Source organism: Streptomyces sp. NPDC059785 (assembly GCF_042732375.1).
In the GTDB taxonomy this organism is placed as follows: Bacteria; Actinomycetota; Actinomycetes; order Streptomycetales; family Streptomycetaceae; genus Streptomyces.
Map to the genome: position 1 here is coordinate 57,672 of NZ_JBHWHV010000019.1, position 57,671 is coordinate 115,342.

At 73.2% G+C, this 57,671-nt stretch carries 35 protein-coding genes (2 of these 35 cut by a window edge); 23 read left to right on the forward strand and 12 right to left on the reverse strand.

Features of this window, described 5'->3' with window-relative positions; genetic code table 11:
* The 4 genes from ACFV6E_RS17015 to ACFV6E_RS17030 all read right to left on the reverse strand — a co-directional run.
* Positions 1 to 171, reverse strand: partial view of a chitosanase gene (locus ACFV6E_RS17015; RefSeq protein ID WP_385462351.1) — the start only. The gene continues 666 nt to the left of window position 1, outside the view; 171 of the gene's 837 nt are visible here — the first part of the coding sequence; it begins with the start codon at positions 169 to 171; its stop codon lies beyond the left edge, outside the window.
* Between the two features lie 141 nt (positions 172 to 312).
* Entirely contained in the window at positions 313 to 2,529 is a 2,217-nt protein-coding gene (locus ACFV6E_RS17020; RefSeq protein WP_385462353.1) for an alpha-N-acetylglucosaminidase, read from the reverse strand.
* A 295-nt stretch (positions 2,530 to 2,824) separates the two neighbouring features.
* Complete coding sequence (locus tag ACFV6E_RS17025) at positions 2,825 to 3,460, reverse strand: hypothetical protein (protein ID WP_385462356.1); 636 nt, start codon at positions 3,458 to 3,460, stop codon at positions 2,825 to 2,827.
* A 53-nt stretch (positions 3,461 to 3,513) separates the two neighbouring features.
* Complete coding sequence (locus ACFV6E_RS17030) at positions 3,514 to 4,113, reverse strand: histidine phosphatase family protein (protein ID WP_385462359.1); 600 nt, start codon at positions 4,111 to 4,113, stop codon at positions 3,514 to 3,516.
* Positions 4,114 to 4,520: 407 nt separating this feature from the next.
* Between ACFV6E_RS17030 and ACFV6E_RS17035 the strand changes: the two genes are divergently transcribed.
* Complete coding sequence (locus ACFV6E_RS17035; protein ID WP_385171313.1) at positions 4,521 to 5,291, forward strand: hypothetical protein; 771 nt, start codon at positions 4,521 to 4,523, stop codon at positions 5,289 to 5,291.
* Between the two features lie 70 nt (positions 5,292 to 5,361).
* Here the strand turns inward: ACFV6E_RS17035 and ACFV6E_RS17040 are convergent, their stop codons facing one another.
* Positions 5,362 to 6,570: a pyridoxal phosphate-dependent aminotransferase gene (locus ACFV6E_RS17040; RefSeq protein WP_385171310.1), complete on the reverse strand. Its 1,209-nt coding sequence runs from the start codon at positions 6,568 to 6,570 to the stop codon at positions 5,362 to 5,364.
* A gap of 83 nt (positions 6,571 to 6,653) precedes the next feature.
* Here ACFV6E_RS17040 and ACFV6E_RS17045 point away from each other — a divergent pair, with 83 nt between their 5' ends.
* Positions 6,654 to 7,292, forward strand: coding sequence for a winged helix-turn-helix transcriptional regulator (locus ACFV6E_RS17045; RefSeq protein WP_385462362.1), 639 nt, complete (start codon positions 6,654 to 6,656; stop codon positions 7,290 to 7,292).
* A 708-nt stretch (positions 7,293 to 8,000) separates the two neighbouring features.
* Here ACFV6E_RS17045 and ACFV6E_RS17050 read toward each other — a convergent pair.
* The 3 genes from ACFV6E_RS17050 to ACFV6E_RS17060 are packed head-to-tail and all read right to left on the reverse strand — an operon-like array spanning position 8,001 to position 11,690.
* Positions 8,001 to 8,846 (reverse strand): hypothetical protein, encoded by an 846-nt coding sequence (locus tag ACFV6E_RS17050; protein ID WP_385462365.1) that lies wholly within the window; start codon positions 8,844 to 8,846, stop codon positions 8,001 to 8,003.
* Positions 8,846 to 10,111: a VWA domain-containing protein gene (locus ACFV6E_RS17055; protein ID WP_385462368.1), complete on the reverse strand. Its 1,266-nt coding sequence runs from the start codon at positions 10,109 to 10,111 to the stop codon at positions 8,846 to 8,848. The genes ACFV6E_RS17050 and ACFV6E_RS17055 overlap by 1 nt, the downstream gene beginning before the upstream one ends.
* Positions 10,112 to 10,157: 46 nt before the next feature.
* The gene (locus tag ACFV6E_RS17060; protein ID WP_385462371.1) at positions 10,158 to 11,690 is read right to left on the reverse strand and encodes an IucA/IucC family protein; all 1,533 of its coding nucleotides are present in this window, start codon (positions 11,688 to 11,690) and stop codon (positions 10,158 to 10,160) included.
* A gap of 191 nt (positions 11,691 to 11,881) precedes the next feature.
* On the opposite strand from ACFV6E_RS17060, the gene ACFV6E_RS17065 reads away from it, so the two are divergent.
* From ACFV6E_RS17065 to ACFV6E_RS17155, 19 genes are all read left to right on the forward strand, one after another.
* Positions 11,882 to 13,627 carry an IucA/IucC family protein gene (locus ACFV6E_RS17065; protein WP_385462374.1) on the forward strand — a complete coding sequence of 582 codons (1,746 nt, stop codon included), beginning with the start codon at positions 11,882 to 11,884 and terminating at the stop codon, positions 13,625 to 13,627.
* A 210-nt stretch (positions 13,628 to 13,837) separates the two neighbouring features.
* Positions 13,838 to 14,584, forward strand: coding sequence for a 3-oxoacyl-[acyl-carrier-protein] reductase (gene fabG, locus ACFV6E_RS17070; RefSeq protein WP_385171295.1), 747 nt, complete (start codon positions 13,838 to 13,840; stop codon positions 14,582 to 14,584).
* Positions 14,581 to 15,348 (forward strand): thioesterase II family protein, encoded by a 768-nt coding sequence (locus tag ACFV6E_RS17075; RefSeq protein ID WP_385171292.1) that lies wholly within the window; start codon positions 14,581 to 14,583, stop codon positions 15,346 to 15,348. The genes fabG and ACFV6E_RS17075 overlap by 4 nt, the downstream gene beginning before the upstream one ends.
* A gap of 56 nt (positions 15,349 to 15,404) precedes the next feature.
* Positions 15,405 to 16,340: a TauD/TfdA family dioxygenase gene (locus tag ACFV6E_RS17080; RefSeq protein ID WP_385171289.1), complete on the forward strand. Its 936-nt coding sequence runs from the start codon at positions 15,405 to 15,407 to the stop codon at positions 16,338 to 16,340.
* A gap of 77 nt (positions 16,341 to 16,417) precedes the next feature.
* Positions 16,418 to 17,392 carry a TauD/TfdA family dioxygenase gene (locus ACFV6E_RS17085; RefSeq protein WP_385462376.1) on the forward strand — a complete coding sequence of 325 codons (975 nt, stop codon included), beginning with the start codon at positions 16,418 to 16,420 and terminating at the stop codon, positions 17,390 to 17,392.
* A 14-nt stretch (positions 17,393 to 17,406) separates the two neighbouring features.
* Positions 17,407 to 18,363, forward strand: coding sequence for a beta-ketoacyl-ACP synthase 3 (locus ACFV6E_RS17090; protein WP_385462379.1), 957 nt, complete (start codon positions 17,407 to 17,409; stop codon positions 18,361 to 18,363).
* Between the two features lie 69 nt (positions 18,364 to 18,432).
* Complete coding sequence (locus ACFV6E_RS17095; RefSeq protein ID WP_385462382.1) at positions 18,433 to 18,678, forward strand: acyl carrier protein; 246 nt, start codon at positions 18,433 to 18,435, stop codon at positions 18,676 to 18,678.
* A gap of 3 nt (positions 18,679 to 18,681) precedes the next feature.
* Complete coding sequence (locus tag ACFV6E_RS17100) at positions 18,682 to 20,067, forward strand: condensation domain-containing protein (RefSeq protein ID WP_385171278.1); 1,386 nt, start codon at positions 18,682 to 18,684, stop codon at positions 20,065 to 20,067.
* Positions 20,064 to 21,077, forward strand: a complete 1,014-nt coding sequence (gene sbnA / locus ACFV6E_RS17105) for a 2,3-diaminopropionate biosynthesis protein SbnA (protein WP_385462385.1) — start codon at positions 20,064 to 20,066, stop codon at positions 21,075 to 21,077. The genes ACFV6E_RS17100 and sbnA overlap by 4 nt, the downstream gene beginning before the upstream one ends.
* Positions 21,071 to 22,093, forward strand: coding sequence for a 2,3-diaminopropionate biosynthesis protein SbnB (gene sbnB / locus ACFV6E_RS17110; RefSeq protein WP_385171273.1), 1,023 nt, complete (start codon positions 21,071 to 21,073; stop codon positions 22,091 to 22,093). Before sbnA ends, sbnB begins: the two co-directional genes overlap by 7 nt.
* Positions 22,094 to 22,184: 91 nt before the next feature.
* Positions 22,185 to 27,053, forward strand: coding sequence for an amino acid adenylation domain-containing protein (locus ACFV6E_RS17115; RefSeq protein ID WP_385462388.1), 4,869 nt, complete (start codon positions 22,185 to 22,187; stop codon positions 27,051 to 27,053).
* Between the two features lie 83 nt (positions 27,054 to 27,136).
* The gene (locus ACFV6E_RS17120) at positions 27,137 to 28,054 is read left to right on the forward strand and encodes an ornithine carbamoyltransferase (protein ID WP_385462391.1); all 918 of its coding nucleotides are present in this window, start codon (positions 27,137 to 27,139) and stop codon (positions 28,052 to 28,054) included.
* Complete coding sequence (locus ACFV6E_RS17125; RefSeq protein ID WP_385171266.1) at positions 28,051 to 29,469, forward strand: MFS transporter; 1,419 nt, start codon at positions 28,051 to 28,053, stop codon at positions 29,467 to 29,469. The genes ACFV6E_RS17120 and ACFV6E_RS17125 overlap by 4 nt, the downstream gene beginning before the upstream one ends.
* Entirely contained in the window at positions 29,462 to 30,226 is a 765-nt protein-coding gene (locus ACFV6E_RS17130) for an ABC transporter ATP-binding protein (protein WP_385462394.1), read from the forward strand. Before ACFV6E_RS17125 ends, ACFV6E_RS17130 begins: the two co-directional genes overlap by 8 nt.
* A complete protein-coding gene (locus ACFV6E_RS17135) occupies positions 30,223 to 32,712 on the forward strand; it encodes an FtsX-like permease family protein (protein WP_385462397.1) in 2,490 nt (829 codons plus the stop codon). The genes ACFV6E_RS17130 and ACFV6E_RS17135 overlap by 4 nt, the downstream gene beginning before the upstream one ends.
* 268 nt (positions 32,713 to 32,980) lie before the next feature.
* On the forward strand, positions 32,981 to 33,196 hold the full coding sequence (locus ACFV6E_RS17140; protein ID WP_385176246.1) for an MbtH family protein: 216 nt from the start codon (positions 32,981 to 32,983) through the stop codon (positions 33,194 to 33,196).
* A gap of 124 nt (positions 33,197 to 33,320) precedes the next feature.
* On the forward strand, positions 33,321 to 44,558 hold the full coding sequence (locus ACFV6E_RS17145) for an amino acid adenylation domain-containing protein (protein ID WP_385462399.1): 11,238 nt from the start codon (positions 33,321 to 33,323) through the stop codon (positions 44,556 to 44,558).
* Positions 44,555 to 47,395 carry an amino acid adenylation domain-containing protein gene (locus ACFV6E_RS17150; protein ID WP_385462402.1) on the forward strand — a complete coding sequence of 947 codons (2,841 nt, stop codon included), beginning with the start codon at positions 44,555 to 44,557 and terminating at the stop codon, positions 47,393 to 47,395. Before ACFV6E_RS17145 ends, ACFV6E_RS17150 begins: the two co-directional genes overlap by 4 nt.
* A 228-nt stretch (positions 47,396 to 47,623) precedes the next feature.
* The gene (locus ACFV6E_RS17155) at positions 47,624 to 49,420 is read left to right on the forward strand and encodes a BTAD domain-containing putative transcriptional regulator (protein ID WP_385462405.1); all 1,797 of its coding nucleotides are present in this window, start codon (positions 47,624 to 47,626) and stop codon (positions 49,418 to 49,420) included.
* Positions 49,421 to 49,733: 313 nt separating this feature from the next.
* Here the strand turns inward: ACFV6E_RS17155 and ACFV6E_RS17160 are convergent, their stop codons facing one another.
* Entirely contained in the window at positions 49,734 to 52,739 is a 3,006-nt protein-coding gene (locus ACFV6E_RS17160) for a BTAD domain-containing putative transcriptional regulator (protein WP_385462408.1), read from the reverse strand.
* Between the two features lie 300 nt (positions 52,740 to 53,039).
* Between ACFV6E_RS17160 and ACFV6E_RS17165 the strand changes: the two genes are divergently transcribed.
* Positions 53,040 to 53,954, forward strand: a complete 915-nt coding sequence (locus ACFV6E_RS17165; RefSeq protein WP_385462411.1) for a HipA family kinase — start codon at positions 53,040 to 53,042, stop codon at positions 53,952 to 53,954.
* Positions 53,955 to 54,025: 71 nt separating this feature from the next.
* Here ACFV6E_RS17165 and aceB read toward each other — a convergent pair whose 3' ends face one another.
* Both aceB and ACFV6E_RS17175 read right to left on the reverse strand, forming a co-directional pair.
* Positions 54,026 to 55,651, reverse strand: a complete 1,626-nt coding sequence (gene aceB / locus ACFV6E_RS17170; protein WP_385169764.1) for a malate synthase A — start codon at positions 55,649 to 55,651, stop codon at positions 54,026 to 54,028.
* Positions 55,652 to 55,811: 160 nt separating this feature from the next.
* Complete coding sequence (locus ACFV6E_RS17175; protein ID WP_385462414.1) at positions 55,812 to 56,411, reverse strand: NTP transferase domain-containing protein; 600 nt, start codon at positions 56,409 to 56,411, stop codon at positions 55,812 to 55,814.
* A 219-nt stretch (positions 56,412 to 56,630) separates the two neighbouring features.
* Between ACFV6E_RS17175 and ACFV6E_RS17180 the strand changes: the two genes are divergently transcribed.
* Positions 56,631 to 56,945, forward strand: a complete 315-nt coding sequence (locus tag ACFV6E_RS17180) for a DUF5955 family protein (RefSeq protein WP_385462417.1) — start codon at positions 56,631 to 56,633, stop codon at positions 56,943 to 56,945.
* Between the two features lie 36 nt (positions 56,946 to 56,981).
* Here ACFV6E_RS17180 and ACFV6E_RS17185 read toward each other — a convergent pair whose 3' ends face one another.
* Positions 56,982 to 57,671, reverse strand: the 3' portion of a protein-coding gene (locus ACFV6E_RS17185) for an IclR family transcriptional regulator (RefSeq protein WP_385462420.1). Its footprint extends 123 nt past the window's final position; only the last 690 of its 813 coding nucleotides appear in the window; the start codon falls outside the window, past its right edge — the gene reads right to left on this strand; its stop codon occupies positions 56,982 to 56,984.

Below are 57,671 nucleotides of genomic sequence, written 5' to 3' on the forward strand. Positions count from 1 at the left end.
CCGCATGGCGATCTCCTTCTTCGCCGGGTCGTCCAGACCGGTCGCCGCCGCCCCGGCCGCGGCGGCGGACCGGGCGGTGACGGCGGCGCCCGTCCCCGCCACCAGTACGGCTCCGAACAGGGTGAGCAGCGAGCGGCGCGAGGCGCGTATGTGGGGGGAGGGGGAGTGCACGGTGCCTCCAGGCAGGGAGTACGTCCGAACTGTTAGGAAGGTTTCCTACCAGGAATGGCGGATGACGTATACCCATCAACCAAGAGGCTCCGGGAGTTCACAGGCGGGCCGGTCGCGCGCCGCGCGGCGGCCCACCCGCCGCTACCGCGTCGCCGCCAGCCGCTCCCGCACCCGCACGGCCTCGGTGTACGTGTCACCCGTGGGCCGCGTCGCCAGCTCCCCGGGGTCGCGCGTCCAGCGGTCCTCCAGGGCGAACCAGTCGATCGCCGCCGGTGCGCGGCCCGCCCGCAGCGCCGAGCGCAGCTCCTCGAAGTACGTCGACCAGCGCAGCCGGTACAGGCCGCCGACCAGCCCCGACCACTCACGGTTCGCGTAGTCGCGCAGCCCCGCGTCCGCGCCCTCGCGGGTGCCCCACACCGTCAGCAGCGACAGCGCGTCGTACGCCAGCCGGTCCCGCTCCGTGTCGTCCGCGCCCCACGACCGGGCCCGCTCCACCCAGCGGCCCAGCAGATGGTCCGCGTCGGTGGCCACCAGCCGCTCCAGGTCGTCCATCAGGGCCAGCCAGATGCGCGCCGCCGCGTCGAACCGGGCGGCGTCACCGGAGTCGTACGCCTGCTTGACGCGCGGGAGGAGGACGCGGCTGCGGTTGGCGAGGGCCTGGCGGGCCACGTCGAGCAGGTCCCGGCGGTACGCCGACGAGCCGCGCAGCTCCTCGCGCACGCGCAGCAGCTCGTCGAGTGCGGGCTCGAATTCCTCGGCGTGGTACCGCAGTTGCCTCGGCGACCAGCTCGCCGCCCGGTTCACCGTCAGCGCGGGCCGGGCCCCGAACAGCCCGTCCGCGCCCTCGCTCCACGAGTCGGCGCGCGTGGTCCCGTACGCGGTCCGGCGCAGGATGTCCCAGGCCGCTCCGGCGTGCGGGTCGGGGGCGCCGTACCGGGCCCGCGCCCAGTCGCGGAACCAGACGGCGAGGTCGAGTTCGCCCTCCCGCCAGGCCAGTTCGGAGAAGAGCGCGAAGGCGGCGGGGTTGTTGTCGGCGGCCTCCGGCATCAGCGCGGTACCGCACAGCGTGCTGCCCTTCTTCGTGCGCCACTTCTCGTACGTGGCCGCCCACTCGGGGGTGTTGGCGCCCAGCGCCGTATGACCGCCGAAGTTCCAGATGGAGCCGAACGCGTACGGGGTGGAGCCCCAGTCGGACTCGCGGTCGGTGACCCGCGGGAAACGGTCCGACAGGCCGTCCACGACGACCATCCGCTCCTTCGACACGGCGTCGACGATCGCCCGCGGCGGATTGTGCTGCCAGCCCAGGATCACCCAGAGCGCGTCCGGGTGCGCCCGCAGCAGCGCCTCCTCGACGGCTCTCGCCGCGTCGCCGACGGGCACGTCACCCGGGCTGCCGCCCTCGTGCAGCAGATCCATCTTGAACAGGGTGGAGGGACCGAACATTTCCTCTTGGACGCGGTAGAAGGCGGCGGCCACCCGCGCGAAATGGTCGGTGCGCGGGTCCAGCCAGTCGGGTCGCGCGAGCCCCATCCACGTGCCCTGCGGGATCGTGCGGGCCCCGGGGTCGCGGTCGGCGAAGCCCGGCGGGACGGTGCCGAAGAAGCCCGGTAACACCGGAGTCATGCCCAGCTCGCGCACCCGGTCGGCGATCCGCACGCCGAGCGCGGCCCGCGCGTCGAGCAACTGCCGTGAGACCGGGTACGGGAAGCCGGACAGGTTCTGCAGCAGCCACCACGGCTGGTGGGCGGGGCCCGGGATCCACCGCCGCAGTTCCTCGTCCGCGTACCCGAACTCCTGGAAGAGCCGGTGGTAGAGGGCGTCCGCGCCCGTGTACACGAGCACCTCGTTGTAGCCGTGCAGCGCGAGCACGTCGAGCTCGCGCTCCCAGTACGCCCAGTCGTGGTACGGGCCGGTGTAGCCGTCGTTCGTGTCGTTGAGGACGAAGCGGTGCGGGACGTTCGCGCGGCGGGTGACGGTGGAGTCCGGGGCGGGCAGCTCGCGCGGCAGGTCGAGCTGCTGGCCGGCCCAGTTGACGTCCGCGTACGCGACGTTGCGCAGATACCAGTTCAGGCCGGTGAGCTGGGCCGCCGGGGTGGTGCCCGCGACGGTGACCAGACCCGTTCGCCCGGACACCTCGAAGACGTCGGAGCCGGACACCGGGGCCGCCGTGCGGAACTCGAACTGCTGCCAGTGGTCCGGCAGGAGCCGGCGGGCGGCGGCGCGGGCCGCCCCGGCGGACGCCGCGGGTGCGCCGCCGAACCCGGCGGAAGGGGTGCCGCCGAGACCGGAGGCACGGGAACAGGCCATCATCGTCCCTGCGGCCAGGGCGGCGAAGACGGCACGGCGGGCAAGCGGCATGGGGACTCCGTGTGTCGCGGGTGGGGGGATGCCGTGTGCAGGGATACCCGCTGAGCCGCCGGCCGAGCGCACCGGCACGCCACAAGGCGGTGAATCCACCGTGAACGGGCCGAATTACACCGCACGGCCGGGCAGGCGGGACCCTCCCCGCCCGCCCGGCCGCGCGGCGTGATCCGCGCTCAGCCGCGGGCGGACGCCTCGCCACTGACAGCGGGGGTGGAAGTACCGGTGGCCGTCAGCCCGGCCCGGCTGATGCCGAGAACCGCCGTTCGCGGACGGGGAGGGCGCGTCCGCCTCACGCCCGTCTCGGTGAGGCGAGCAGGTACTTCTCGCCCGTACGGGGTTCGCCGTGGGCGCTCACCTGCCAGCCGGCCCCCTCCAGTGTGGCCGCGCAGCACCGCAGGGCCGCCGGGTCCGGCTCCCGCACGGCGACGGCCTCCGGCTGCGCGGTCGCCCGCACCCGGTAGCCGGGGCCGTCCGGGTCCGGGCCCGCGGGGCGGTGGCCCGCGGCCTCCAGGGCGAGCGCGGCGGCCTGCACCAGATGCGTACGCTCCCAGTCGCACGGACGGTCCACGGCGCCGTCCCGCCCCGTCATCCGCCGCAGCTCCAGCAACCCCTCCCAAGCGCCGCGCACCTCGCGGAGCCGGGCGGATCCCGGTCCTGCGGGCTCCTCCTCGCCACCGGTCCGCGCGGCGAAGACCCCCTCGGCCCGGGCGGCGGGAGCGGCCTGCTGCTCCCGGGCGGGCTCCGCGTCCCGCACGCGGTGCCCGGCGGGCGTCAGAAAGTGGTCGTGCGGCGGCCGGGGGTGCCGGAAGGCGAGGCCGCGCTCGACCAGCGCGGCGAGCTGGGCCTGCGTACCCCGCAGCCGCCCGGTCACGGGCTCCGCGGCATCGATCACCCGCCGTTGCGCGGCGGTCGGCGGTCGCGACACGGCCGCCCCCTTCCCGGTGGCTGTGGCTGTGGCTGTACCTGTCGCTGCCGAGACTAGGCGGAGGGTCCGACATTCCAGCGGGCGACGACCGGGCGCTCGTGCTCGGTGCCGAGCAGCCCGGCGGTGCCCGTCTCGAGCTTGAACAGCGCGCCGTCGGACGGCGGCAGCCCCAGATAGCGTGCGGTGAGCACCCGCAGGAAGTGCCCGTGGCTGACCAGCGCCACATGGCCCTCGGTGGTCTCCTGCGCGGCGCGGACCCGGGCCAGTACGCGGTCGGCGCGCGCGCCGACCTGCTCCGGGCTCTCCCCGGGGTGCTCGGGCGGCCCGGCGGCGACACCGTCCGTGAACAGGAACCAGCCGGGCCGGGTGCGCTGGATCTCCGGTGTGGTGATCCCCTCGTAGGCGCCGTAGTCCCACTCGGCCATCTCGTCGTCGGTCCGCGTCGCGTGCAGGCCGGCCAGCTCGGCGGTCTGCCGGGCCCGCAGGAGCGGGCTGACGAAGACGGCGCCGACCGGTTCCTTCGCGAGCAGCGGGGCGACGGCGCGCGCCTGCTCCCGCCCCTCCTCGGTCAGCGGGAGGTCGGTCCAGCTCGTGTGCTTCCCGGACCGGGACCACTCGGTCTCCCCGTGCCGCACGAGGATCAGATCACCCATGGCCGGCAGCCTTTCTGCTCGTGTCGGGTTCCTCGAACCCGTCGTACGTCTCGCCCGGCGTCGCCCGACGCCGGTCATCATCATGATCGGTAACCGGTTACCGATCGCCCGCATTCCCGTCCGGCGGCTCCGGGCCGACTACCGCCAGCAAGTTCCTGACCAGCGGATTCCGGTCGTCCCCGCGCCATGCTACGGCGACCCGGGTACGGGCGGTGCCAGGGGCGACGCGGCGGAAGGCGACACCGCTGAGCCGGATGCGGCGGATGCTCGCGGGCGCGACCGAGACGCCCGGACCGATCCCCGCCCGGACGCGGGGCCGCCCCTTGCCCCTGCCGTGAGCGGACTGCTCGGGCCTACCATCCGATGAGTCGGCGGTGACACCGTTCGGCCTGCGCGAAGGGGGAACCGTGCTGACCGAGGTTGTGGTGGCGGCCATCGGAGCCGCGGGGACTCTGGGGGTCGCGTACCTGGCCCGCGGCCCGCAGCGCCGGGAGCGCAGGGACAGCAGCGCTCCGCTGCTGGACCTGAGCGAGCACTGCGGCTACATCCGAGGTCTCGCGGAGGCCGCGGTGCTCGACTGCGAGCGCGTGCTCGCGCTGCTGTCGGACCGGCGGTCGAGCCGCATCGACTGGCCGCTGCGCGAGACGTACGAGGTGTTCGTGGAGAAGGCGGCTCCGCTGGACGGATCGCAGGTGGAAGCCGTTCAGCTCCGCCGGTACGCGGACACGGTGAGCGGCTTCGCCTCGGAACTCGCAGCCGTGTGCGAAAAGATGCACCGCTTCGCCGAGCAGCCCGCCCCGGGGCGGAGCGCAAGCAGGACGCGCGCCCTGAGGAGACTGGCGGAGACGGACCTTCCCGGGCTGAGACGCCGACTGCCGTCGCTCGACGAACGGTTCGACACTTTGCTGGAGAGCTGGCTGGAGACGGTCAGGCTCAGGGTGCCGCCCGGTGCCACGCGGTATTTCGCACGACGCTCCCGGCGTCACTACCAGCGCCATGTGTCGATGGGAAGGAGCACGGCGTTCCTTCATCCGCGAACGCGGGAGGTGCCCGCCACCGCGACGCGTGATCCGGAACCCGTCGCCACGCCCGCGTGCAACAACTGCGTGTGGCAGTGCCCGCACGCCCCCTTCGGGAGCGGCGGCCCAGGGGACCGCCCGCTGGCGCCGCCTGCCTGAGTCCGGGGCCGTACCGCCGCTCCCTGGCGTCCCTGGGCACGGGACGAGTGACGCCTGAAGCGCGCCGCCGCTACTGCCGGTACCCGCCCAGGAAGCGGCCGATCCTGCTGATCGCCGCGTCCAGGTCGTCCGCGTAGGGGAGGGTCAGGATGCGGAAGTGGTCGGGGGAGGGCCAGTTGAAGCCGGTGCCCTGGACGACCTGGATCTTCTCCCGCAGCAGCAGGTCGAGGACGAACTTCTCGTCGTCGTGGATCTTGTGGACCTTCGGGTCGAGACGCGGGAAGGCGTACAGGGCGCCCTTGGGCTTCACGCAGCTCACGCCCGGGATCTCGTTCAGCTTCTGCCAGGCGCGGTCGCGCTGTTCGCGGAGCCGGCCGCCGGGGGCGGTGAGTTCGCGGATGGACTGGCGCCCGCCCAGCGCGGCCTGGATCGCGTACTGCGCGGGGGCGTTGGCGCACAGCCGCATCGAGGCCAGCATCGTCAGCCCCTCCAGATAGCTGCGCGCGTGCTGCTTCGGCCCCGTGACGACCAGCCAGCCGGAGCGGAAGCCCGCCACCCGGTAGGTCTTCGACAGGCCGCAGAAGGTGAGGACCACCAGGTCGGGCGCGAGCGCGGCGGCCGAGTGGTGCACGGCGTCGTCGTACAGGATCTGGTCGTAGATCTCGTCGGCGAAGACCATCAGGCCGTGGCGGCGGGCGAGATCGAGGATGGACTCGATGATCTCCTTCGGGTAGACCGCGCCGGTGGGGTTGTTCGGGTTGATGATCACGACGGCACGGGTGCGGTCGGTGATCTTCGCCTCCATGTCGGCGAGGTCCGGGTACCAGTCCGACTGCTCGTCGCAGAGGTAGTGCACCGCCTTGCCGCCGGCGAGCGTGGTCACGGCCGTCCAGAGCGGGAAGTCAGGGGCCGGGATCAGTACCTCGTCACCGTCCTCCAGCAGCCCCTGTACGGCCATCGAGACCAGCTCGGAGACGCCGTTGCCGAGGAAGACGTCGTCCACGTCGACCTCCAGACCGAGCGCCTGGTAGCGCTGGGCCACGGCGCGGCGCGCGGAGAGGACGCCCCGCGAGTCCGTGTAGCCGTGCGCCTGCGGCAGCATCCGGATCATGTCCTGGAGGATCTCCTCCGGCGCCTCGAAGCCGAAGGCCGCGGGATTGCCGGTGTTCAGGCGCAGCACACTGTGGCCCGCCTCCTCGAGCGCGTTGGCGTGCTCGATCACCGGGCCCCGGATCTCGTAACAGACCTCGCTGAGCTTGCTCGACTGCCGGAACTCCATGCCGTGCCCTCCGGTTCGTGGTGTTGCTTGGTTTTACCAAGTGGGTGCTTGGAAAGTCCAACGACATGTCTAGACTGCGTCGCATGTCACCTCGCCGTAGCTACGACCAGTACTGTTCCGTCGCCCGCGCCCTGGACGCCGTCGGTGACCGCTGGACCCTGCTGATCGTCCGTGAACTCCTCGCCGGTCCGCGCCGCTACACCGACCTCCACGCCGACCTGCCGGGCGTGAGCACGGACGTGCTGGCCTCCCGGCTGAAGGACATGGAGCGCGACGGCCTGACGACCCGCCGCAGACTGCCGCCGCCCGGCGCGGCGTACGTGTACGAAGTCACCGGCCGCGGGCGGCAGTTGCTGCCGGTGCTCCAGGCGCTCGGCGAGTGGGGCGCGCCCGCGCTGGGCGAGCGGCGGCCCACCGACGCCGTACGCGCCCACTGGTTCGCACTGCCGCTGCTGCGCGGGCTGGAGGGCGAGGGGTTCGAGGGGGTCGTGGAAGTACGGCTCGACGAGGGGGAGTTCCATCTGCGGCTCGGCGCCGGGGACGACGGCCCGGTCTACGCGGACGGTCCCGCGCCCGGGGAACCGGACGCCCGGCTTTCCCTCGACGGCGGAACCTGCGAGAGGGTCGCCGGCGGAACCCTCCCCCTGCGGGACGCGCTGCGCGCCGGACGCGCCGGGGTGACCGGCGACAGCCCCCTGGCCAAGGCGCTGCGGGAGATGTGACGCCGGGCTGCGGGCGGGCGGGTGCGCCGCGCATGAGGGGGGCCGCCGCGCCCTGGTCGGGCACGACGGGAGCCCCGCCGCGCCCTGGTCGGGCACGACGGGAGCCCCGCCGCGCCCTGGTCGGGCACGACGGGAGCCCCGCCGCGCCCCGGTCGAGCGTGGCGGGAAGCCCGCCGCGCCCGTGTGCCGCGTACGGCGGACCGCCCGGCCGGGCCTCGTGTGCCGCGTGTGGAGGGAGGCCTGCCGGGCCTCGTGTGCCGCGTCCGGCGGGGGGCCTGCCGTGTCCGTGTGTCGCGTATGGCGGGAGCCCCGTTGGGCCTCGGTCGGGCGCGGCGAGAGGCCCGTCGGGCCTCGGTCGGGCGCGGTGAGAAGCCCGTCGCGCCCTCGTGTGCCGCGTGTGGGGGGAGGTCTGCCGGGCCTCGTGTGCCGCGTCCGGCGGGGGGCCTGCCGTGTCCGTGTGTCGCGTATGGCGGGAGCCCCGTCGGGCCTCGGTCGGGCGCGGCGAGAGGCCCGTCGGGCCTCGGTCGGGCGCGGTGAGAAGCCCGTCGCGCCCTCGTGTGCCGCGTGTGGCGCGTGTGGCGGGGAGTCCGCCGGGCCCCGTGCGCCGCGTACGGCGGGGAGCCCGCCGCGCCCCGTACGCCGCGTGCGGTGGGAGGCCCGTCGCGCCCCGTGCGGGCACGGCGGGCCTCCGTGGGCCTCCGGTACCGCTCAGGCGCCCGGCGGTACCCGGGACGGGCGGCCCGAGCCGCGGGTCAGGGCGTAGCCGCCGATGCCGGCCAGGGCGGCCAGGACGCCGCCGATCGCCGTCCACACCCAGCGGTCGGACCACCAGCCGGAGGTCCAGCCGTCGTCCGGTTCGATGGACGACAGCACGGCCGCGGGGGAGTCGTCCGACTCGCCGGTGTCCTCGGCCTGCTCGGCCGTGGCGATGCCCGGGACCAGCGGCTTCGCCAGGGAGCCGTCCACCGCCGCCGCACCGCCGATGTCCTTGGCGTCCGCCTGCACCTCGGCGCTGACCGGCAGCCCCTGGTCGGACGACGGCAGGCCGGTCACGGTCAGCCGGATGTAGTACGTGCCCGGCAGCGGGTCGTCGGCCCACGGCTCGGACCAGGCGCGGACCGTGCGCAGCGTGCAGGACAGGTCCACCGAACCCGTGCCCTGGGCCGCCGTCCGCGTCTGCGCGCCGTACTGGCACGCCTGGCGGCGCCGCAGCCCGTCGTACACGTCGAGCTGCCAGGTCTCGCCCGCGTGCGAGTCCGGCAGTTTGACGGTCGCCTTCACGGTGGGCCGCTGGCCGGCGTCCGCGGGGAACGACCAGTACAGGTAGTCCCCCGTGGAGCCGCCCGCGGTGCCCTGCTGGCCGAGGTCCAGCTCCGTCGCCGTGCGGAAGGAGGTGCCCGCCTCGGTGGGCGCGCCGTCGTCGTCCGACGGGCTCGCCGACGGCGAGGAGTCGGCGGTGGCCGGGGAGGCGGTGGCCGGGAAGAATGCCGCGCCGAGCGCGAACAGCCCGGCGGTCAGCACACGGGCGGCGCGGGTGACTCGTACGGTACGCATCAGTTGGTCCTCCAGACCGCGACCCGCCAGCGGGAGATCCAGCCCCACAGCACACCCGCGAGGAAGCCGGTGAGCACCAGGGCGGCCAGCAGCCACCAGCCGCGGCCGAGGCCGAACGAGGCCACGTCGCCCGCCTGGTCGGGCCCGTCGACGACGTCGACGGTCAGCTCCAGCGGCAGACCCGGGGTGGTCTTGACGCCGCCGGCCGCGGAGAAGGAGTTGGTCACCTGGAGGCAGACCGTCTCGGGGGTCGTGTCCTCGTCGTCGTCGCTCTCCGCCTTGGGGTAGCGCAGACCGGTGGACATGACGTCGGTACGGCCGTTGCCCGCGGCCTCGCCGCGGACGATCTCCCGGCCGTGCACGGTGACCGCGCGCAGCAGGACGCCGTAGTCCGGGTTGACGGCGCGGTCCGCCGACACGCTCACGGAGGCGCGCAGTTCCTTGCCCGGCTCGACGTCGACGCGGTACCAGCGCTCCTGGCCGAACTCCTCGCGGTCGGTGTAGAGACCGGACTTCAGCTCGGGGGCCTTGGCACAGGCGTCGGCGCCGTCCACGGCGACCGGTGTCACCACCGGGTCGGCCGCCCGATCGACCAACTGGCCGACGCGGTCGGAGAGTTCCTCCTTGTGCTGCACCGAGGTGTAGGTGCCGCCGGTGGCCTCCGCGATGCAGGAGAGCTGGTCGCGGGTCTTCGCGTCGGGCACCAGGCCCAGGGTGTCGATGGTCAGGCCGATGCCCTTGGCGGCGATCTCGCGGGCCACCTCGCAGGGGTCGAGCGGCTGGCAGGTGTCCTCGCCGTCGCTGATCAGCACGATCCGCCGGGAGCCCTCGCCGCCGTCGAGGTCGTCGGCGGCCTTGCGCAGCGCGGGCCCGATCGGCGTCCAGCCGGTGGGGACGAGGGTCGCGACCGCGGTCTTGGCGTCGGTGCGGTCCAGCGGGCCGACCGGGTAGAGCTGCGCGGTGTCCTTGCAGCCCGTCTTCCGGTCGTCGCCCGGGTAGTTCGCGCCGAGCGTCCGTATCCCGAGCTGGACCTCCTCGGGCGTCGCGTCGAGCACCTCGTTGAACGCCTGCTTCGCCGCGGCCATCCGGGTGCCGCCGTCGATGTCCTTCGTCCGCATCGAACCGCTGACGTCCAGGACGAGTTCGACCTTGGGGGCGGTCGCGGTCGTCTCGTCGGCGACCGCCGCGGACGGGACGGCGATCCCGGCCGTCAGGGCGGCGAGCAGGGCACAGATCCCCGTCGCCAGCCGTTGTCTTGTGATCATCGCCGGATCCTATTGAGCAAAGGTGCCGCGCTTCAAAACGGCCGGGTCACGCCCGCGGCCCCGCCAGCGGGTTGGGCAGCGCCGTCCACTGGTCGCCCGGTGTCCCCGGGGACAGCCGCATCAGCGTCAGCGCCTTGACCGGCAGCGGGTCCTCGAGCAGCGCGGCGAGATCGGCGGTGTCCGGCAGATCCCGTACGGCGGTGCCGAGGGCGGTGCGCAGCGCGGCCGTGGAACCCGCCGTGGCGCCCAGCGTGCCGGCCACGAGCGAACCGAACAGCTTGCGGCGCAGCGCCGTCACGTCGTCCGTGATGATGCGGGCCGCCGGCTCCGGGGCCGGGATGCCGTGCCGGGCCAGCCGGACCGGGCTGACCCGGATGTCGGACAGGTCGCGGTAGACCAGCCGCAGCGGGGCGCCCGAGGGGGAGAGGACGACCAGAAGGTTCTGTCCGTGCGCCTCCAGGGCCACTCCCAGGTCGAGCAGGCGCAGCCCGGCCCGCAGGGTCAGACGCGCGAAGTCGGCCAGCCAGGCGGCGGACCTGGGCAGCCCGGTGCCGGGGAGGGCGGCCACCGGGACCACCCGCTCGCCCGTCCCGGCGTACGCGTCCGGGGACTCGCGCACCATCGCGGCCAGATCGGGCGAACCGGTGGTGACCGCGCCCAGGGTGCGGGTGATGTCCAGCAGCCCGTCCGTGTACGCGGCGGCCTTCTCCATGAACGCCGACACCGGCGCCGCCATGACGATCGAGGCGACCGAGATGTCCCGCACGGAGGAGGTGAGCCGGGTGCTCAGCGCGGTCTTGACGTGCACGCCCGCCTGTTCGGCGGCCGGGCCCCCGGCGAGGGCTAGGGTGCGCAGGGACATCAGCGGGTGGGCGGCGGGACCCGGCAGGACCGGCACGCCGAGCACGTGCTCCGCCTGCCAGGGGTGGACGGGTATCAGCACCCGGCCGCCTTCGCGCAGCCACCCCGGCCACTCGCCCGTCACGGCGGAGGCGTCCACCGCCACGTACCGCAGCTCCACCAGCGGGCGGTGCTCGGGCCCGTACGCCAGTTGCTCGGCCACGGTGAATCCGGGCCGCGAGCGGCAGTTCGGGTGGTACGGGTGCCCGTCGACCACTCGCTGCTCCCACTCCCACCCCGGCACCGGGAGCCGGCCGCGGACCCGGACGTCACCGCTCGGCTGCGCGGCCCGGGACAGCGCCAGCGAGGCGACGCTGTCCGCGAGTTCGGCGGCGAAGGCGGCACCGTGCGGGACGCCGAGCGCCGTCATCAGCGCCGCCGGACCGGCGTACGGCCGCCCGTCGAGGCGGACTTCGGTGACGTGGTCCGCCGTCGTGTACGGGTCGGCGGGCGGTCCCTGGAGCCGCCGGCCGTCGGCGAGACGGAGCGTGAGCCCCTCGTGCTCCCGTGCGCGGTGCGTGACCCAGGGCAGCGGCTCGTGGGCCAGCGCGCGCCACAGCCGGGACAGGACCGCGGCCCCGGCACCGGGCAGGGCCGCAGCGTACGGCTCCGCCAGTCCGGGGCGCAGCGCGTCGAGCTCGGCGGCGAATCCGAGGCCAGGGGTGGGGGGTCGGTGCACGGTGGGACTCCTCGATGCGGGGGCGGTGTGGCGGGTACCGGCGGGTACGGGCACGCTGGTCACCGGTGCGATCGCACATGGTCACCGGTGCCATCACACCTCACGCACGGTCATACTGATCACCAGCACAGTGCCGTATGGAACGAGTGGATCGCGTGGACTCCATGCACCCCATGCCCCGCGTGGACGACATGACCGACATGAAAGACACGATCGACATGGCCGGTCGGCCCGACATGGCCGATTCCGCCGAACCCGTGGACGGGGCGGCCGCGGTCGACGGAGCGGGCGTGGCCGGGATGGCGACCGCGCTCGGCGAGGCGGACGTGACCGGGACGGCGGACGTGGCCGGGACGGCGGGCGTGGCCGGGACGGCGGGCGTGGCCGGGACGGCGGGCGTGGGGGAGACGGCGGGCGTGGCCGGGACGGCGGGCGTGGCCGGGACGGCGGGCGTGGGGGAGACGGCGGGCGTGGCGGAGGCGGCCGACGACCTCGCCGTCGCGCCGTTGCTCAACTGCCTGTTGCGGGAGGTGGGCGAGGCCGCCGACGGCCAGGGTGTGTACCGGCTGCGGGCCAGCGGACGGCTGCTGCGGGTCAGCGGCGACCGGCGGCCCACCCGGCCCCAGCTGTACTCGACGGGCGCCTGGCACCCTCTCACCCACGCCGAGCTGGTCAAGCTCACGGCGGACGAACTGCGCCGCCACACCGGCCTGGTCAACTCCGAACTGCCCGCCGAGATGCTCGACAGCCGCGAGGCGGTGGCCGCGCTGCTCGCCGCCCGCGCCCGCCTCGCCCCGCCGGACGACCTCTACCGGCGCTCCGAACAGTCCCTGGTCACCGGGCACCCGCACCACCCGGCGCCCAAGGCGCGCGGCGGCGGACCGGTCACCGCCTGGCTGCCGTACGCCCCCGAGGCGTACGCGGAATTCCCGCTGGAACTGCTCGCCGTGCGCGAGGACGCCGTGGTGGAGGAGGGCGACCCCTCGGCGCTCGACGCCCTCGGCACCGCGCCGCCCGGCTACCGGCTGCTCCCGGCCCACCCCTGGCAGCTCGAACTGACCGCGGCGCAGCCGGAGATCCGCGCCGCCCTCGCGGACGGCCGGCTGCTGCGGCTCGGCCGCACCGCCCGCCCGGTCTGGCCGACGGCCGCCGTCCGCACGGTGTACGCGCCCGAGGACGACCTCTTCCTCAAGTTCAGCCTCGATGTCCGCATCACCAACGACATCCGCCGGCTGTGGCGGCACGACCTGCTGAAGCTGTGCCGCACCGACGCGGCGGCCGGCGCGGCGCTCGCCGCCGGGGACACCGCCGCCGCCTGGCTCGGCGACCGCGGCTACCGCACCGCGGACTTCGCCTTTGAGGAACTCGCGGTACTGGTCCGCGACGGACTGCGCGGGCATCTGCTGCCCGGCGCGACGCCCGTCCTCGCGGCGGCGCTCGTGGAGGGCTTCGACGGCAGCCCGCTCGACCGGGCCGCCGACCCCGGCGCCTGGTGGGCCGCGTATCTGCGGCAGGTCGTGCCGCCGGTCCTCGACGCGTTCGCCCGGCACGGCGTCGTACTCGAAGCGCACCTCCAGAACACGCTGGTGGCCGTCGACGCCGACGGCATGCCCGTACAGGCGCTGTTCCGCGACGCGGAGGGCGTGAAGGTGCTGCCCGGCGTGACGCGCGCGGCGGGCTGGGAGCGGCTTGTGTACTGCCTGCTCGTCAACCACCTCACCGAACTCGCGGCGGTGCTCGCCGAGCGGCGCCCGGGGCTCGATCCGTGGCCCGCCGTACGGCGGGAACTGCTGCGCCACGGCGACCTGCCGGAGGTCGGGGAACTGCTCCGTGCGGGGGCCCTGCCGGGGAAGACGAATCTGCTTCTGCGGTGGACCGGAGCGGATGGTGCGGACGCCCGGTATGTTCCGTTGCCCAATCCGCTGGCCTGCGTTTAGCGCACCGCTGGAAGGGTCGTTCGTCGGCTGCTGCGCCGTCGTGGCTGGTCGCGCAGTTCCCCGCGCCCCTAGCGGGCCGCGCCTCCAGCGGGCGCGGCCACGCGGCATCTCATGCCTGATGCAGGCTGCCTATAGGCCGGATATAGCCCCCGAACACACGCTCAACTCACCCGAACGGATGGGGGAGAGATGGCGGAGCTTGGGGGACAGATGCCGGAGCAACCGACTCAGACAGCGCTGGTGACCGGAGGATCCCGGGGGATCGGGCGCGCGGTCGCCACCCGGCTCGCGAACGACGGGTTCGACGTCGCGATCTGCTACCGGTCCGACGAGGGCGCGGCGGAGCAGGTGGCCAAGGAGATCCGGGCCGCGGGCCGCCGGGTCCTGACCCGCCGGGTGGACGTGGCCGACCGGGTCGGCGTGCGCGCGTTCGTCGCCGACGTGGAGAACGACCTCGGCCCCGTGTCGGCGGTGGTGACGTCCGCGGGCATCACCCGGGACCGCCCGCTCGCCCTGATGCAGGACGACGAGTGGGACTCCGTACTGCGCACCAACCTCGACGGGACCTACAACCTGCTGCGGTCCGTGGTGCGGTCGATGATCCGCCGCCGCGAGGGCACCGTGGTCACGCTCTCCTCGGTGGCCGGCGTCGTCGGCAACGCCGGGCAGACCAACTACTCGGCGTCCAAGGCCGGCATCATCGGCCTGACCCAGGCGCTGGCCAAGGAGTTCGGCCGGTACGGCGTACGGGCCAACGCGGTCGCCCCCGGCTTCATCGACACCGAGATGGTCGCCGGGGTCCCCGAGTCGGTCGCCAAGGAGGCGATGGGCCGGATCCCGCTGGCCCGCTTCGGCACCCCCGCCGAGGTCGCCGCCCTGGTCTCCTACCTGGTCTCGCCGCAGGCCGAGTACATCACCGGCCAGGTGGTGCGGATCGACGGCGGCATGGCGCTGTGACCGGGACGGGGATCTGGTTCCGCCGCTACCGGGGGACGGTGGCGCCGCGGCTGCGCCTGGTGTGCTTCCCGCACGCCGGCGGCAACGCCCGGCTCTTCCACGGCTGGGCCGCCCGGCTGCCCGCCGACGTCGAACTCCTCGCGGTGCGCTACCCGGGCCGCCTGGAGCGGATGGACGAGCCGTGCGCGGAGTCGATGGACGAACTGGCCGGCCGGATCTCCGAGGCGCTCGACCCCGAACGCGACCTGCCGCTGGTCCTCTTCGGCCACAGCATGGGAGCCGCCGTGGCCTACGAGGTCGCGGTACGGCTCGAGAGCCCGCACAGCGACGGCCCCGGCCCGGCGCTGCTGCTGCTCTCGGGGCGGGGCGCGCCGCACCGCACCCGGTCCACCGCGCTGCACCGGGCGGCGGACGACGTGCTGGTGGCGGGCGTGACCCGGCTCGGCACCCTCGGCGGCGACGCGTACGCCGTACCGGAGCTGCGCGAGCTGCTGCTGCCGGTGCTGCGGGCGGACTACCGGCTGATCGAGACGTACGAGCGGCCGCGGCCCCCGGTGGTGCGGGCGCCGGTGGTGGCCTACCTGGGCGACCGCGACCCCGGCGTCTCACGGGAGGGCGTCGAGGCCTGGGCGGAGCTGACCGGGGGCGGCTTCACCGTCCGCGCCTTCCCCGGCGACCACTTCTACCTCGCGCCCCAGGAGGCGGCCCTGACCGCCGACATCAGGGCGCGGCTCGCCCGCCTCCCGGTGGGCAGGGCGGCCTGACCCGCCCCGCGCCCCGTACACGACACATCACGGACCACAGCGAAAGGAGAGGTGACATGGCGAATACCGCGGCCTGGGCGCCGACGGAGATCACGGCGGCCGAGGGCGGTGGCCCCGAGGAGCTGCTGCGCCGGGTGGACGCCCTGGACGGCGGCCTGACCGGGGCGCTGACCCGCGAGAAGGCGCTGGTCTTCCGCGGCTTCGGGATCACCCCGGACACCCTGGACCCCGTACTGGACCGGCTGCTGCCGAACCGGCTGGCCTACGTGCACGGCAACTCGCCGCGCACCAAGGTCGGGGGCAACGTCTACACCTCGACGGAGTACCCGCAGGAGTACACCATCTCGATGCACAACGAGATGAGCTACGCCCATGCCTGGCCCGCCCGGCTGGCCTTCTTCTGCCAGATCACCCCCGGCGGCGGCGGAGCCACCCCCGTGCTCGACGCGGCGCTCTGGCTGGACTCCCTCGACCCGGAGGTGCGCGACGCCTTCGCGGGCGGCGTGCGCTACGTGCAGAACCTGCACGACGGCTACGGCCTCGGCAAGAGCTGGCAGGACACCTTCGAGACGGCCGACCGCGGCGAGGTGGAGACGTTCCTCAAGGGCGCGGGCGCCGAGTGGACCTGGCGCCGCGACGGCAGCCTGCGCGTCGAGTCGCTGCGGCCCGCCACCACCGTCCACCCGGTGACCGGCACCGAAGTCTGGTTCAACCAGGCCGACCAGTGGCACCCGGCCGGGCTCGGCGACGACACCGCCAAGGAACTCGCGCAGATCCTCTCCGAGGACGAGCTGCCGCAGTCGGTGACCTTCGCGGACGGCGGCCCCATCCCCGCCGAGTACGTGCTCCAGATCCGCGACCGCGGCCTGGACCACGCGGTCGACGTCGACTGGACCGCCGGCGACCTGCTGCTCATCGACAACCTGCTGCTCGCGCACGGCCGCCGCCCCTACACGGGCGACCGGCGGGTGCTGGTGGCGATGTCCGACTGACCGTCCACGGTCCGAGAACCCTTCCCGACCGGTACGTGAACCGGCCTTCGACGCCGCGACGACCAAGCGAGTTGACCATGACCATCACCTCGGAAGAGATCCCCGCCGGCTGGTCGGGAAGCGGAACCGTGCCCGGCCTGTGCCGGCCGGACGCCCCCGGCCGCTCCATCCACGACTACCTCACCGGGCACCGCGCCGAGCTGCGCGCCCTGCTCGGGCAGCGCGGTTCGCTGCTGCTGCGCGGCTTCGACGTCGGCGGCGTCGACGGCTTCGACCAGACCGTCCGCGCCTTCTCCGGCACCCCGCCGCTGGCCTACGCCGAACGGTCCTCGCCCCGCTCCACCATCAAGGGCCAGGTCTACACGTCGACGGACTACCCGCAGGGCGAGGAGATCTTCCTGCACAACGAGAACTCCTACCAAAGCGTGTGGCCGCGCACGCTCTACTTCTACTGCGTGGAACCGGCCGTCACCCAGGGCGCGACCCCGCTCGCCGACATCCGGCAGGTGCTCGCCGCGATCGACCCCGAGGTGCGGGCCGAGTTCGAGGCGCGCGGCTGGCAGGTGGTGCGCAACTTCCACACCGGCTTCGGCGTGCCCTGGCAGGAGGCGTTCAACACCTCGGACAAGGACGCCGTGGTCGCGTACTGCGCGGAGCGGCGCATCGAGGCCGAGTGGCGGCCCGACGGCGGACTGCGCACCACGGCCGTCCGCCGCGCCGTGCACCGGCACCCGGTCAGCGGCGAGGAGGTGTGGTTCAACCACGCCACGTTCTTCCACACCAGCACGCTGCCCAAGGAGGTCGGCGAGGGGCTGCGCGCGATCTTCGACGACGAGGACCTGCCCACGCACACCTTCTACGGCGACGGCGGGACCATCCCCGACGACGTGCTCGACCACCTGCGCGGCTGCTACCGGGCGGCGTCCGTCCGCTTCGACTGGCAGCGCGACGACGTGCTGATCGTCGACAACATGCTCGCCGCGCACGCCCGCGAGCCGTTCACCGGCCCCCGGCGGATCGCCGTCGCCATGGCGGAACCGTCCGAATCCTGACGTTGGGAAGAGAGATGCTCACCACACACGGATCACGCATAGCCGCCCTCGCGGTCTACCGGCCGTCGCGCCTGGTCGGCAACGAGGAGCTGTCGCGGCGGACCACGGTCTCCCCGGAGTGGATCGAGAGCCGCACCGGCATCAAGACACGCCACCACGCGGACGAGGAGGAGACCATCGCCGCGATGGCGGCGGCCGCCGGTGAGAAGGCCGTGGTCGCGGCCGACATCGACCCGGCCGACGTGGACCTCACCATCGTCGCCAGCGCCACCCGCCGCGTCCGCATGCCCGGCGTGGCCCCCGAGGTCGCCAGCCGCATCGGACTGCCGAACTCCGGCGCGTACGACCTGAACGCGGTCTGCGCCGGCTTCACCTACTCACTGGCCATGGCCTCCAACGCGGTACGCCTCGGCGAGGCCCGGCACGCGCTGGTCATCGGCGCCGAGCGGACCAGCGAGTGGATCGACCCCAATGACCCGGACACCTTCGTCATCTTCGGTGACGGCGCCGGTGCCGCCGTGGTCTCCCGCTCCGAGACGGCCGGCATCGGCCCGGCGGTGTGGGGCGCGGACGGCGCGCGGCACGAGGTGCTCGGCATCACGGAGAAGGCCGACGGCCGCGAGTACGTCACCATGAACGGCCCGCTGGTCTACAAGTGGTCGACGGCCACCATGCCGGACGTCGCCCACCGGGCGTGTGCCGCCGCCGGAGTCACCCTGGAGGACATCGCCTGGTTCGTGCCGCACCAGGCCAACCAGCGGATCATCCGCACCCTGACGGACAACCTGGGCCTGCCGCAGGACCGCGTCGTCAACGACGTCGTCGACACCGGCAACACCTCCGCGGCCTCCGTGCCGCTGGCGCTGGGCCGCCTCAAGGAGAGCGGCCGCGCCACCCCCGGCGAGAAGGTCCTGCTGCTCGGCTTCGGCGCGGGGCTGACCTACGCGGGCCAGGTCGTCGACATGCCCTGAGCGCACCACCTTCCTCGTACCACTTCTGCTCACTCCACACAGAGAACTCCACACAGAGACGGAACCGTCATGACCAGAGACGAAATGATCGTCGAGATCATCAACCTCACCCTGCGCACCGCCCCCGACCTGGAGGGCGAGGTGAGTGCCGACTCCAGCTTCGAGGAGCTCGGCATGGACTCCCTGACCCGGATCGACCTGCTGGCCGCCGTGGAGAAGGCCTTCAACCTGTCGGTACCGGACGACAAGGTCGGCGACCTGCTGCGGGTCAGTGACGTCGCCGACTTTCTCCTGACGCACAAGGCGGGAGTCTGACCCATGAGCCACACGGATCCCGGGAGCGGGGCGCTGCCCCTCTCGGTGGGCCAGGAAGGGCTGTGGCTCCTGCACAGCCTGGCTCCCGAAAGCTCCACCTATCACCTCGCGGGAGGTGTCCGCATGGAGCCGGCGCCGGATCCCGAGATCCTGGCGCGGGCGGTCGACGCGGTCACCGAGCGGCACCCCATGCTCCGCTCGGTGTACGCCGACACCGAGGCCGGGCCGCGCCGCCGCGTCCTGCCGCCCGGCGCGACCGGCCGCCTCACCGTGCGTGAGGTGGCGGACGTGGACGACGAGGAACTGCGCCGGATGGTGGACGCGGAGGTCGCCCGGCCGTTCCGCCTCACCGAGGAGGGCCCGTTCCGGGCCGTGCTGCTGCGGCGCGGCACGAAGGACGCCGTGACGGTGATCGTCACGCACCACATCGCCACCGACGCGCTCTCGCAGTGGCTGCTCTGGCGCGACCTGCTCACCGCCTTCGCGGACGCGGCCGCGGGAAAGGACCCGCGTCTCGAACCACCGGCCACCGACTTCGACCACTTCGTGCGGGCCGAGCGGACCCTGCTCGACTCCTCGCGCGGCGCCCGGCAGGCCGAGTTCTGGCGGGAGGAGTGCGCGGGTTCCCAGGCCGGGGAGTTCCCGACCGACCGGCCCCGCCCCGCCGCCCCGGCGAGCAAGGGCGCCAGCCTGGTGCGCCGGCTGCCCGACGCGCTCTCCGAGCGCATCCGGACCGCCGCCGCCGGACAGGAGGTCTCCCAGTTCGCCGTGGCGCTCGGCGCGCTCCAGGCGCTGGTGAACCGCTGGACCGGCATGCGGGACTTCCTCATCGCCTGCCCGGCCTCGGTCCGCCGCTCGGCGGCCCGCGAGGTCGTCGGCTACTACGTCAACCCGGTGCTGGTCCGCGCGCGGATCGACCGCAGCGCCACCCTGGGCCGGGTCGTCGCCGACGCCGCGGACCGCATCCGGCAGGCCACCGCCCGCGCCTCGTACCCGTTCCCGCTGGTCGCCCGGGACGCCGGGGACGCGGGGCCGCTGTACCGGATCTCCATGACGATGGTCGCCACCGACCGCTTCGACGGCGGCATGGAGGTGGCCGCGGCCGGGGTGCCGATGGAAGTGGGCGGCGTCACCGTCACCTACCTGGAGATGGCCCACCTGGAGGGCCAGTGCGACGTGTCCCTTGAAGTCCTGCGGGACGCCAACGGGCTGACCGTCGCGCTGCGCTACGACACGGCGCTCTTCGAACGGGCCACCATGGAGCGCCTCTTCGACCAGTACGTACGCTTCCTGACCGCCGCCGTCGACGACGCGGACCGCCCCGTCGGGCGCATCCCGCTGACCGACGGCGACGACAAGCGGGCCCTGCTCGCCCTCGGCGCCTCATGACCGCGCCCGTGCTCCACGGCATCCTCGACGGCGTCGGCGACACACCCCTGGTGGAACTCACCGGACTGCTGCCCCGGCTCGGCTCCCGCGTCTTCGCCAAGCTGGAGGCGTTCAATCCGGGCGGCAGCGTCAAGGACCGGTCCGCGCTCTCCATGCTGCTCGGCCGGATCCGCAGCGGCGACCTGGTGCCCGGCCGGTCCACCGTGGTCGAGTCCTCCTCCGGCAACCTCGCCATCGGCATGGCGCAGATCTGCCGCTACTTCGGCATCGACTTCATCTGCGTCGTCGACCCCAAGACCACCGAACAGAACCTGGCGATCCTGCGGGCCTACCGCGTCACCGTCGACATGGTCACCGAGGTCGACCCCGAGACCCGCGCCTACCTGCCGACCCGCGTCAAGCGGGTACGGGAACTCGTCGCGAGCATCCCGGGCGCGTACTGGCCCAACCAGTACGCCAACCCCCGCAACCCGCTGGCCCACGAGCGCACCATGCGCGAGATCGCCGAGGCGCTGGACGGCCGCGTCGACTACCTGTTCTGCTCCACCGGCACCGGCGGCACCCTCACCGGCTGCGCCCGCTACATCCGCGAACACCGGCTGCCCACCACCCTCGTGGGCGTGGACGCCCTCGGCAGCGTGCTGTTCGGCGGGGTCCTGGGGCCGCGGCTGCTGCCCGGACACGGCGCGGCGGTACGGCCCGCGCTCTTCGACCCGGCGCTCGCCGACGAGGTCGTGCACGTCTCCGACCTGGAGTGCGTGGTGGGCTGCCGGGCGCTCACCGACCGCGAGGCCATCCTCGCGGGCGGCTCCTCCGGCGCGGTCACCGCCGCCCTCGGCAAGTTCGCGGCCCGCATCCCGGCCGGCCGCAACATCGTCCTGATCTTCCCCGACCGGGGCGACCGCTACCTCGACACGATCTACTCCGACGCCTGGGTCCGCGCCCACTTCGGAGAGGTCTCCCAGCTGTGGCAGGAACCCGAACTCACATCGGCGGTGGGCGCATGCTGATCATCAAACACGGGCAGGTGGACGGGCTGCTGAGCGGCCACGAGAAGGAGATCGTGGACCTCGTCGCCGAGGCCTACGAGCGGCACGACGAGGGCCGCACCGTACTGCCGCACTCCGTCTTCCTGCGCTTCCCCGACCGGCCCCGCGACCGCATCATCGGCCTGCCCGGCTACCTCGGCGCCGCCGCCGGGGACGACACTCCGGGCAACGAGGTCGCCGGCCTGAAGTGGATCTCGTCCTTCCCCGGCAACGTCGCCGCCGGACACGAGCGCGCCAGCGCCGCGATCCTGCTCAACTCCCTTCAGACCGGGCACCCCGAAGCCCTCATCGAGGGCTCCCTCATCTCCGCCCGGCGCACCGCCGCCTCCGCCGCGCTCGCCTCCCGGCTGCTCCTGGACGGCCGCCGGCCCACCGGCGTCACCCTCGTCGGCACCGGCGTCATCAACCGCGAGGTGCTCCGCTTCCTCGCCGTCGTCCACCCCCACCTCGACTCCCTCGCCGTGTACGACACGGACCCGGCCCGCGCCGCCCGCTTCACCGCCGACCACGCCCGGCTGCTGCCCGGCGCCCGGGTACGGCACTGCGCGAGCCTCGACGAGGCGCTGGCCGCACACGACCTGGTGTCCTTCGCGACCACCTCCGCCACCCCGCACACCGGCCTCGACGCCTGCCCGCCCGGCACCGTCGTGCTGCACGTCTCCCTGCGCGACCTCACCGTCCCCGCGATCCTCGGCGCCCACAACGTCGTGGACGACCCGGACCACGTCTGCCGCGAGCGGACCTCGCCGCACCTGGCCGAACAGCACACCGGCGGCCGGGACTTCATCCACGCGTCGATCGGCGCGCTGCTGCGGGGCACCGCCGAGCCGGTCCCGCAGGACGGCCGCCCCGTGGTGTTCTCCCCGTTCGGACTCGGTGTGCTGGACCTGGCCCTGGCCCGGTTCGTCCGCGACGAAGCACGCGCCCGGGGCACCGGCACCACCATCGAGGGCTTCCTGCCCGGCCGCACGCCCTGACGTGACGCCCCGGGGCGCCGCCCCGCCCCGGGGCCAGTCCCGCACCGCGACCCGTACCCGATCACCACCTCTGGACCTCTGGAGAGAAGAGATGTCTGTCCCGCTGCACGAACTGATCTCCCGTCAAGCCGTCCGTACCCCCCAAGCCATCGCGGTCGACGACGCACGGGGGACGACGACGTACGAGCAGCTGGACCGGCACGCGAACCGCGTCGCGCGGCTGCTGCGCGAGCGCGGCGTCACCCCGGAGGAACGGGTCGCGGTGTGCCTGCCCCGCACCCGCGAGCTGCCCGCCGTGCTCCTCGGCGTGTGGAAGGCGGGCGCCGCCTACGTACCGCTGGACGTCGCCCACCCCGCCGAGCGCACCGCCTGGATGGTCCAGGACAGCGGCGCCCGGCTGGTCCTGACGGTGCGCGGCTCCGCGCCCGAGGGACTGGCCGAGGGCACCGCGCTGCTCCTGGACGACCCGGCCACCGGCCTCGACGCCCTGCCGGACACCGACCCCGAACCGCTCGCCGCCGACCCGGCGGGCGCCGCCTACCTCACCTACACCTCGGGCTCCACCGGCCGCCCCAAGGGCGTCCTGGTGGAGCACGCCGGCATCGCCAACCGGGTGAACTGGACGGTCCGCGCGCAGGGCCTCGGCCCGGCCGACCGGATGGCGCAGAAGACGGTCCTCACCTTCGACGCCGCCGCCCTGGAACTGTTCGCGCCGCTCGTCGCGGGCGGCACCGTGGTGATGGCACCGCAGGGCGCCGAGTCCGACCCGGCGCTGCTCGTGCGCACCCTCACCGAACAGCGCGTCACCGTCCTCCAGGGCGTCCCCTCCGTGCTGCGGCTGCTCACCGACGAACCCGGCTGGGCCCGGTGCACCGGACTGCGCCTGGTGTTCTCCGCCGGTGAGGCCCTGGACGCCGAGCTGTGCCGCCGCCTGAGCGAGCCGACCGGCGCCACCGTCTGGAACACGTACGGGCCCACCGAGTGCTCCATCGACGTCACCGCCCAGGAGTTCGACCCCGAGGTGCACACCGAGGCCGTACCCATCGGCCGTCCCCTCGACGGACTGCGCGTCTACGTCCTCGACGAGGAGTTCGACCCGGTGCCCATCGGCGTCGTCGGCGAGGTGTACGCGGCGGGCACCGGCCTCGCCCGCGGCTACGCGAACCGCCCCGCGCAGACCGCCGAGCGCTTCCTGCCCGACCCGCACAGCGGCGACGGCAGCCGTATGTACCGCACCGGCGACCTCGCCCGCTGGCGCTCCGACGGCAGCCTCGCCTACCTCGGCCGCGTCGACCACCAGGTCAAGGTCAACGGCGTCCGCATCGAACCCGCCGAGGTCGAGGCCGCCCTGCACGCCCACCCCGACGTACGGTCCGCCGTCGTCGGCGCGTACACCGCGAACGGCGCCACCCGGCTCGTCGCCCACCTGGTCGCCGGGCGCCGTATCCCCCGCGACGAACTGCGCAGCTTCCTGCGGCGGCGGCTGCCCGAGCCGATGATCCCCGCCCAGTTCGTGCCCGTGGACGCCTTCCCGCTGACCGCCAACGGCAAGGTAGACCGGGCCGCCCTGCCCGACCCGGCGTCCCCCGAGGCCGCCGCGACCGGTGACACCCCCGCGCACGTCGCGCCCCGCACCCCGGCCGAACGCCTCGTCGCCGACGTCTGGGCGCAGCTCCTGAAGGTCGAGAACGTCGGCGTGCACGACGACTTCTTCGCGCTCGGCGGCTCCTCCCTGGTCCTGACCCGCCTCGCCGTCGCCCTCGCCAAGGCGTCAGGCGACGACATCCAGCTGCGCGGCCTGTTCGGCGCCTCCACCGTCGAGGCACAGGCCCGGCTCCTCGAAGAGGCCCGGCCCGCCGTGCCCGAGGTGGTACCGGTCGACCGCCGGGCGCCGCTGCCGCTCTCCTTCGGCCAGCACCGCCTGTGGTTCCTCGACCGCATGCACCCGGGCAGCCCCGAATGGGTCGCCCCGCTCTTCCTGCGGCTGCCCGCGGGCACCACCGAGGACACCGTCCGCACCGCCCTGAACTCCCTGGAGGAGCGCCACGAGGCGCTGCGCACCCGCTACGTCCTCCAGGGCGAGGAGCCCCGCCAGCTCGTCGTCGACGCGGCTCCCGTCGAACTGCGCGTCGAGAACGCCGGCGAGGCCGACCTGGAACGGCTCTTCGGCGAGCAGTTCCGCCGCGGCTTCGACCTGACCGACGGACCACTGTGGCGGGCCCTGCTCGTCCGCGTCCCGCTCGGCGGCCCCGTCCTGCTGGTCACCGCCCACCACATCGCGAGCGACGGCTGGTCCACGGTCGTCCTGGAACGCGAGATCCGCGAACTGTGCGCGGCCGCCGCCGAGCACCGCGCCCCCGCCCTGCCCGCACCCGCCGTCCAGTACGGCGACTACGCCGCCTGGCAGGCCGCCCGCTCCGACGACACCGTCCTCGACCGCGAACTCGACTACTGGAAGACCGCCCTGCGCGGGATGCCCGAACTCCAGCTCCACACCGACCGGCCCCGCCCGGCCCGCCGCGACGGACACGGCCAGGGCGTACGGTTCTCCGTGCCCGCCACGCTCGCCGACGCCCTCAGCGGCATCGGCAGGCAGCACGGCGCCACCCCCTACGCCGCCCTCCTCGCCGCCTTTGCCGCGCTGCTCTCCCGCTACAGCGGCCAGGACGACTTCGGCGTCGGCAGCCCTGTCACCGGCCGGCTGCGCCCGGAGACCCAGGACACCGTGGGCTTCTTCCTCAACTCGCTCGTCCTGCGCTGCGACCTGACCGGCGACCCCACCTTCGCCGACCTGCTCGACCGGACCAAGGAGACCGTCCTCTCCGGCTTCGCCCACCAGGAGCTGCCCTTCGAGCGCCTGGTGGACGAGCTCCAGCCGGTCCGCGACCTGTCCCGCACCCCGCTCTACCAGGTCGCCTTCGACCTCCAGGACGAGGGCGCCACCACGGTCGCCGCCGACGGTGTCCTCATGGACGCCTTCCAGGGCGCCTGGCAGGTCGCCAAGACCGACCTCACCCTCTTCGTCTGGCGGCACGCAGACGGCTCCCTCACCGGCGCCTTCGAATACGCCACCGCGCTCTTCGAGCACACCACCGTGGAACGCCTGGCGGACCATTTCGTCCGCCTCGTCCAGGCCGTCGTGGACGCCCCCGGCACCCCGCTCTCCGCGATCGACCTCACCACCGTCCACGAACACCGCCTCCTCCGCCTCTGGAACGACTCGGCGGTCCCGGTACGCGAGACCTCGGTCCCGGAGCTGATCGCGGAACAGGTGACGGCCCGTCCGGACGAGGTCGCGCTGGAGTCGGCCGATCGCGTCCTGTCCTACGCGGAGTTGGACGTACGCGCGAACCGTCTGGCGCATGCGCTGCGTGCGGCGGGTGTCGGCGCCGAGTCGTCGGTGGCGGTGCTCCTCGACCGTTCGGTCGATCTGGTGGTGGCGCTGCTGGCGGTGTGGCGGGCGGGTGCGGGTTACGTGCCGATGGACCCGGTGCTGCCGGGCGCGCGGATCGCGGGGATGGTCGCGGACGCGGGCGTTCGGACGGCGGTCACCTCCGCCGAGTACGCCGACCGGTTCGGCGTACCGGTGGTGCGGGTGGACGAGGACCTGAGCCGGCACCCGTCCTCCGCGCCCGGTGTCCTGGTGGACCCGGACTCGGTGGCGTACACGGTCTTCACGTCCGGTTCGACGGGCCGTCCCAAGGGTGTGCAGGTCTCGCACCGCAGCCTGGCCAATCACATCGACTGGGCGGTACGTGAGCTGGCGTCGGCCGGTTCCGGAGGCGCGCCCGTCTTCTCCTCCGTCGCCTTCGACCTGGTGGTGCCGAACGTGTGGGCGCCGCTCGCGGCCGGTCAGCGGACCTGGCTCTTCGACGGTGAACTGACCGGTCTGGGCACGGCGTTGGCCAAGTCAGGCCCCTTCTCCTTCATCAAGCTCACGCCCGGCCATCTGGAAGTCCTCTCGGGTCAGCTCTCGGACGAGGAGATCGCCGTGCTGACGGGCCGGGTCGTCGTGGCCGGTGAGGCGCTGCCCGGTGCGCTGGTCGACCGGTGGCGCCGGGTCCTCGGGGACGGGAAGGTCCTCAACGAGTACGGGCCGACCGAGACGACCGTCGGTACGTGTGTGTTCCCGCTGGTGGAGGCGTTCGAGGGGGTGGTGCCGATCGGGCGTCCGCTGCCGAACATGACGATGCGGATCCTCGACGGGCATCTGCGGCCGGTTCCGGTGGGGGCGGTCGGGGAGTTGTTCGTCGGGGGTGCCGGGGTGGCCCGTGGTTACGTGGGTGATCCGGTGCGTACGGCGGACCGGTTCGTGCCCGATCCGTACGGTCCGGCGGGCAGCCGGATGTACCGGACCGGGGATCTGGCGCGGTGGCGGTCGGACGGTGCGGTGGAGTTCCTGGGCCGGATCGACGACCAGGTGAAGGTGCGCGGATACCGGATCGAGCTGGGTGAGGTGCGGGCGGCGCTCGTCGTCCAGCCCGGCGTCTCGGATGCCGCGGTGATCGTGTCGGATGAGGACCAGCGGCTGATCGCCTATGTCGTCGGCGAGGTCCCGGATCTGACGGACGTACTGCCCGAGTACATGATCCCGTCCGCCTTCGTGCGCCTGGATGCGATCCCGCTGACCGCCAACGGCAAGCTCGACCGGCGGGCGCTGCCCGACCCGGACGAGAACGCGGCCGATGCCTACGTCGCCCCGAGCACGCCCACCGAGGAGCGCATCGCCGCGATCTGGAGTGATCTGCTCGGCAAGCAGGCCGGCGCGCACGACAGCTTCTTCGACATCGGCGGGCACTCCATCCTCGCGGTCCGGCTCGTCTCGCGGCTCCAGCAGGACTTCGACCTCGACCTGCCGATGCGGGTCGTCTTCGAGCGGCCCACCATCGCGCAACTGGCCGTGGACATCGAGGACCGGGTCCGGGCCGAGATCGACGCGGAGCTCGCCGGATCCTCCTGACCGACCGGCCGGCGAGTGGCCCGACCGGCCGGCGAGTGGCCGACCCCTCCTGACCGACGAGTGACCGAGTGAAGGACGTCCCGATGCGCCACCTCATCTCACTGACCGATCTGACCGACGACGAGCTGCACGCGCTGGTCGCCCGCGGGGCGGAGTTCGCCGCCGGGGCGGTCGCCAAGCCGCTGCGGGACGAGGTGGTCGGCGTCTACTTCCGCCGCACCTCGACCCGTACCCGTACCGCCTTCACCAGCGGGGCGCTGCGGCTCGGCGCGCAGACGGTGACCTTCGGACCCGGCGACCTCCAGCTCAACACGGGGGAGACCACCGAGGACACCGGCCGGGTGCTGTCCGGCATGCTGGACCTGCTGGTGGCGAGAACCGCGGACGCGACCGGGGAGCTGCGCACCTGGGCGGCGGCCGGACCGATGTCGGTGGTGAACGCGATGACGGCGGAGGAGCACCCGACGCAGGGGCTCACCGACCTCACCACGCTGCACCGCCACTTCGGCCGGGTCGAGGGGCTTCGGGTGCTGTACGTGGGCGAGGGCAACAACAGCGCCGCGGCGCTCGCCCTCGGCCTCACCCGCTACCCGGGCACCGAGCTGGAGCTGCGCACCCCGCCCGGCTACGGTCTGACGCCGGACATCCTGGCGACCGCCGGCGAGCAGGCGGCGCGCAGCGGGGCGAAGGTGTCCGAGCAGCACGACATGGCGGCGCTGCCCGCCGGGTTCGACGTCGTGTACACCACCCGCTGGCAGACAACGGGCACCAGCAAGCCGGACGCGGACTGGCGCACGGTGTTCGCGCCGTTCCAGGTGACCGGCGCCCTGTGGGAGACCAGCCCCGGCGCGGTGTTCCTGCACGACCTGCCCGCCCACCGGGGCGAGGAGGTCACCGCGGACGTGCTCGACGGACCGGCCAGCCTGGCGTTCGCCCAGGCCACGCACAAGCTGCACAGCGCGATGGCGGTCCTCGAATGGTGCCGGGCCGCCCGTCCATGAGAAGGAAGCGCAGAGCCCGCCCCGACGCGAGGGGCGGGCAGAAGCACAAGCTGCCGTCGCTGCGCAGCTACCGCGACTTCCGGCTGCTGTGGACCGGCTCGGCGATGTCGGTCATGGCGGAGCGCTGCTCCGGGATGGCCTTCACGCTGCTGGTGCTGTGGAGCACCAGGTCGGAGAGTGCCGCGGGCATCGTCGGGTTCGCCGGGCTGCTGCCCTCGCTGCTCGTGCAGCTGCCCGCGGGCGTGCTGGTGGACCGGCTGAACCGGCGGCGCGTGATGATGACGTGCGTCGTGGTGCGGATGATCGCCGTGGCGACGGTCGCCCTCTCCCTGCTGGGGGACGAGGTGTGGGTCTGGCACATCGCCCTGGTGGCGTTCGTGCAGAGCAGCATGACCGTCTTCTACCAGCTCTCGGAGCGGGCCATGGTGCGCGGTGTGGTGCCGCGGCAGCAGCTCAGCGCGGCGATGGCCACCAACGAGGCCCGCTCCCGCGGCGTCAACTTCATCGCCAATCCCACCAGCGGGGCCATGTTCGGCCTGTCGGCGTGGGTGCCGTTCATGTCCAGCGTCGGGCTCTACCTGGGCTCGCTGATCACCCTGATCCGGCTGCGCGCCGAGCCGCAGCCGCCGCGCCGGCCGCGCACCGGGCGCCCCCCGCTGCGGTCCGAGGTCGCGGTCGGCCTCAACTGGGTCTGGGGACGGGCCTACTTCAGGACGGCGCTGCTGATCATCTCGGTCAGCAACCTGGTGTTCCAGGGGCTCATCCTGACCGTGGCCGTGGTGATCAGGGAGGACGGCGGCGCCGCGGGCACCATCGGCCTGATCATGGCGGCGGGCGGCATGGGCGGGCTGTGCGGGGCGCTGTCCGGCGGCTGGCTGAACCGGCGGCTGTCGATGGGGCAGATCATGATGCTCGCGCACGGCGCCTGGGCCGTGGTCATGCCCACAGCGGTGTTCTTCCGGCAAGCCTGGGCACTTGGGGTGCTTTTCTACATAACGTCGTTTATAGGAGCCACTGTTACGGTCTCCGGCATGGCCTACCAGGTGCGCATCACCCCCAACGACATGCAGGGGCGGGTCGGCAGTGTCGTCATGCTCCTGGTGTCCGGGGCGAGTTCGCTCGGCGCGCTCGGTACCGGATATCTGCTGGAGGCGGTCGGCAGCCGGCACACCCTGACAGCGCTGTCGGCGGTGATGGCTGCCCTCGCCCTGGTGGCGGCCGTCGTCTTCAGCAGACCCGGCGCGGCCCGGGAGGACCGCGCGGACAGCACCGAGAGCACCGAACCTCCCGACGCGGTGCACACCACCCCGGTACCGGCGGCGCTGCCGGTCCCGGACGTGCCCGCGCCGGCCTCCGTCGTGGACGGGACGCCGGCCGATCCCCTCACCCACGAAGCACGGAGTACCGATGGATGACGCAGTGCGGCTCGAGTCGCTCACCAAGACCTACGGGTCGGGGGAGAGCGCGGTGCCGGCCTTACGCGAGACCAGCCTGTCCTTCCCGCGGGGCAGCTTCACCGCGATCATGGGGCCCTCGGGCTCCGGCAAGTCGACCCTGCTCCAGTGCGCGGCCGGGCTCGACCGGCCCACGTCGGGCCGGGTCCTCATCGACGGACAGGACACCTCGGGCCTGAACGAGACCCGGCTCACCGAACTGCGCCGCGCCGCCACCGGGTTCATCTTCCAGTCGTTCAACCTGCTGCCGTCGCTGACCGCCGAGCAGAACGTGGCGCTGCCGATGCGGCTCGCGGGCCGCAGGCCGGGCCGCGGCGCGGTACGGCAGGCGCTCGCCCAGGTCGGCCTGGAGAAGAAGGCCGGCAGCAGGCCCAGCCAGCTCTCCGGCGGACAGCAGCAGCGGGTGGCCATCGCCCGCGCCCTGGTCGCCCGGCCCGCCGTGCTCTTCGCGGACGAGCCGACCGGCGCCCTCGACATGTCGACCGGGCGCGAACTCCTCGGCACACTGCGGGCGCTGGCCGGTCCCGGCGACGGTGACGTCGACGGCACCGGCGACCGGGTGACCACCACCATCGTCATGGTCACCCACGACCCGAACGTCGCCGCGTACGCGGACCGGGTGCTGTTCCTCGCCGACGGCAGCCTCGTCGGCGAACTCCTCCAGCCGACCGCCGAGGACGTCGCCGCCCGTATGACGCACCTGGCGGTGTCCTCGTGATCAGGGTGGCCTTCCAGACCCTGCGGGCCCGCTGGGTGTCGTTCCTCGGCACGGTGGTCGCCCTCGTCCTCGGGGTCGCGCAGGTCGCGGCCATGGGGCTGCTCGTCACGACCGCGTTCGACCTGCCCGACCGGCCGGTGGAGCGCTTCGCCGGCGCGGACGCCGTGGTGCGCCCGCTGTCGGACGGCTGGAACCCGGCCCACCACGACCTGGGCGTCCGCTCGCCCGAGGCGGCCCGCGGACTGAGCACCGAACTGCGCGACCAGGTCACCGCGACCGGGCGGACCGTCGTGGACCGCTCCTTCTACGCGCAGCTGCGCGGCGGCCCCGAGGACCAGGTCGGGCACCCGTGGCCGGTGGCGCGCTTCGGCGGCTACCGCCTCACCGACGGCGCGGCGCCCACCGGGGACGGACAGCTCGTCGTCCCCTCCGACCAGGCCCGCACCGGCGACAAGGTGACCGTGCTGACGGCGTCCAGCGTGCGGACGTACACCGTCAGCGGCACCGTCGCCCCCGTCGGCTACGAGGACGCCGTCTTCTTCTCCGAGGCCGAGGCCGCCCGGCTGTCCCCGCGGATCGACTCCCTGGTGGCGCTCGGGTCCGCGGACGCGGTCAGGGACGCCGTCGGCGACCGGGCCGACGTGCTCACCGGGCAGGACCGGCACGAGGCCGACGCCAGCGAGGCCGAGGACCGCGAGACCCTCGACAACACGATCACGCTCGTGCCGGTGATGGCGGCCGTCGCCGGGACCACCGCGATCTTCGTGGTCGCCTCCACCTTCGCCTTCGCGGTCGTCCAGCGCCGCCGGGAGGTCGCCCTGCTGCGCGCGGTCGGCGCCACGCCCAGGCAGGTCCGCAAGATGGTCCGCAACGAAGCGCTCCTGGTCGGCGGTCTCGCCGCCGCCGTGGGCACCGTGCTCGGCCTGTTCGGGGCGCAGCTCCTGGCCGACATGCTGATCGCCATGGACATCTCGCCTGAGTGGTTCACCGTCACCCCGTCCCTGCACTGGACGGTGCTCGCGCCGACCGCCGGCGCCTTCCTGGTGGGCCTGCTAGTGTCGGTCGGCGGTGCCGCGGCGGCGGCCCGCCGGGCCGGTTCCATCCAGCCCGTCGAGGCGCTGCGGGAGGCCGCCGTCGACGACACGGGCGTCACCCCGGGCCGCGCCCTGCTGGGCGCCGCCGCCCTGGTCGGCGGCGTCGGCTGGACCGCGTGGATCGCCACCGGCTCCCCGGTGACGGTGCTCTCGCCGACGATGTACGTGATCTCGCTGATGGTGCCGGTGCTGGCGGCCGCGGTCCTCGCGCCGCTGGCCGTCGGACCGCTGGCCCGGCTGCTGATGCGGCCGTGGCGCCGGGCCGCGGGACCCACCGCGATGCTGGTCCGCGAGAGCGTGCTGACCGCCCGCCGCCGCACTGCGGCGACCGCCGCGCCCGTCCTGCTCACCGTCGGCCTGTCCTTCTCGCTGCTCGCCGCCACCGACTCGCTCGGCGCGGCCCGGGACAGCGGTCTGCAGAACCGGGTCGTCTCCCAGTACGCGCTGGCCCCCGACGACACCCCGGGCATCAGCACCGAGGTGATCGACAAGGTGGCCGAGGTGCCCGGCGTGCAGATCGCCGCGCCGCTGCTCACCACGGTGTACTGGAAGGACGAGGACCGCTACGACGAGAACGACGGCCTGGTCGTCGACCCGGAGGCGCTGAAGCGGACCATGGACCTCAAGGTCATCGAAGGGTCCCTGGACGACCTCGACGACAACAGCATGGCCGTCGCCGACCTGTGGCACATGGACCTCGGCTCCACGCAGGAGGTGCTGATGGCCGACGGCAGCACCCAGCGGCTGAAAGTCGCCGCCGTCTACAAGGCGCTGCGCGGCGAGGACGTGGCGTACCTGCCGGAGCGGTTCGCCGACACGGCGCTGTACGCGCGCGACGGCCTGGCCCGCCGCGCGTACATCACCCTCGACCCGGGCACCGACGAGGACAAGGCCACCGCCGCCATCGAGAAGGCGATCGCCGGCAGCGGCGCCGACTTCATGACGCGGGACCAGCTCGTCGCCTCCGAGGCCGCCTACGCCAAGCACCTGACCGAGGTCAGGCAGCGCTCCACGGCCGTGATCATCATGCTGTTCTGCTTCATCGCGATCCTGAACACGCTGCTGATGGCGACCGCGGACCGGCGGCGCGACCTGGCGATCCTGCGGACGGCGGGCGCCACGCCGCGGCAGGTGCTGCGGTTCTTCGTCGCCGAGTCGCTGCTGGTGTCCGCGATCGGCGTGGTCCTCGCGCTGGCCGCCACCGCCGTCAACCTGGCCGGGCTGTGGGGAGCCCTGTTCCAGCTCTTCGGCACCACCCCGATCGTCGCGCCGTACGCGATCGTCGCGGGCGTGGCGGTGATCTCCACGCTGCTCGCGCTGCTCGGCACGGTGCTGCCGGTCGGCGCGGCGCTGCGGGCCCGTGCGGTGCAGTTGATCGGAGCCCGCGAGTGACCCGGTAGCGCCCCTTTGTACGACCGTCCGCACCGCCCCCGGACCACACGGCCCGGTCCCGCCACCCCCGTCGGGACCGGGCCGTGTGCCGTACGCCGGGGGCGCCGCCGTGTCCGGCCCCGGCGCCCCCGTGTCCCAGCCCGGCAAGGCCCGTAAGAGAGCCGGTAAAAGCCGGTAAGAGCGCCGGTATAGGCCGCCGTCGGACGCTGGTCGCGCATCCGACCACCGGCCACGGCCTTCTGGCCTCCGGCCTCCGAAAGGACACGTCATGGCTGACGAGCAGACCGACGACCGCACCTACCTGGTCGTCCTCAACGACGAGGAGCAGTACTCGATCTGGGCCGCGGACCGGGAACTCCCCGCCGGCTGGCGCGCCGAGGGCACCGAGGCCTCGCGGCAGGACTGCCTGAAGCGGATCGAAGAGGTCTGGACGGACCTGCGCCCGGCGAGCCTGCGCCGCCGCATGGAGCAGGCCTCCGCCTGACCACGGTCCACGCCCCCCGGCCCACGGCGCCGACGGCGGCGGCACACACCGCACAGCACCCAGCACCACGCAGGCACCACACGAGACACGTCGTACGGAACGAAGGTCGGGAGGGGCGCTCAGCATGACCACGAGCGAAGTCCGCACGAGCGGACAGGGCGACGGCAGCGGATCCGCCGGTGACGGCGGAGCGGTCGGCGGCGGCGGAGCGGCCGAGGGCAGCACGTCTGTCGGCAACGGCGCGTCTGTCGGCGGCGGGGCGTCTGTCGGCAACGGCGCGTCTGTCGGCGGCGGGGCATCCGCCGACCGCGGCGTGTCGGCCGGCAGGGGCCGGGCGGCCGACGGCAGTGCGTCTGTCGGCAACGGCGCGTCTGTCGGCGGCGGCGCATCCGCCGACCACAGCGGATCGGCCGACGGCGGCGGATCGGCCGACGGCGGCGGACCGGTCGACGGTGGCGGACCGAGCGGCAGCGGTTCCGCGGCCGACCGCAGGCGTGAGGAGTTGGTGCGGGCCAGGCTCGCCGGAGGGCGGGCCGGGGGCCGCGGTGGGCGGCGGGGCGCTGTCACCCCCGTCGACCGCGACGGGCCGCTCGCGCTGTCGCACGGGCAGCAGCAGATGTGGTTCCTCAGCAGGCTGGACCCGGAGAGCTGGGAGTACAGCGTGCCCGTGGCGCTCCGGCTGCGCGGGCGGCTCGACGCCGGTCTGCTGCGGCGCGGCTTCGAGGAGCTGGTGGCCCGCCACGAGATCCTGCGCACCCGCTACCGGCTCGACGGAACCGAAGCGGTCCAGCTCATCGACCCGCCCGGCCCGTTCGACCTGCCCATCGACGATCTGACCGGCAGCGGCACCCCCGCCGAACGGGAGGCGGCGGCCCGCCGGCTGGCCGAGGCCGAACCCGGCCGCCCCTTCGACCTAGCCGAAGGCGCCCCGCTGCGGGCCCGCCTCATCCGCGTCGCGGACGACGACCACCTGCTGGTCGTCGTCTTCCACCACGTCGCCTGCGACGAGTGGTCCGTGGGCCTGTTCCTCGGCGAACTCGCCGCGCTGTACGAGGCGTTCGGCCGCGACGAGCCCTCACCCCTGGCCCCCCTCCCGGTGCAGTACGCCGACTACGCGGCCTGGCAGCGCCGCCGTCTCGACGGCGGGGAGCTCGACCGCCAGCTCGACCACTGGCGCGAACGGCTCGCCGGACTCACCCCCCTGGAGGTGCCGGCCGACCGCCGCCGCCCCGCCACCCGCTCCTACGCCGGTGACGCGGTCCCCGTCCACCTGCCCGCACCGCTCGCTGAAAAGCTCCGCGACCTCGGTGCCGCGCACGGCGCGACCCTCTTCCACACCCTCCTCGCCGGCTACCAGGGGCTCCTCTCCCGCTACACGGGACGCGACGACATCGCCGTGGGCACCGTCGTCTCCGGACGCAACCGGCCCGAGCTGGAAGGGCTCATCGGCTACGGCATCAACACCCTGGTCCTGCGCGGCACCTGGCAGGGCGACCCGACGTTCCGGCAGCTCCTCACCGGCGCCCGGGAAACCGTCCTGGACGCCTTCGACCACCAGGAGTACCCCTTCGCCCGCCTCGTGGACGAACTGGCCCCGGTCCGGGACATGTCCCGCACCCCGCTGTGCCAGGTCGCCTTCACCATGCACCGCGAACGCACCACCGGCTTCACCCTGCCCGGCGTCGACACCGAGACCCTGACCGCCACCTCGCAGGTCTCCCGCTTCGACCTCACCCTCCAGCTCCGCGAGGCGCCCGACGGGTCCGTCACCGGCACCCTCGAATACAGCACCGCCCTCTACGACCGGACCACCGCCGAGCGCATGGCCCGCCACCTCCAGCGGCTGCTGGCCTCCGCCGCCGACCACCCCGACCGCCGCCTGTCCCGCCTGGACATGCTCGACGCCGCCGACCTCGCCGTCCTGCTGCCCGAGGTCCGCGTCTTCGACGCGCCCACCCGCTGCGTCCACCAGCTCGTCGAGGAGCGCGCCGCCGCCACCCCCGACGCCGTCGCCGTCGTCTGCGGCACCGAACGCCTCACCTACGCCGAACTCAACACCCGGGCCAACCGCCTCGCCCACCACCTGCGCTCCCTCGGCGCGGGCCCCGGCCGCCTGGTCGGCGTCGGCCTCGACCGCGGCCCGCACCTGGTGCCCGCCCTGCTCGGCGTCCTGAAGTCCGGCGCCGGCTACCTGCCGCTGGACCCCGAGCACCCCGCCGACCGCATCGGCTACGTCCTGAAGGACGCGGGCGCCGACGTCGTCGTCACCTCCGGCGGACACGCCGCCCACCTGCGCGCCGCCGCCGAGGGCAGCCGCTTCGTCGTCCTGGACGACCCCCAGGAGACCGCCGCGCTGGCCGCCGCCCCCGATCACGACCCGGACACCGGCGTCCACCCCGACGACCTGATCTACACGATCTACACCTCGGGCTCCACCGGCAGGCCCAAGGGCGTCGGCCTCAGCCACACCAACGTGCTGCGCCTGTTCACCGCCACCGAGGAGCACTTCCACTTCGGCGAGCGGGACGTGTGGACCCTCTTCCACTCCTACGCCTTCGACATGTCGGTGTGGGAGATCTGGGGCGCCCTCACCTACGGCGGCCGCCTGGTCGTCGTACCGCCGGAGACCTCCCGCTCACCGGAAGACTTCCTGCGCCTGCTCGCCGGCGAACGGGTCACCGTCCTCAACCAGACCCCGTCCGCCTTCCGCAGCCTGGTCTCCCTGGCCGCCGAGGGACACCCCCTCGTCGACGAACTCGCCGTCCGCGTAGTCTCGTTCGGCGGCGAACGCCTCGACATCCCCGCCCTCAAGCCCTGGGCGGAGCGCCGCGGCCTCGACGTCACGGAACTGGACAACCTGTACGGCATCACCGAGACGTGCGTGCACACCACGTTCCACCGCGTCACCGAGGCCGACCTCGACGCCGAGACCGGCAACCCGGTCGGCGTGCCGATCAGCGACCTCCAGGTCCACCTGCTCGGCCCGCACGGCGAACTCGTACCCGTCGGCGTACCCGGCGAGATCCACGTCGGCGGCCCCGGCGTCGCCCTCATGTACCTGGGCCGCCCCGCCCTCACCGCCGAACGCTTCGTACCCGACCCCTACGGCACCCCCGGCACCCGCCTCTACCGCAGCGGCGACCTCGCCTCCCGCCGCCCCGACGGCAGCCTCGACTACCTCGGCCGCATCGACCACCAGGTCAAGATCCGCGGCCACCGCATCGAACTCGGCGAGATCAAGGCCGCCCTCACCACCCACCCGCGCGTCCGCGACGCCGTCGTCGTCGCCCGCGAGGACACCCCCGGCGACCGCCGCCTCATCGCCTACGTCGTGCCCACCGGCGACGCCGTGGCCGCGCCCAGCGAACTGCGCGCCCTGCTCGCCCGGAGCCTGCCCGAGTACATGATCCCGGCCGCCTTCCTCGTCGTCGGCCGCATCCCGCTCACCGTCAACGGCAAGCTCGACCAGGCCGCCCTGCCGGCCCCCGACCGCAGCGCCCTCGGCGTCGACGCCGTGCACGTCGCCCCGCGCACCCCCGCCGAGGAGGAGATGACCGCCGTCTGGCGCGAGGTCCTGGGCGTGGAGACGGTCGGTGTCGAGGACAACTTCTTCGACCTCGGCGGCGACTCCCTGCGCGCCGTCGCCCTCGTCGGCGCCCTGCGCGGCGGCGAGTACGACGTCACCGTCCGCGACGTCTTCGAGCACCGCACCCCCGCCGAACTCGTCGCCTTCGCCACCGGCCGCCCCGCCCCCGCGGAGCCCGAGCCGCCCGTCGCCCCCTTCGCCCTGCTCGGCGCGGACGACCGCGCCCGGCTCCCCGAGGGCCTGGTGGACGCCTACCCGCTGGCGCAGGTCCAGCTCGGCATGGTCGTGGAGATGCTCGCCGACGACGGCCGCAACCACTACCACAATTCCACCTGCTTCCGGATCCTGGACGAGCACCCCCTCGACCCCGGCGTCCTCCAGCGGACCGTCGACACCGTCCTGGCCCGGCACGAAATCCTCCGCTCCTCCTTCGCCGTCGAGGGCTACTCCGTACCTCTCCAGCTCGTGCACGCCGAGGTCGTCTCACCCGTCACCACCCGCGACCTCACCGGCCTCGACGCGGACGCCGCGGAGCAGTCCCTGCGCGCCTACATGGCGACGGAGCGCACCGAGCTCTTCGACCTGACCCGCGCCCCGCTGATCCGCTTCACCGGCCACGCCCGCGACGACGGCTCCTGGTGGCTGACCCTCACCGAGTGCCACGCCGTGCTCGAAGGCTGGAGCCACCACTCCCTGCTGATGGAACTCGTCACCACCTACCACGCGTTGCGCGCGGGCGAGCCCCTGCCGGACCCGGACACCCCCGGCATCCGCTACGCGGACTTCGTCGCCGCCGAGCTCCAGTCGCTCGCCTCCGAGGAGGATCGCGGCTACTGGCAGGGCGTCCTCGACGAGCACACGCCCTTCGAGATCCCGGCCAGCCTCGGCGACGACCCCGCCTCCACACCCCCCGGCCTCAACCGCTCCTGGGTGCCGTACCACGATCTCGAAGCCGGGCTCCGCACCCTCGCCACCCAGGCCAAGGTCCCCATCAAGAGCGTGCTGCACGCCGCGCACCTGAAGGTGATGAGCCAGCTCACCCCGGAGGAGTCGTTCTTCACCGGCCTCGTCACCAACGCCCGCCCCGAGGCGGTCGGCGCGGAACGCGTCTACGGCGTCTACCTCAACCCCCTCCCGTTCGCCCACCGGCGCGGCGCCCGCACCTGGCGCGAACTGGTCCGCCAGGTCTTCGACCAGGAGATCGAGGTCTGGCCGCACCGCCGCTACCCCCTCGGCGCCATGCAGCGCGAGCTCGCCGGCACCGAACGTCTCGTCAACGTCCGCTTCAGCTACCAGAACTTCCGCCAGGTCGACCAGGACCTCGTCGACTACCCCGCCACCATCGACGACAGCCCCACCGAGTTCCCGCTCGGCGTCTCCACCCGCGCCGGCTTCATGGTGATCACCGGCCACCGGCACCACTTCGGCCGTACGGCGGTGGACCGGCTGGCGGCGATGTACCGGACAGTCCTCGAAGTTATGGCCGCCGACGTGGACGGCGACGCACAGGAGACATTCCTGCCGGGCGGTGAACGCGAGCGCGTACTGACCACCTGGAACGACTCGGCGGTGCCGGTGCCTCCCCGCTCCGTCCCGGAGCTGATCGCGGAGCAGATGGCCGAGTGGCCGAACGCGGTCGCGCTTGAGTCGGGTGAACGGGTCCTGACGTATGCGGAGTTGGACGTCCGGGCGAATCGTCTGGCGCATCGCCTGCGTGCTGAGGGTGTGGGTGCGGAGTCGTTGGTGGCGGTGTTGCTGGACCGGTCGGTGGATCTGGTGGTGGCGTTGCTGGCGGTGTGGCGTGCGGGTGCGGGTTATGTGCCGATGGACCCGGTGCTGCCGGGCTCACGGATCGCGGGGATGGTCGCGGATGCGGGTGTGCAGGTGGCGGTGACGTCGGAGGCGTACGCGGGCCGGTTCGAGGTGCCGGTGGTGCGGGTGGACGAGGACCTGTCGCGCCTGCCGTCGTCCGCGCCCGAGGTCCGGGTGGATCTGGACTCGGTGGCGTACACGGTCTTCACGTCGGGTTCCACGGGTCGTCCGAAGGGTGTGCAGGTCTCGCACCGGAGCCTGGTCAATCACGTGGACTGGGCGGTACGGGAGCTGGCGTCCGTCTGGTCGGGCGGCGCCCCCGTCTTCTCGTCGGTGGCCTTCGACCTGGTGGTGCCGAATGTGTGGGCGCCGCTGGCGGCCGGTCAGCGGACCTGGCTCTTCGACGGCGAACTCACCGATCTCGGCGCCGCGTTGAACGAAGCCGGCCCCTTCTCCTTCATCAAGCTCACTCCCGGACACCTGGAAGTCCTCTCGGGCCAGTTGTCGGACGAGGACATCGCGGCTCTGACGGGCCGGGTCGTGGTGGCCGGTGAGGCCCTGCCCGGCGGTCTCGTCGAGCGGTGGCGCCAGGTCCTGGGCGACGGGGCGGTCCTCAACGAGTACGGGCCCACTGAGGCGACCGTCGGCACATGTGTCTTCCCGCTGGTGGAAGCCTTCGAAGGCGTGGTCCCGATCGGGCGTCCACTGCCGAACATGACGATGCGGATCCTGGACGGTCGGCTGCGGCCTGTTCCGGTGGGTGCGGTCGGTGAGCTGTTCGTCGGCGGCGCGGGTGTGGCTCGTGGCTATGTGGGTGACCCGGTGCGTACCGCCGAGAAGTTCCTGCCGGATGTGTACGGGCCGGCGGGCAGCCGGATGTACCGGACCGGGGATCTGGCGCGGTGGCGGTCGGACGGTGCGGTGGAGTTCCTGGGCCGGATCGACGATCAGGTCAAGGTGCGCGGATATCGCATCGAACTCGGCGAAGTACGGGCCGCGTTGATCGCCCAGCCGGGTGTCACGGACGCCGCGGTGATCGTGTCGGAGGAGGATCAGCGGCTGGTCGCGTACGTCGTCGGCGAGGTCCCGGATCTCACCGATGCGCTGCCGGAGTACATGATCCCGTCCGCGTTCGTGCAGTTGGACGAGCTGCCGCTGACCGCGAACGGCAAGCTGGACCGCCGTGCCCTGCCCGATCCGGACGAGAACGCGGCCGACTCCTACATCGCCCCCCGTACGCCCGCCGAGGAGCGCATCGCGGCGGTGTGGAGCAAGGTGCTCGGTGTCGAGCGGGTCGGGGTCGAGGACAACTTCTTCGATCTCGGCGGGCACTCGATCAAGGCGATCGCGCTGGTGGGTGCCCTGCGGGCGGAGGGCTTCGAGGCCGCCGTACGCGACGTGTTCCAGAACCGCACGGTCGCCGGGCTCGCCGCCACTCTCACCGGTGGCGAAGTCGCCGACGGTTACCAGGCGGTGCGGCCCTTCGCCCTGATCGGCGACGAGGACCGGGGCCGGCTGCCGGAGGGTCTGGTCGACGCCTACCCGCTGGCCCAGGTCCAGCTCGGCATGCTGGTGGAGATGCTCGCCGACGACGGGCGGAACAAGTACCACAACACCACCACGTTCCGGATCAGGGACGGCCGTCCCTTCGACGTGGAGGCCCTGCGCGGCGCGGGCCAGGCGGTGGTCGCACGGCACGAGATGCTGCGGGCCTCCTTCGAGCTCGACGCCTACTCCGTACCGCTCCAGCTCATCCACGCCACGGCGGACCTCCCCGTCACCGTCCACGACCTGCGCGGCCAGAGCGCCGAGCAGCAGGCCGAGGCGCGCCGGGCGCACCTCGTCGGCGAACGGGCCACGGCCTTCGAACTCGACCGGGCCCCCTTGCTGCGGGTCTCGGCGCTGGTCGAGTCAGACGAGGCGTGGTGGCTGTCGGTCAGCGTCTGCCACCCGATCACGGAGGGCTGGAGCCACCGCACCCTGCTCAGCGACATCGTGGAGGGCTACCTGCGGCTGCGCGCCGGCGAGCGACTGCGCGAGGCCGACGTCCCCGAGGTCCGGTACGCGGACTTCGTGGCGGCCGAGCAGGCGTCCCTCGACTCGGACGAGGACCGCGCGTACTGGCGCGAAGCCCTCACCGAACACGCCAAGTTCGAGCTGCCGGCCGGCTGGGGCGACCCGGAGCCCGGCGACCGCGCGGTGACCGTGCAGGTACCGCTCGGCGACCTCACCGCCGACCTGCGGGCGGCCGCGCGCTCCACCAGCACCTCGCTCAAGGCGGTACTGCACGCCGCGCACCTGAAGGTGATGAGCCAGCTCACCGTCGAGGACGCCTTCTGCACGGGCCTCGTCTCCAGCGGCCGCCCCGAGGTCGAGGGCGCCGAACGGGTCTACGGCATGTACCTCAACACCGTGCCGTTCGCCCACCGCACCGGCGCCCGCACCTGGGCCGACCTGATCGACCAGACCTTCGAGCAGGAGGCCCGGCTCTGGCCGCACCGCCGCTTCCCGATGCCGGTGATGCAGCGGGAACTGGGCGACGGTACGCGCCTCCTCGACGTCCGCTTCAGCTACCTCGACCTCTCCGACGCCCAGGCCGACAGCGAACTCGTCGACGCGGACTCCGGTGACGGCGAGGGGGCCACGGAGTTCGGGCTCGCGGTCGCCGCCCGCGGCAGCGGACTGCTGCTCACGGCCGACCCGGTGGTCCTCGGCCGTACGGCGGTGGACCGGCTGGCGGCGATGTACCGCGCGGTCCTCGAAGCCATTGCCGCCGACGTGCACGGCGACGCACGGCAGACGTTCCTGCCGGCCGGCGAACGCGAGCTGGTCCTGACGGCCTGGAACGACTCGGCGGCGCCTCTGCCGGCCGGCTCCGTCCCTGAGCTGATCGCGGAGCAGGTGACACGACGGGCCGGAGAGACCGCGCTCGCAATGAGCCAACAGAGCCTGTCGTACGCCGAGTTGATTGCACGGGCGAATCGCCTGTCGCATGCGCTGCGCAACGCGTGTGTCGGCGCCGAGTCCTCCGTCGCGGTGCTCCTTGACCGTTCGGTCGACCTGGTGGTGGCGCTGCTGGCGGTATGGCGGGCGGGCGCGGGTTACGTACCGATGGACCCGGTGCTGCCGGCCACCCGCATCGCGGGGATGGTCGCGGACGCGGGCGTTCAGGTGGCACTGACCTCCGCCGCTTACGCCGACCGCTTCGAGGTCCCGGTGGTACGGGCGGACGAGGACCTGTCAGGGCTGCCTGAAACGGCGCCCGGAGTGGTCATCGACCCGGACTCGGTGGCGTACACCGTCTTCACGTCCGGTTCGACCGGCCGCCCCAAGGGTGTGCAGGTCACCCACCGCAGCCTGGCCAATCACGTGGACTGGGCGGTGCAGGAACTGGCGTCCGCCGGTTCCGGCGGCGCCCCCGTCTTCTCCTCCGTCGCCTTCGACCTCGTCGTCCCGAACGTGTGGGCGCCGCTGGCGGCCGGTCAGCGGACGTGGCTGTACGACGGTGAACTGATCGACCTCGGCGCCGCGTTGCACGGAGCCGGCCCCTTCTCCTTCATCAAGCTCACGCCCGGCCACCTGGAAGTCCTCTCGGGTCAGCTCTCGGACGAGGAGATCGCCGCGCTGACGGGCCGGGTCGTCGTGGCCGGTGAGGCGCTGCCCGGTGCGCTGGTCGACCGGTGGCGCCGGGTCCTCGGCGACGGAGCGGTCCTGAACGAGTACGGACCGACCGAAGCCACCGTCGGTACCTGTGTCTTCCCGCTGGCGGAGGCGTTCGAGGGGGTCGTCCCGATCGGACGCCCGCTGCCGAACATGACCATGCGCGTCCTGGACCGTCACCTCCAGCCCGTTCCGGTCGGTGCGGCCGGTGAGCTGTACGTCGGTGGCGCGGGTGTGGCCCGCGGCTACGTGGGCGATCCGGTCCGTACCGCCGAGAAGTTCCTTCCGGACGTATACGGTCCGGCGGGCAGCCGGATGTACCGGACCGGGGATCTGGCGCGGTGGCGGTCGGACGGTGCGGTGGAGTTCCTGGGCCGGATCGACGACCAGGTGAAGGTGCGCGGATACCGCATCGAGCTGGGTGAGGTGCGGGCGGTGCTCGTCGCCCAGCCGGGTGTCTCGGATGCCGCGGTGATCGTGTCGGATGAGGACCAGCGGCTGATCGCCTATGTCGTCGGCGAGGTCCCGGATCTGACGGACGTACTGCCCGAGTACATGATCCCGTCCGCCTTCGTGCAACTGGATGCGATTCCGCTGACCGCCAACGGCAAGCTCGACCGGCGGGCCCTGCCCGACCCGGACGACAACGCCGCCGACTCCTACATCGCCCCGCGCACCCCCACCGAGGAGCGCATCGCGGCGGTGTGGAGCAAGGTGCTGGGGGTCGAGCGGGTCGGGGTCGAGGACAACTTCTTCGATCTCGGCGGGCACTCGATCAAGGCGATCGCGCTGGTGGGTGCCCTGCGGGCGGAGGGCTTCGAGGCCGCCGTACGCGACGTGTTCCAGAACCGGACCGTCGCCGGGCTCGCCGCCACTCTCACCGGCGGTGAAGCGGGCGACGGCTACCGGGCGGTGGAGCCCTTCGCGCTGATCGGGGACGAGGACCGCGACCGGCTGCCGGCCGGGATCACGGACGCCTATCCGGTCGCCAAGATGCAGCTCGGCATGCTGGTGGAGATGCTGGCCGGTGACGGGCTGAACAAGTACCACAACACGGCCACGTTCCGGATCAACGACGGGCGGCCGTTCGACGCCAGGGCGCTGAACCGGGCGGCCCGTACCGTGGTCGAACGGCACGAGATGCTGCGGACCTCCTTCGACCTGGAGACCTTCTCGGTGCCGCTCCAGCTCGTGCACCCGGCCGCCGAGCCGCTGGTCACCCTGCGGGACCTGCGCGGCACGGACGCGGAAGGGTTCGCGGCGGCGCGGCAGGAGCACATCGCCGCCGAGCGGGCGCTCCTCTTCGACCTGGACCGGCCGCCACTGCTGCGGTTCGCCGCGCTGATCGAGTCCGACGAGGCGTGGCACCTCGGCTTCACCCACTGCCACGCCATCACGGAGGGCTGGAGCCAGCAGTCGCTGCTGCGGGAGATGCTGGACCTGTACCAGGGCTACGCGTCCGGCGCCGTGCCCGCGGAGCCGGAACCGGCGCCCGTGCGCTACGCCGACTTCATCGCCGCCGAGCAGGAGTCGCTGGACTCCGGCGAGGACCGCGCGTACTGGCGCGGGATCGTCGACCGGTACGCGCCGTGCCGGCTGCCGGAGGAGTGGGGGGCCGGGAACGGCGCGCCGCGCGAGGACTTCAAGCTGTCCGTGGACTTCCGCGACATCGAGCCCGCGCTGCGCGATCTGGCCAGGTCCACCGACACCTCGTTCAAGGCGGTGCTGCTCGCGACCCACCTCAAGGTGCTGTCCACGGTCACCGGCGAGGACGCCTTCCACACCGGTGTGGTGTACAGCGCGCGGCCCGAGGCGCCGGGCGCGGAGCGGGTGTTCGGGATGTTCCTGAACACGCTGCCCTTCGCGCACGACCGGAGCGCGCGGACCTGGCGGGAGCTGGTGCGCCAGGTCTTCGACCGGGAGGCGGAGGTGTATCCGCACCGGCGGTATCCGCTCCCTGCGGTGCAGCAACTGGCAGACGGACGGCGCCTGTTCGAGGTGATGTACCGCTACCAGGACTTCCACCAGACCGCGGGCAGCGCGGTGGATGTGCAGGCGGGCGCCGGGGACAGCTCCAACGAGTTCACGCTGTCCGTGGCCAATGTGCCGGGCCGGCTCGTGCTGCGCGCGGTCAGTACCGGGCTCGACCGGGCCAACGCCGAGCGCGTGGCCGGGATATACCGGGCGGTCCTTGACGCGATGGCGGCCGACCCGGACGGCGACGTGGACGCCTCACTGCTGTCCGTGACGGAGCTGGCCCAGGTCCTGGACGACTTCAACGACACCGAGGTGGAGTGGGGATGAGACGCTACGTCCACGAGGTGATCGAGGGGCAGGCCGCGGCCACTCCCGACGCCGTCGCCGTGCAGATGGGCGAGGACACGGTCACGTACCGGCAGCTCGACGAGCGGGCCAACCGGATCGCGCACCGGCTGCGGGAGGCGGGCGTGGGGCCCGAGTCGGTGGTCGGGGTGCTGCTGCACCGGGGCCCCGACACGCTGCCGACGCTGCTCGGCATCTGGAAGGCGGGCGGTTCCCATCTGCCGCTGGACACCGGGCTCCCGGCCGAACGGCTGCGGTACATGCTGGACTCGGCGGGCGCGCGGCTGACGGTGACGCACGGCGGCAGCGCCGCGCTCCTCGGCTCCGGACACGAGGGGAAGATCCTCGACCTGGACCGGGAGCGCGACCGGATCGCCGCCTGCCCGGCCGTCCCGCCCGACCGGTCCGCCGACCGCGACCCGGACGACCCCGCGCGCACCCACCGGCTGGCGTACACCCTCTTCACGTCCGGCTCCACGGGCCGCCCCAAGGGCGTGCAGATCGGCCAGTACGCGCTGCTCAACATGCTGTTCTCGATGCGGCGGTGGCACCGTTCGCGCCCTGAGCACCGCTGGCTGGCCATCACCTCGCTCGCCTTCGACGTGTCCACCGCCGAGCTGTACCTGCCGCTGGTCACCGGCGGCCGGGTGGTGCTCGCCGACGACACCGAGGCCCGCGACCCGGCCGCACAGCTCCGGCTGATCGAGCGCACGGGGGTCACACACGTACAAGCGACCCCCGCGGGCTGGAAACTGCTCCTCGCCGCGGGCCTGGACCGGCTGGACGTCACCGCGGTCACCACCGGCGAGGAGTGCCCGCCGGGGCTTGCCAGGGACCTGGTGGGCCGCGTCGGCCGGCTCAGCAACCTGTACGGGCCCACCGAGGCCACCGTCTGGTGCACCGGCACCGACCTGGCGCCGGAAGCGGCGACGGTGCCGATCGGGCGGCCGCTGCCCAACTACCGTGCTTACGTGCTCGATTCGGCGCAGCGGTCGGTGCCCGTCGGCGTGACCGGCGAGCTGTACATCGCGGGCGCGGGCATCGCCCGCGGCTACGTGGGCCGTTCCGGTCTCACCGCGGAGCGGTTCCTGCCGGAGCCGTACGGCGGGCCCCCGGGCTCGCGCATGTACCGCACCGGGGACCTGGCCAGGTTCCGCGCCGACGGGCAGCTCGAGTGTCTCGGGCGCATCGACAACCAGGTCAAGATCCGCGGCTTCCGCATCGAGCTCGGCGAGATCGAGGAGGTGCTGCGCGCGGCTCCCGGCATGCACGACGCCACCGTGCTGGCCCGGGACGACGACCAGGGCGAGAAGTGGCTCGTGGCCTATGTCGTCGGCGAGGACGGGGAGTCACCGGACCCGGTGGCGCTGCGCGAGCGGCTGACCGCCACCCTGCCCGCGTACATGGTGCCCGCGGCCGTCGTACCGCTGCCGGAGCTGCCGCTGAACGCGGCGGGCAAGGTCGACCGGGCGGCGCTGCCCGTGCCGGGGCGGGCGGCGCTGGCCGGGGACCGTGCCTACCTGGCGCCCCGCACCGCCACCGAGCGGCGGCTCGTGGACATCTGCGCCCGGGTACTCGGCGTGACCGACGTCGGCGTACGGGACCGGTTGCAGGACCTGGGCGCCGACTCCATGCGGATCGTGCACGTGATGGCCGCCGCCCGGCGGGCCGGACTCGATCTCACCCTGCGGATGCTGCTGGACAGCGAGACCGTCGAGGACCTGGCACAGGCCCTCGACGGGATCTCGCCCGACGGAACCGGAACGGACGACGAGGCAGAGGGCGAGGGAACGCCGATGACGTGGGTGGCACCGACGGGCGGGTCCCTCGACCCGGCCACCACCATGGCCGCGCACCGGGTGCCGGGCGCCGCGGTCGCCCTGCTGCGGGACGGCCGGGTGGTGGGCGTCCTCGCGTACGGGGTGCGGTCCGCGGAGAGCGGACTGCCGGTGACGCTGCGCACCCGCTTCCAGGCCGGGTCCATCAGCAAGCAGGTCACCGCGTTCGCCGCGCTGCGCCTGGCCGCCCAGGGGGTACTGGACCTGGACGCCGACGTCGACGGGTACCTGACCGGGCGGCGCGCGCCGCGCACCGCCGCCGGAGCCCCCGTCACCCTGCGCCACCTGCTGTCGAACACGGCGGGCTTCTCCGGGGCGGCCGCGACCTGGTGGCGGCCCGGCGAGGCCATGCCGAAACTCGACACCGTGCTCGACGACGTCACCGCCGAGCACGAACCGGGCACCCGGTTCCGCAAGGCGGGCAGCCAGTGGGCGCTGGCCGAACGGCTCCTGACGGACGTCACCGGGCAGGACTTCGCGGACCTGGCGGCGGAGCTGGTCTTCGCACCGCTCGGCATGACCGACAGCTCCTTCACCCCGCCGGGCGAGGCGGGCACCGGGACCGACTGGGCGGCGGGCCACGACCAGCACGGCCGGCCGCTGCTCGACGGTTTCCGGGTGCGGCCGGTCCGGGCCGGCAGCGGCCTGTGGACCACCGCCTCCGACGTCGCCCAGCTCGCCGTGGAGATCCGCCAGGCCCACCTGGGCTGCTCCGGCCTGCTGCCCGCGCCGCTCGCCACACAGATGCTCACCGAAGCGTTCCCCGGCAGCTTCTACGGTCTCGGCACGGTCGTCGACACGTCCCTCGGGGAGTCGGAATTCGGCCACGGCGGGCAGACCGCCGGGTACCGGGCGCTGGCGTCGGTACGGCTGCGCTCCGGCAGCGGCTGCGTGGTGCTGACCAACGGCGACGGCGGCAAACACGTGCACAAGGCGGTCGCCGCGTCCCTCGGCCGGGAAGTGGTCGTCGGCGACGACTGAGCGTCCGGCGAAGGCCGGGCGACCGGCGACCGGCCGTTCTCGGACGTCACGGTGAAGATTCGGTGGTGTTACCGAACGAATAACATGAAAATAAGGCCCCCGCATAGCTTCGGTAGCGAGTACATCGTTCGCACATGCCAGACGGGGGGGTGTCGCATGGACTTCCGAGTCCTCGGCCCGGTTGAGGCTCACAGGGGCGGGTTACGCATTCCGCTCTCCGGATCCAAGGTGCACACGGTACTGGCGGCCCTGCTGCTCGCCAAGGGCCGGGTCGTGTCGGACAGCAGACTCAACTTCCTGCTGTGGGGCTGGGAACCGCCGGCCACGTCCGGAGCGCAGATCTACACGTACATGTCGCGGCTGCGCAAGCTCCTCGGGGACGAGGTGCGCATAGAGCGCCGGCCGCCCGGCTATCTCCTCCAGGCGCCGCACAGCGCGGTGGACCTGCTGGAGTTCGAACGTCTCGACCGGCTCGGGCGGGCGGCGCTCGCCCGCCGCCGGCACCGGGAGGCGGGGGCGCTGCTCGCCGAGGCCCTCGGGCACTGGCGCGGCACCGCCCTCGCCAACGTCACCGAACACCTCGCCGACGCGGAGCTGCCGCAGCTCGAAGAGGCGCGCATGCACGCCCTGGAGAGCCGCATCGAGGCCGACCTCGCGCTCGGCCGGCACGAACAGCTCACCGCCGAACTCACCGGCCTCGTCGCCCGGCATCCGCTGCGCGAGAAACTGCGGGCGCAGCTCATGACGGCCCTGTACCGCAGCGGCCGGCAGAGCGACGCCCTCCAGAGCTACTACGAGGGCCGCACCCTCCTCGCCGACCAGCTCGGCATCGACCCCGGGGAAGCGCTCGGCTCGACCTACGCCGCGGTCCTCAAGGGCACCCAGGGGCCGGGACCCGGCGGCGCCACCCGGCCCGCGCGGGAGCCGGCGGCCGGCCTCGCCGCACCGGCCACCCTGCCGCCGGACGTCGACGGGCTCATCGGCCGGGACGGCGAGGCGCACGTGCTGCGCACCCAGCTCGCGGAGTCGGCCGCCGGGCGGGGCCCGCGCCACCTGCTGATCACCGGCATGGCCGGGGTCGGCAAGACCGCCCTCGCGGTGCACGTCGCGCACGCCGCCGCCGCGCACTTCCCCGACGGCCGGCTCTTCGTCGAACTGTCCGACGCGCACGGCCGTCCGCGCCATCCGCGCCACGTCCTCATCGGACTCCTGCGGGACCTCGGTGAACCCTTGAGGGAGAGCGACGGGGCCCTGGCCGACTCCGGTACGGGGACCGGGGCCGACGACGTGAGGTTCGAGGACCTCGTACGGCTGCTGCGCACCCGCACCATGGGCCGGCAACTCCTCGTGGTCCTGGACGGCGCGGCGGAGGGGGAGTCGCTCGCCCCGCTCCTCGCCGGACTGCCCGGCGGCGTGGTGCTGATCACCGGCCGCACCCGGCTCACCCAGGTCACCGGCGCCCGTACGACGCCGCTCGCGCCGCTCGGTGACGCCGCCGCCCACGACCTGCTCGCCGCCGTCACGGGCCGGGCCCGGCTGCTCGCCGAACCCGACGCCACCGACGACCTGCTCGGCTACTGCGGCGGGCTGCCGCTCGCGCTCCGCATCGTCGGCAGCCGGCTCATCGCCCGCCCGTTCTGGCCCGTCGCCCGGCTCGCGCAGCGGCTGGCCGCCCCGGAGCACCGGCTGCGGGAACTGACCCACGGCGGCCTCGACATGGCCCGTGCGCTGCTGCCCTCGCTGTACGCCCTGCCGGCCCCGGCGCGGACGGTGCTCGCCCGGCTCGGCTCCATCGGCACCGAACCGTTCCTGGCGCAGCGGGCGGCCGGACTCCTCGGCATGACCGAGGCGACGGCGGAACAGTGGCTGGAGCAGTTGGTGGACGGCGCGCTGCTCGACCTGTGCGGCGTGGACCTGAGGGGCCGTCCCCTGTACCGGCTGCACGAACTGGTGCTGCTCTTCGCCGCCGCGCAGCCCGCGCAATCCGCCGTCCAGCCCGCCCAGTCCGCGGTCCGGAGCGCCTAGCCCCGCAGCCACCCGAGGTCGCCGTGCGGTGAGCAGTCCGTGCGGTGAGCAGTCCGGGCGGCGAAACGTCCGGACGGCGAAACGGCCCTGCCCCCGAGCCAGGCTCGGGGGCAGGGCCGCGCGGTGGCGCGGTGGCGCGGATGCTCAGTGCCAGCTCTCGTCGTCGGAGCCGGTGGCCTGGGCGGCGTGTGTGCGGGTGGCGCGGATGTCCAGCATTTTCTTCCCCCATGAGTCGATACCGGTGTTCCGTGTTCCGAATGTTCCGTGTTCCGAAAGCGCGCCTCACACGTTAGTCCGGCGCGTTTTCCCCTCATTATCGATCGGCTTTTCCCGGCCCGTCCGGCTCGTTCGGCCCGTTTTGATCGGGCAGTTCGGCGAGCGCGGCACGGGTCCGCTCCAGCCACGCCGCCACACCGATACGCTCGAAATCCGCCAGGGCGCCGAGGAAATCGCGCCGGGCCGCTAGGGAATCACCGCAGCGTAAATTCGCGGTGCCCAAGGCGAGTCTGATGCGGCCCTCGACGAGCGCGCCGCCCACCAGCGCGGCGGCCTCCAGCGCCTGCCGCAGCGTCGCCCGTGCCTGCTGCCACCGCCCGGCGCCCATCCGTGCCTCACCGAGCGCGAGCAGCCCGTGGGCCAGACCGAGCGTGTCCAGCTGACCCCGCACGATGTGGATGACGCGGAGCAGCGCCTCCTCGGCCAGGTCGTACTCCTGGCGGGCCAGATGCACCCGGGCCAGCCGGTGGGTGCCGAGCGCCAGACTGCGGGCGCCGCCCTCGCCGATGCCGAGGGAGACCCGTACCGACTCCTCGCTCAGCCGCTGAGCCTCGTCGACGTCGTCCCGGTCGAGGCAGATCTGCGCCATGTTGTTCAGCACGTGCGCCTCCGAGGAGCGGTCGCCGACCGCACGGAAGACCTCCAGCGCCGCCGTGCTGTACCGCATCGCGGTGTCCAGTTCGCCGCGCATCTCGTCGATCATCGCCATGTTCCGCAGCACCAGGGCCCTGCCGTGCTCCTCCCCGGCCCGCTCGTGCAGCTCAAGCGCCCGGCCGAACAGGTCGTAGGCGCAGGTGAAGTCGCGCTGGCGCATCTCCAGCGCGCCGAGGACGTGCAGCATGGCCGCCTCACCCCGCGCGTTGCCCGCGGCGCGGGCCGCGGCCAGTGAGCGCTCCGCGCACTCGCGCCAGTCGTCGAGGTAGTTGCGGGTCTCGAACAGGACCAGGACCGACAGGGTGAGGTCCCAGGCGAACTCGTCCAGGCCCGCGGCGGCCGCCCGGCCGATGACCGCGGTCAGCGACAGCCGCTCGGCCTCCAGCCAGTCCAGCGGCCGGGCCAGCAGCGCGTCGGTCAGCTCCGGCGGCAGCGGGTGCGGGGCGACGGTGCCGTGGATGATGCTGAAGTCGCCGCCGTAGGACCGCCGGTGGGCCTCGGCCGCCAGGAACAGATAGCTGCGGAAGACGCGGTCCAGGACGGCGCGCCGCTCCTCGGCGCTCTCCTCCTCGGCACGCTCGCGGGCGAACAGGCGCAGCAGGTTCTGGAAGCGGTAGCGGGTCTGCCCCGACACGTCCTGCCCGACCACGTCGAGGAACTGCGCGTCGACCAGCTCCTCGATGAGCCGTTCCCCCGTGTACAGATCGGTGTCCAGCAGGGCGGCGGCCACCCAGGAGGAGAAGTCCGGCACGTCGAGCAGGCCGAGTCTTCGGTAGAGCTGGGCGGTCTGCGCGGCCAGCCCCCGGTAGGTGAGCGCGAAGCTGGCCCTGACCTGCGACTCGCCCTGGCTCAGCTCGTCCAGCCTGAGCCGCTCGTCGCTGAGCCTGCGCACCAGGTGGCCCACGGCCCAGTGCGGCTTCGAGGCGAGCCGGGCCCCGGCGATGCGCAGCGCCAGCGGCAGCAGGTCGCAGAGTTCGGCCAGCGTGGTGGCGGCGGCGGGGGCGTCGGCGATGCGCTCCTCGCCCACGATGCCGCCCAGCAGCTCGACCGCCTCGTACGGGGAGAGCGGCCCGAGCCGCACCCAGGCCCGGGGCGGCCAGGCCACCAGCTCCGGGATCTGCTCACGCCCCGTGATCAGTACGCAGCAGCCGGCGCCGCTGGGCAGCAGCGGCCGCACCTGTGCGTAACTGCGAACGTTGTCAAGCACGACCAGCACCCGGCGGTCGGCGAGCAGGCTGCGGTAGAGCGCGGCCCGCTCCTCCGGCTCCGCCGGAATCTGGGCGGCGGGCACGGACAGCGAGCGCAGGAAGCGGCTCAGCACCTCGTCGGCGCCGGTCGGCTCCAGCTGCTCGTCGTAGCCGTGCAGGTCGGCGAAGAGCTGGCCGTCGGGGAACAGCTCCGCGACGCCGTGCGCCCAGTGGACGGCGAGGCCCGTCTTGCCGACCCCGGCGACGCCGGTGATCAGACCGGTGGCCGGGCCGCCCGCGCCGCCGTCCGTGCCGAGCAGCTCGCTCAGCAGGGCCAGCTCCTCCTTGCGGCCGGCCAGTCTCGGCACGTCGGGCGGCAGCTCCAGGGGTTCGCCGACCGGGTTCGGCGCGGTCACCGGCTCGCCGTCCGGGTCGTGCACGGAGAGCGAGCGTTCGTCCTGGAGGATGGCGTCGCGCAGCTCGGTGAGGGCCGGGCCCGGCTCGATGCCCAGCTCCTCCATGAGCCACCGCCGGCCCTCCTGGAAGGTCTCCAGCGCCTCGGCCCGCCGCCCGGAGCGGTACTGCGCGGTGATGAGCTGGTGGCGGGCGCGCTCCCGCAGCGGATGGCTGCGGACCATCGCCGCCAGGTCGGGCAGGACCCGCTGGTGGTCGCCGAGTTGCAGCCGCACCGCGGTGGCGTCCTCGAAGGTGTTGAGCCGCAGCTCCTCCAGGCGCTGCGCCTCGTCCTCCACGCGCAGGCCCATGACGCCGGACAGCGGGCGCCCGCGCCACAGCCGCAACGCGTCCGCGTAGGCGCGGGAGGCCTCCGGCAGCCGCTCGTCACGCACCGCCGCCTCGGCGCGGGCGACCAATTCGGTGAACTCGGCGGTGTCCAGCGTGTGCCGGCCGATGCGCAGGAGATATCCGGGATGGGTCGTGACGATGACTTCCTCGGCGCAGCCGGCGTTCTTGAACGCCTTGCGCAGGGCCGCGATGCAGATGGATATCTGGGTGCGCGCCGTCGCGGGCGGCCGCTCGTTCCATACCGAGTCGATCAGTGCGTCGACCGGGATCACGCGGCCCGGGCTGAGAAGCAGCAAAGTGAGAATGGTGCGGTGTCGCGGCCCGCCCAGAGGCACCTGCACATCCCCGACGCGTACTTCCAGTGGCCCCAGAATCCGGAATGACAGCCGCTTGTCCATGCTCCCCTTGATTCCCGTGCTCCGCGGACAGGCGGAAGCGGTATCCCTGTGCCACTCGAATACCGACGGCTCGCCCCTGAGCCCACGATACGACGCAGGAAGAAGCTACTGTGCAGTAGACAAGCCCTAACCGGCAGTAACAAAAGGGAGTTCACGCAGAACACGTCCGTCTCGGACATCCGGTGAATGAAGATGAGGAGTGCTCACTTTTCCCGGCGGTGATTTCCGGACATGCGGCGGCAGCCCGCAGGAAGCCCAATGGTCATCCGGTGATCAACCCCCGGTTACTATGCTCACCTGATGCTGAGAGAGGTCACCGCCACCCGTTACGTCACCCCGCTGCACTCGGGCGGCTCCGTACCCGGCGTCGTCGAGGCCGACGACCTCGGAACGTACGTCGTGAAGTTCACCGGCTCCGCGCAGGGCCGCAAGGCGCTGGTCGCCGAGGTGATCGTGGGTGAGCTGGCACGCCGGCTCGGACTGCGCTTCCCCGAACTGGTCCTGGTGGACTTCGATCCGGCGATCGCCGCCGACGAGCCGCACCAGGAGGTCCAGGACCTGCTGCGCTCCAGCGCCGGACGCAACCTCGGGATGGACTTCCTGCCGGGCGCGGCCGACTTCACCCCGGAGCTGGCGGAGCGGTTCGCCGTCGACCCGCTGGAGGCGGGCAAGGTGATCTGGCTGGACGCCCTGACCGTCAACGTCGACCGTACGGTGCACAGCTCGAACCTGATGCTCTGGCCGACGGCGGGCGTCGCCCCGCCGAAGCTGTGGCTGATCGACCACGGCGCGGCCCTCGTCTTCCACCACCGCTGGGACACCTCCGCGCCGGAGAAGTCCTACGACTTCCGCCACCACGCGCTCGGCGGCTACGCGCCCGACGTCCGCGCCGCCGACGCCGAACTGGCGCCCCTGGTCACCCGGGACCTGCTGCGCGCCGTCGTCGCCGAGGTGCCGGACGCCTGGCTGGCGGACGAGCCCGGCTTCACCACGCCGGACGAGGTACGGGAGGCGTACGTCGGCTACCTCCACGCGCGCGTGGAGGCGTCCGCGGCCTGGCTGCCCACCGACTTCCCCAGCCGCGACGAACTCGCCGCCGAGGAGGCCCGACGGGCCGCGAAGACCCGCCGCGGCCGCCCGGCCTGGCTGAAGCAGGTCCCCGACCTGCACGGCAAACCACCCGCGGAACAGGACTGGACGGTGCATCTGGGGTGAGCGGGGGCGAGGGCACGGGGGCGCGGCCGGGACCACCCCGGAGTGGTCCCGGCCGGGGCCCCGGGTGAGGGTCAGCCCTTGAGACGTTCGTACGCCGGGAGGGTCAGGAAGTCGGCGTAGTTCTCGTCCAGGGCGACCGTGAGCAGCAGGTCGTGGGCCTGTTGCCAGTTGCCCGCCGTGAACGCCTCGTCGCCGAGTTCGGTGCGGATGGCCGCGAGTTCTTCCGCGGCGACCTTGCGGGCCAGTTCCGGTGTCGCCTTCTCGCCGTTCTCGAACTCCACGCCCGCGTTGATCCACTGCCAGATCTGGGAGCGGGAGATCTCCGCGGTGGCCGCGTCCTCCATCAGGTTGAAGATCGCGACCGCGCCGAGGCCGCGCAGCCACGCCTCGATGTAACGGATGCCGACCTGCACGGCGTTGACCAGGCCCGGGTACGTGGGCCTCGCGTCGAGCGTGTCGATCGCGATCAGGTCGGCCGCCGCCACGTGGACGTCCTCGCGCAGCCGGTCCTTCTGGTTCGGCTTCTCGCCGAGGACCGCGTCGAACGACTCCATGGCGATCGGCACCAGGTCCGGGTGGGCCACCCAGGAGCCGTCGAAGCCGTCCCCGGCCTCACGGTCCTTGTCGGCCTTGACCTTCTCGAAGGCGACCTTGTTGACCTCCTCGTCGCGGCGCGAGGGGATGAAGGCCGCCATGCCGCCGATCGCGTGCGCACCGCGCTTGTGGCAGGTGCGCACGAGGAGTTCGGTGTACGCGCGCATGAACGGGGCCGTCATCGTGACCGCGTTGCGGTCCGGGAGCACGAACTTCTCGCCGCCGTCACGGAAGTTCTTCACGATGGAGAACAGGTAGTCCCAGCGGCCCGCGTTCAGCCCGGAGGCGTGGTCGCGGAGCTCGTACAGGATCTCCTCCATCTCGTACGCCGCCGTGATCGTCTCGATCAGGACGGTCGCGCGGACGGTGCCCTGCGGGATGCCGAGGTGGTCCTGGGCGAAGACGAAGACGTCGTTCCAGAGCCGGGCCTCCAGGTACGACTCCGTCTTCGGGAGGTAGAAGTACGGGCCCTTGCCGAGGTCGAGCAGGCGCTGGGCGTTGTGGAAGAAGTACAGGCCGAAGTCGACCAGCGCGCCGGGGACGGGCGTGCCGTCCGCGTCGACGAGGTGCCGCTCGTCCAGATGCCAGCCGCGCGGGCGCGTCACCACCGTGGCGAGCTCGCCGGCGGCCTTCAGGGCGTACGACTTGCCGGTGCGCTCGTCCGTGAAGTCGATCCGGCGCTCGTAGGCGTCGGTCAGGTTGAGCTGGCCGAGGATCACGTTCTCCCAGGTGGGCGCCGAGGCGTCCTCGAAGTCCGCGAGCCACACCTTCGCGCCCGAGTTCAGCGCGTTGATGGTCATCTTGCGGTCCGTGGGGCCGGTGATCTCGACGCGGCGGTCGTTCAGCGCGGCCGGTGCGGGGGCCACCCGCCAGGAGTCGTCCGCGCGGATCGCGGCGGTCTCCGGGAGGAAGTCGAGGGTCGAGGTGCGGGCGATCTCGGCGCGGCGCACCGCCCGGCGGGCGAGGAGCTCGTCACGCCGGGGCGTGAACAGCCGGTGCAGCTCGGCCACGAAGGCGAGGGCCGCGTCGGTGAGGACCTCTTCCTGCCGGGGCAGGGGCTCGGCGTCGACGATGGCCAGCGGGGACGGCGCTGGTGCGGACATGAGCTGTCACTTCCTTCAGCGGGCGTGCGGCGGGGCGTTTCCGTCAGTGGATAGTAGTTTCCTCATTGTGGAAGTTCAATGGTTTGTTGATGTCAAGAATCTCCGGCTCGACATACTCGGCCTACTCGACCGGCAGAGGCGGCCGGCTCCGGACTGCCGCTCACTCGAGGTGGACGAGATCCGCCTCCGTGTCGATGTCGTACGCCTCCGCCACGTCCCCGCATTCGATCAGCGTGAGCGCGTCCGCGTGCGCCCGCAGGTAGTCGCGCGCTCCCCGGTCGCCGGTCGCGCTCGCCGCGATCCCCGCCCAGTGCGCGGCGCCGAACAGCACGGGGTGGCCGCGTTCGCCCCGGTACGCGGCGGCGGCCAGGGTCCGCGGCGACTCGTACGCGCTCCGGACCCGGGCGACCGCCTCGGGGCCGATGCCCGGCTGGTCCACCAGCGAGACCAGCGCCGCCCGCGCCCCGGTGTCCGCCAGCGAGCCGAGACCGGCACGCAGCGAACCGCCCATGCCGTCCGCCCAGTCCGGGTTGTCCACCAGGACGCAGCCGGGCAGCACCGCCCGCTCCCGTACGGTCGCCGCCCGGGCTCCCAGTACCACGTGGATGCGAGTGCAGCCGCCCGCCCGCAGTACGCCGGCCGCGTGCTCGACCAGGAGGCGGCCCCGGTGCGGCAGCAGCGCCTTCGGGCGGCCGCCCAGGCGGCGCCCGCCGCCGGCCGCCAGCAGCACTCCGACGACCTGCTCGTTGTTCTCCGTCATGGCACCTGCCCACCGTTCTCCGTCATGCCCCCTGCTTACCCGACCCGCCCGCGAACCGGTGCGGTACGGCCGGTGTCCCGGCAGGGAAATTCGGTCCGCGCAGTGGCGCCCACCGCCACGCGTGGCGTTTACTTGCCCGCATCCCACGGCGCCTGACCAACGCCGCACGGGAGTTGAGCGGTGCGAGAGGGCGCACAAGGACGTGCGAGGGGGAGAGCTGTGTTGCGGAGCTTGGGACAGAGGCCAGTGACCGGCAGCGACGAGGACCCGAGGGTGGTGGAATTACGGTCCGCCGTGTCCCGGCTGCGCCGTGAACTCGCCGCGCACCCGGCCGAGTTCGCCGACCGCGGCATCGCCGAGGACGAACTCGCCTCCCTGGCCGCGATGGCCGGCGGCGGCAGCCCCGAGATCCCGCGGCTGCGCCGCTCCCTGCTGCTCGTCGCGGGCGCGATCGGTTCGGTCAGCGCCCTGACGGCCGGGCTGGCCGAGGTGCGCAACGCGGTGGAACTGTTCGGGCGGCCGCCCCGGGGATGAGGTCAAGGGCAAGGGGCGGGGGCGCGTCGCCGAGGCTTACGTCGTCTGGCCCGAGTTGGCCAGGGACTCCGACAGCTCCGCCGCCACCTGCTGTAGTACGGGAACGATCCGTTCCGTGGCGGCGTCGGTGACGCGGCCCGCCGGGCCCGAGATCGAGAGCGCCGCGGCGGTGGGGGAGTCGGGGACGCTCACCGCGAGGCAGCGGACCCCTATTTCCTGCTCGTTGTCGTCGACCGCGTAGCCGAGCCGGCGCACCTCGTCCAGCGCGGCGAGGAAGCCGTCCGGCGTGGTGATCGTCTTCTCCGTCGCCGCAGGCATCCCCGTACGGGACAGCAGCGCGCGCACCTCGTCCGCCGGGGTGTCCGCGAGCAGCGCCTTGCCCACGCCCGTGGAGTGCGGCAGCACCCGGCGGCCGACCTCGGTGAACATCCGCATCGAGTGCTTCGACGGCACCTGGGCGACGTAGACGATCTCGTCCCCGTCCAGCAGCGCCATGTTCGCCGTCTCGCCGGTCTCCTCGACGAGCCGGGCCAGGTACGGGCGGGCCCAGGTGCCGAGCAGCCGGGACGCGGACTCGCCGAGCCGGATCAGACGGGGGCCGAGCGCGTACCGGCGGTTGGGCTGCTGGCGCACGTAACCGCAGGCGACCAGGGTGCGCATCAGGCGGTGGATGGTCGGCAGCGGCAGCCCGCTGCTCGCGGAGAGTTCGCTCAGGCCGACCTCGCC

Bases quoted from the DNA above. Each gene is read 5' to 3' on its own strand.
- ACFV6E_RS17020 (WP_385462353.1), bottom strand. From the start codon at position 2,529: ATGCCGCTTGCCCGCCGTGCCGTCTTCGCCGCCCTGGCCGCAGGGACG.
- ACFV6E_RS17030 (WP_385462359.1), bottom strand. From the start codon at position 4,113: ATGGGTGATCTGATCCTCGTGCGGCACGGGGAGACCGAGTGGTCCCGG.
- ACFV6E_RS17040 (WP_385171310.1), bottom strand. From the start codon at position 6,570: ATGGAGTTCCGGCAGTCGAGCAAGCTCAGCGAGGTCTGTTACGAGATC.
- ACFV6E_RS17045 (WP_385462362.1), top strand. From the start codon at position 6,654: ATGTCACCTCGCCGTAGCTACGACCAGTACTGTTCCGTCGCCCGCGCC.
- ACFV6E_RS17050 (WP_385462365.1), bottom strand. From the start codon at position 8,846: ATGCGTACCGTACGAGTCACCCGCGCCGCCCGTGTGCTGACCGCCGGG.
- ACFV6E_RS17055 (WP_385462368.1), bottom strand. From the start codon at position 10,111: ATGATCACAAGACAACGGCTGGCGACGGGGATCTGTGCCCTGCTCGCC.
- ACFV6E_RS17065 (WP_385462374.1), top strand. From the start codon at position 11,882: ATGACCGACATGAAAGACACGATCGACATGGCCGGTCGGCCCGACATG.
- fabG (WP_385171295.1), top strand. From the start codon at position 13,838: ATGCCGGAGCAACCGACTCAGACAGCGCTGGTGACCGGAGGATCCCGG.
- ACFV6E_RS17080 (WP_385171289.1), top strand. From the start codon at position 15,405: ATGGCGAATACCGCGGCCTGGGCGCCGACGGAGATCACGGCGGCCGAG.
- ACFV6E_RS17085 (WP_385462376.1), top strand. From the start codon at position 16,418: ATGACCATCACCTCGGAAGAGATCCCCGCCGGCTGGTCGGGAAGCGGA.
- ACFV6E_RS17090 (WP_385462379.1), top strand. From the start codon at position 17,407: ATGCTCACCACACACGGATCACGCATAGCCGCCCTCGCGGTCTACCGG.
- ACFV6E_RS17095 (WP_385462382.1), top strand. From the start codon at position 18,433: ATGACCAGAGACGAAATGATCGTCGAGATCATCAACCTCACCCTGCGC.
- ACFV6E_RS17100 (WP_385171278.1), top strand. From the start codon at position 18,682: ATGAGCCACACGGATCCCGGGAGCGGGGCGCTGCCCCTCTCGGTGGGC.
- sbnA (WP_385462385.1), top strand. From the start codon at position 20,064: ATGACCGCGCCCGTGCTCCACGGCATCCTCGACGGCGTCGGCGACACA.
- sbnB (WP_385171273.1), top strand. From the start codon at position 21,071: ATGCTGATCATCAAACACGGGCAGGTGGACGGGCTGCTGAGCGGCCAC.
- ACFV6E_RS17115 (WP_385462388.1), top strand. From the start codon at position 22,185: ATGTCTGTCCCGCTGCACGAACTGATCTCCCGTCAAGCCGTCCGTACC.
- ACFV6E_RS17120 (WP_385462391.1), top strand. From the start codon at position 27,137: ATGCGCCACCTCATCTCACTGACCGATCTGACCGACGACGAGCTGCAC.
- ACFV6E_RS17125 (WP_385171266.1), top strand. From the start codon at position 28,051: ATGAGAAGGAAGCGCAGAGCCCGCCCCGACGCGAGGGGCGGGCAGAAG.
- ACFV6E_RS17130 (WP_385462394.1), top strand. From the start codon at position 29,462: ATGGATGACGCAGTGCGGCTCGAGTCGCTCACCAAGACCTACGGGTCG.
- ACFV6E_RS17140 (WP_385176246.1), top strand. From the start codon at position 32,981: ATGGCTGACGAGCAGACCGACGACCGCACCTACCTGGTCGTCCTCAAC.
- ACFV6E_RS17145 (WP_385462399.1), top strand. From the start codon at position 33,321: ATGACCACGAGCGAAGTCCGCACGAGCGGACAGGGCGACGGCAGCGGA.
- ACFV6E_RS17150 (WP_385462402.1), top strand. From the start codon at position 44,555: ATGAGACGCTACGTCCACGAGGTGATCGAGGGGCAGGCCGCGGCCACT.
- ACFV6E_RS17160 (WP_385462408.1), bottom strand. From the start codon at position 52,739: ATGGACAAGCGGCTGTCATTCCGGATTCTGGGGCCACTGGAAGTACGC.
- ACFV6E_RS17165 (WP_385462411.1), top strand. From the start codon at position 53,040: ATGCTGAGAGAGGTCACCGCCACCCGTTACGTCACCCCGCTGCACTCG.
- aceB (WP_385169764.1), bottom strand. From the start codon at position 55,651: ATGTCCGCACCAGCGCCGTCCCCGCTGGCCATCGTCGACGCCGAGCCC.
- ACFV6E_RS17175 (WP_385462414.1), bottom strand. From the start codon at position 56,411: ATGACGGAGAACAACGAGCAGGTCGTCGGAGTGCTGCTGGCGGCCGGC.